We start from the raw sequence: 56,268 nt of genomic DNA on the forward strand, positions 1-56,268 counted from the left end.
GACGGCCTACCTGCTATGCCTCGGAGCGGGAAAACCCCGGCGGCGACGGCGGCGGCCCCGGAAGGAGACCGTCCCCGCGGGCGTCGCCAAGCTCGTCGTCACGCTTCCGCTCCCCGCGTACGTGGAGGGCCGCTACTTCGACGTCCTCGCCGCCAACGCGCTGGCGACCGCTCTGTCGCCGCGACTCGTGGCGGGGCGCAACCGCCTGCGGGACGCGTTCCTCGACCCCGCCGAGCAGGCCCTCTACCCGGACTGGGAGGACGCCGCGCAGGGCATGGTCGCCGGCTTCCGCGAGTCCGTCGGCACCGACACGGACGACCCCCGATTCATCGAACTCGTCGGCGAGCTCTCCCTCGCCAGCCCTCGCTTCAGCAGGCTCTGGGCCCGCCACGACGTGAACACGTGCGAAGGCACCCCCAAGCGCATCGACCACCCCCAGGTCGGTGGCTTGTGGCTGAACCGGGAGAGACTGGGTGTCAGCGGCGCGACAGGCCAGACACTCGTCGTCCTCCACCCGGACCCCGGCACCGACAGCGCCGACAAGCTGGCGCTCCTCGCGTCCGTCATGCGGACATGACCCCCGCCCACGCCAAGCCGCTCGGCCGGGTGACACGGAGATCCGGTGGTGGCCGTGAATCCGGGCCGATCGCCGAACCGCACACCCCATCCTCCGCCCCCGGTGACATCGATAGCGGGGCCCGCGCTGCCGGGCCTTCGGTCGAGGCCGTCTCAGGTGAGGCCGTCGAGGTGCCACCAGGTGCCTGAGGGCCAGGTGCGGTCGTTCCAGGCGCGGCGTTCGATCGGGCGTGGATCGGGCTCGACCCGGCTCCGGCCGGTGTCGAAGATCATGGTCTGGCGATGTTCGGTGTCGTACGGTGCCCAGCCGGGTGTGTCGCCGCGGGCGAAGCGTCCCCAGGTGTCGTGCAGTTCCGCCGACAGCGCCTGGTCGGCGGGGTCGGTGAGGGGGATCGACTGCCAGATCATCGGCCCGTCCGCGCCGTGTCCGCCCCGCAGCAGCCTGCCCAGGGGAGTCGTGCCGGGCACTCCGGGAAAGGGGCCGTCGTAGCGGGATCGCCACACCGGGGCGTGTCGCGCCTGCGCCTCGGCCAGCCGGGTCGTGGGTATGCCGTACCGTTCGTCGCTCAGGACGGCCAGGCCGAGCGCGGTGTCGTCGAGGCCCGGCCGGCTCTCGTGGTAGGCGGCCAGCATCTTGTCCGCCTCGGCTGCGCCGAACAGCTCGGCCAGCACCCTCGGCGCCTGCGCGGCCGTGCTGGCGTCCAGCATGTGGAAGGTGCCACCCTCGTTGCCGCAGGTCTGCGCGAGCAGTGGGATACCGGCGGCGGCGCCCGCGGCGATGGCGTCGATGGGCCGCCCGGCCAGTACGGTCCCGTCGATGGCCGGCCGCCAGATCCAGAGTGCCTTCGCCCCCGTGGCGATGGCGTCCTGCGCCGCGAGCATCTCGGCGGCGGGTACCTCGCGCACCCGGTCGGCGCCGACGCCGAGTTCCCGCAGGAACCGTACGGTCACGGCCTTGGCCTGCGCCGGGGTGGCGACGTGGTCACCGCCGCCGCTGCTGGAGGCGGCCCGGTGGATCAGTCCGCGGGTGAGCGGGGTGGCCAGCAGGTTGGCCACGCTTTTGGCACCGGCGGACAGCCCGTACACGGTCACCCGTTCCGGGTCGCCGCCGAACGCGGCGATGTTCTCCCGTACCCAGCGCAGCGCCTGAACCTGGTCGAGCAGCCCCGACACGCCTGAGGAGTCGCCGATGTCGAGGAAGCCCAGGCTGCCCAGCCGGTAGTTGAAGCTGACCACGACGAGATCATGAGTGCGTGCGAAGAGCGCCCCATCGCCGTACATGTCGATGCCGCTGCCGGTGAAATAGCCACCTCCGTGCACCCACACGAGCACCGGTCTCAACCGGCCGTCCGGGGGAGGTGCCGCCACGTTCGCGCACAGGCAGTCCTCGTCCATGGCCGGCGCCGGCAGGCCGGGCAGGACGGATTGCATGGCCGCGTTTCCCGGCGCGGTGGCATCCCGCACCCCCTGCCAGGGCACCGGCGGCCGCGGTGGCCGCAACCGGAGCTGGCCCACGGGGGGAGCGGTATAGGGGATGCCCTGCCAGACGAGCACAGCGCCGAGATCGACGCCACGGACCGTACCTGCACGAGTCGTAACAAGGGTCACGCCGACCTTCATAGCAGGCGACGAAGGACCGCCGGCGGGCAGCCTTGACGCAACCAAATGGTTGCTATAGGTTTATGGCAACCGAATGGTTGCAACAAATAGAGGTCTGTCATGGGTTTTCCCGATCGGATCGAGCGCAGCGTCAGCGTCGCCCACCCGCCCGCGAAGGTGTGGGAGGCGATCACGACGGCTGAGGGGCTGGGCACGTGGTTCGGCCACAAGGCAACCGTCGACCTGCGTGTCGGCGGCCTCGCCCAGCTGACCTTCGAGGGCGGACACAACGCCTACCTGCGCATCGAGCGCCTCGAACCGCCGCACGTGTTCGGCTACACCTGGGGCATCAACGGCCTGCCGGCCGACGATCCGCGCCGTACCTATGTCGAGTTCACCCTTGAGCCGGAGGCCGAAGGGACCCGGCTCACCGTGGTCGAGTCCGGCTTCGCGCAGCTGCCCGACGACCTTTACTCCGGCGCGTACGGCGGCAACGTCAAGGGATGGCAGAGCGAGCTGGGCGAGCTCGTCGAATACCTCGATGCCCGCGCGTGAGCCGGAGGCCGTCGCGGAAGAGGTCTTCGCCGCGCTGGCCGATCCCAGCCGGCGGAGCATCCTGGCCGCGCTCGCGTCCCACGGGCCGGCCACGGCGACGGACCTGGCGGCCGGCCTGCCGATCACCCGGCAGGCGATCGCCAAACACCTCGGCTTGCTCGCCGAGGCCGGGCTGGTCATCGCCGAGCCGGGCGAGCGGCGTCGCGTCCGCTACCGGCTCCAGTCGGGTCCCATCCAGGTCGCGCAGCAGTTTCTCGCCGCGCTGGCCCGTGACTGGGACTCCAGCCTCGACGCGCTCAGACGGCATCTGGGTACGTGAGGGCGGTAGGTGCCCGTGACGTGATACGGCAAGAAGGAGAAGACAATGACCGACCACAAGACCGGAACGCGTGAAGAGTGGCTCGCGGCCCGCCTGGAGCTGCTCGAGGCCGAGAAGGCCCTGACGCGGCAGAGCGACCAAGTGGCGCGGCAGCGACAGGAGCTGCCCTGGGTCCGGATCGACAAGGAGTACCACTTCGAGACCGATCAGGGCACGGCGTCCCTCGTCGATCTCTTCGAGGGACGCTCGCAGCTGCTCATTTATCACTTCATGTTCGGGCCTGACTACCAGGCGGGGTGTCCGTCCTGCTCGGCGATCGCGGACGGCTTCAACGGCTCCGTCGTCCACCTCGCGAACCACGACGTCACGCTCTGCGCGGTGTCGCAGGCCCCGCTCGCGAAACTGCGGGCGTACAAGCAGCGGATGGGCTGGAGCTTCCCCTGGGCCTCCTCGTACGAAAGTGACTTCAACTACGACTTCCGGGTGACGCACACCAAGGAGGAGTGGCAGTCGGGAGCCGTCGAGTACAACTTCCGCTCGATGGAGGTTCGGCCGTCGGAGTCAGGCGAGGAGAATCCCTTCCACGCCCAGTTCGCGTCGAGCGTTGGCACGAACTGGCCGACGTACCGGCAACAAGGGCCCGGTATGAGCGCGTTCGTGCTCGAGGATGGCGTCGTCTATCACACCTACTCGACGTACGAGCGGGGGGTGGACGGTCTCTGGGGCATGTACCAGTGGCTCGACCGCGCGCCACTCGGCCGCAACGAGAGCGGCTTCTGGTGGCGCCGCCACGACGAGTACGACCGTCAGTGACGCCACCGAGGTCGGCCCTTCAGGTTCTGGCCGCGCGCCGCCATCCCGTCGCGGTCGTGATCAGCAGAAGACCCGCGAGAACCGACCAGTAAGCCATGTACCGCACGCTCGAAGGCGGGTTGGTGAGCGCGGACGCCAGGCCCGGCAGGACGTAGATCGCCGCCGCCAACGCCCAGCGTGGGCTACGCGCGACGGTGGTGGCCCACAGTCCGGCCAGGAGCAGGACGCCTTCCGTCGCCGCCCTGAGCAGCTGCCAGGTTTCGCCGTACTCGACGAAATTGGGCGCGTAGGTGAGGACGATGGCGGCCGCCGGGATCGCCAGCCACCACCACGGCCGCGTGCGCAGGTCCCGTGATCGGCGCGCCGCAAGGATCAGGGCCCCGGCTGCCAGCAGGCCGTAGGGCGTCAGCGAGACCCAGTTGTGGTACGCCGGGCCGAAGAACGGCGCCCATCCCGTCGCCTCGGCCCCGAACACCATGGCCCGGCCGGTCGAGAGCGCGACGGCCAAGGCCACAGGCAGTGCCGCCAGCGCCCAGCCGCGCAGCAGCGCGACCACCAGCACCGCCGAAAGGGCCAGCCACCACGGGGAGGCGTGGTCGGCGATGTTGTACGCCAGATTCGCCAGGGCCAGCGCCAGGAGGCCGAGATGCACGCCGTCGGCCCACCAGGGTGCCAGTCCCGCCTTGCGGGCCCTGGCGGCGAAGCCCGCCGTGACGAGGGCGGCCGTCTCTCGCGGCGAGGGGACGCGGCGCGGTGAGTCGTTCATCAACGTGCCGAGGATCTCGGCGCCGTATTCGGCACGGTGACCGGACGGGAAGGCGCGCAGGAACAGCCGGTACCAGCTTTCGGTGAACGTCTCGCTCATGCCCGTGCCATCCCCGTCGCCGGCGCGATCCGTCCTGTGACGACGCGGGCGGCCTGCTCCATCCGCGCCGCCTCCCGCGTGACGGCCATGCGTCCGTCCTCGGTCAGCCGGTAGTAGCGGCGGGGGCGGCCCTGGACGGTCTCCTCGCGGTCCACGGCGATCAGCCCGTCGCCCGCCAACCGGTCGAGCGCGCCGTAGAGGGTGCCGACGGCGAGCCGCACCCGCCCACCGGACTGCTCCTCGGCCAGCTTGATGATCCCGTAGCCGTGCGAAGGCCCGTCCAGCAGGGCGGCGAGCACGAAGTACGTGGGCTCGCTCATCACTAATGATCGTTTAACCATACGGACGACGATATATCGTCCGGCGAAGTATGGGAAGACGGGAGGGAGCATTTCGGCTAGCCCTTGTCGCTGCCCTCGTTGGCGCCGCGGACGAACCTGCGCTGGAATATCACGAAGATCACCGCCACCGGGATCGTGGCGAGCAGGGCCGCCCCCAGCTTGAGCGGATACTGCGTGCCGCCCCCCAGCGACCCGCTGACCAGGTCGGCCAGCCCTCGGGGCAGGGTGAACAAGGCCGGGTCCTGGACGGCCACCAGCGTGTGGGGGAACTCGTTCCACGCACCCTGGAACGAGATGATCGTCAGCGTGATCAGCGCCGGCCGGGCCATCGGCAGCACTACCGACCAGAACATGCGGAACGCGCCCGCCCCGTCGATCCGGGCCGCCTCCTCCACCCCCGCCGGGATCGAGTCGAAGAACTGCTTCATGATGAACACCCCCGCCGCGTCCACGAGGACCGGCAGGATCAACGCCAGATAGCTGTCATACATCCCCAACTGATTGAGGACCAGAAATTTCGGGATAAAGAGGACGCCGCCCGGCACGGCCATCACCGCGATGACCGCCCCGAACAGCGCCGACCGTCCGCGAAAGCGCAGCCTGGACAGCGCGTACCCGGCCATCGAGTCCAGGAACACCCGCCCGGCCGTCAACACGATCGTCACCAGCACCGAGTTGCCCAGCCACACCGGCATGTCGGTGCCGCTGAACACCCGCTCGAACCCCGCCAGCGTCCCCGGGTGCGGGATGGGCGAGAGCGGCGAGGCGGCCGCGTCCGGCTCGGTCTTGAACGAGTTCGCGATCTGGATCACGAACGGATAGATGAACACCAGCGCGAAGAAGATCAGGATCGAGTAGCCGGTGAAGGTGCTCGCGAGCTTGCGCATCTCAGACCCTCCTCTCCCGCATCACGCGCCGCTGGAACAGGGTCAGCAGCACGATGATGAGGAACAGCACGAACGAGATCGCCGTCCCCGCCCCATAGTCGAAGTCCCGGAACGCCGTCCGGTACGACAGGAACGCCGGGGTCAGCGTGGTCTTGGCCGGAGCCCCCTGGCTCATGACGTAGATCTGGTCGAACACCTGCCAGCTCCCGATCATCCCGAGCGTCAGCACCAGGAACATCGTCGGCCTGAGCAGCGGCAGCGTCACGTACCGGAAGCGCTGCCACCGCCCCGCCCCGTCGAGCACGGCCGCCTCCTCCAGCGTCACCGGGATGTCCTGCAACGCCGCCAGGAACATCAGCATGAACGTGCCCGACGTCGTCCACACGACCAGCGCGATGATCGCGCACATCGCCACGCTCGGCCCCGACAGCCACTCCCACCACGACAGGCCGAACGGCCCCGCCCCGGCCAGGGCCGCCGGTGGCGTGTCCATGCCGAGCAGCAGGTGGATGACCCCTCTGGCGTCGGAGAACCACTGCGGCCCCTGGATGTCGAAGAAGCCGAGCAACTGCGTGAGCGCCCCGGAGTTGCTGAAGATGAACAGGAACACCACGCTGATCGCCACCGAGCTGGTGACCGACGGGAAGTAGAACGCGCTCCTGAAGAACGACTTGCCCTTGAGCAGGCGGCTGTTCACGATCAGGGCCAGGCCCAGCGCCAGCACCGTCTGCAGGGGTACGACGATCGCCACGTAGTAGGCGTTGTTCCGGACGCTGATCATGAAGTTCTCGCGGGCCAGGTCGTCCCGGGTGAACAGCCGGCCGTAGTTCTCCAGCCCGACGAACGGCACACCGCTCTTGAACGGGCTGCCCTGGCCGTTCCACGAGGTGAGGCTGACCCACATCGCCATCAGGATCGGCAGCAGCAGGAACACTCCGAGAATCGCCACGACCGGCGCGACGAACAGCCACCCCGTCACGTCTTCCCTGGCGCGGCTGCGGCGCATCAGTCGCCCAGCGCGGACTGCGTGTTCTTCCGCAGCCTGGCCAGCAGCGCCTTCGGGTCCTGCGAGGTGAGCTGCTGGAGCCCGGCGTCGAAGTCGGCCAGGACGCTGTCCATCTTGGCGGCGTTCACCGGGCCCTGGGCGTAGGCGGCGCCGTCGACGAACGCCGTGTCCGCGGGGAACTCCTTGACGTAGGCGTCCTTGGCCGACTGCCGCGACGGCATGACCCCGAAAGCCTTGGCGAACGCGAGCTGCTGGTCGGCCTTGGTCATCGCCTCGACGAAGGCGATCGCGGCCGTCTTGCTGGCGCTCTTGGCCGCGATGCCCCAGCAGTTCGTGAACGACAGCGTGCCCTGCTTGGCGCCGGCGGGCAGCGGGTGGGCCGTGTACTGGATGTCGGGGTAGTCGGCCTTCAGCGCGCCCTTGATCCAGTTGCCCTCGATCGTCATCGCGGCCTTGCCCTTGCCGAACGCCTCACCGGCCCACGACGCGCCGAGCTGCTTGGGGTACTGGGCCAGCTTGTCCTTGAGCAGGGTCTTGACGTACTCCAGGGCCTTGAGGTTCTCCGGGCTGTCGCCGGTGGCCTGCTTGCCGTCGGCGCTGGTGATCCAGCCGCCCGCCTGCACCATGAACGCGCCGATCCGGTCGCGGGTGTCGCTGATCGCCAGCGGGGTGATGCCCTTGGCCTTGAGTTTGCCGGCCGCCTCGGTGAGCTGTTCCCACGTGGTCGGTACGTCGGACGCCGCCAGGCCCGCCTTCTTCCACAGGCCGTCGTTGACGATCAGCGCCAGCGTGGAGAAGTCCTTCGGCGCGCAGTAGAATGTGCCGTCGCGGGTGAAGGTGGTGCGCAGGCTCGGGTAGAAGTCGTCCGGGTTCGAGATCTTGTCCCCGTACGGCTCCAGCGCGCCGACACTGGCGTAGTCGGCGAACCGCGAGGCGTCCACGTAGAAGACGTCGGGCGGGTTGCCGCCCGCGAACGCCTGGCCGAGCTGCTGGTGGATGTCCTGCGCCGGGGTGACCGTGGCCTGGTTGCCGCTCGCCTTCGCCCACGCGTCCGCCGCCTGCTTGACCGCCGTCGTCTCCGGGTCGCCGGAGGAGGCGATGAGGATCCGCAGCGAGGCGGGGCCGCTGCTCTGCGGCGCGGCCGACGGCTTGTCCTCGAAGCCGCTGCCGCAGGCGGTCGCGGCCAGCGCCAGTACGCCGAGTGCCGCCAGGGGGAGGTGTTTCATGACGTTTCCTTTCACGCGGTACGCCGGATGACCAGGGAGGGTCGCAGCAGGACGTGATCCGGCTTGTCCGGGCTGTCGTCTTCGAGGAGGCGGGTCAGCACGCGGACACAGCGCACGGCGGCCTCCGAGAGTGGCTGGCTCAGGCTGGTCAGGCCGATCGCGGCCGCCACGGGCGTGTCGTCGAACCCGATCACGGGCACCGGCCCGGCCTGCATGGCGCCCAGGGCGACGGAGTCGCTCACGCACACCAGGGCGGTGGCGCCGGCCGCGATCAGCTCCCGCGCCGCCGCTTCACCCTCGGCCGCCGACCCATCGGTCCGCCGCTCCAGGACGCCCGCCTCGCTGTCTTCGGCATCTTCGCCGAGTGCCCGGACCCAGCCGCTCCTGCGGTCGTCGCCGACGCCGGAGCCCTCGGGCCAGCCGATGAACCCGATCCGCCGGTGACCCGCGTCGAGCAGGTGCCGGGTGGCGGCGGCCGTCCCGGCGGCGCCGTCCACGTCCACCCACGGATGGTCGCCGCCCTCCGGCATGCCCCACGGCCGCCCGAACGTGACGAACGCCAGCCCCCGCTCGGCCAGCCACGAGGTGCGCACATCGCCGTAATGGGTACCGGTCAGGACGAACGCATCCGGTTCGTACGCCCCGAGCAGGTCGTCGAACGTGGCGATCTCCGACCGGTCATCGTCGGCCGAGTAGAGGATCACCCGATATCCCGCCTTGGCCGCCGACTCGGTCAGCCCGTGCAGGAACCGGTCGAACACGTTCATGCCATCCTGGGTCTGCTCGATCCGTACGGCCAGGAGCCGCGACCGGCCGGTCCGCATGCGGCGCGCCGCCTGGTTCACCCGGTAGCCGAGCTCCTCGACCGCCTGCCTTACACGCTCACGTGTCTCCTCGCGGACGAGGTCGGGGGAGTTCAGGACGTTCGAGACGGTCTGCCGGGAGACGTTGGCACGCCGCGCGACGTCGGCGATCGTCACCTTTTCGGGCATCATGTCGCTTTCTAAGGGTTTGAACGTTCAAATAGCGGTATGGCAGGATTGGATCGTTCAAGTAAACGGAGTGTTACGCACTATCTCCCTTGGACGATTCGCCTGTCAAGATTTTGGGGGCCGCTCGTGCTCGACCAAACCACGCACCGCCTGCAACCGCTGCTGCACGACCTCGTCAGCACCGTCCTGGCACCGACGACCGCGCTGAGCGGGGCTGACGGGCAGATCAGGGCGGCCGGGGTGCAGGGCCTCTTCCACGCGGACGCGCGGGCGTTGTCGCAGGTGAAGCTGGCCGTGGACGGCAGGGAACCGGAGGCGGTGGGGTACGCGGTGCAGGCCGCCGGCCGTACCAGGTTCGTGTCGCTGGTCCGCTGGCTGGGCGACCCGATCGCGGACCCCACGGTCCGCGTCGACCGTACGCGCGAGGTCGCCCCCGGACGGATGGCGGAGCTCATCGAGATCGCCTCCACCGCCACCCGCCCGGTGACGGCCACCGTCACCGTCGACCTGAGCTGCGACTTCGCCCCGATCGAGCTGGTGAAGGCCGGCGGCAGCGCCCCGCCGGCCACCGCCACGCCCGCCTCGTCTGCCGGTGGCGCTTGCCTGGAGTGGCGGTCCGGCGGCATCCACGTACGGGCGACCGCCGAGAACGCCACGGCTGAACCGCAGGCCGAAGGGCGGTTTCGGTGGGAGGTCGCGCTGGCGCCCGGTGAGCGCGTCGCACTGCGGTGGGCCGTCGTGATCGACGACCCCGAGGCGGTGGTGACCGCGCCGGCCAAGCCGCTGGAGTGGAGCGTCCCCGAGGTGACGGCCGACGACACCCGGCTCGTACGGCTGGCGGCGCGCTCGCTCGAAGACCTGCGCTCCCTCAGGCTGGCCGAGCCCGGGGAGCCGGAGGATACGTTCCTGGGGGCGGGGGTGCCGTGGTTCCTGACGCTGTTCGGGCGGGACAGCCTCTGGGCCGCCAGGATGCTGCTGCCTCTGGGCACCGACCTGGCGGCGAGCACTCTGCGCGTACTGGCCAGACGGCAGGGCAGCCACGTCGACCCGGCCACCGGTGAGGCGCCCGGCAAGATCATGCACGAGCTGCGCCGCCACGAGCACAGCGGCGGCGGCCTGCGCCTGTCCGCCGCCTACTACGGCACCATCGACGCCACCCCGCTCTGGATCGGCCTCCTGTACGACGCCTGGCGCTGGGGCATGCCCGCCGCCCAGATCGAGCCCCTGCTCCCGGCCCTGGAGGCGGCGCTCGGCTGGCTCGGCGACCACGCGGACCCGGACGGGGACGGCTTCCTGGAGTACATCGACTCGACCGGCCACGGCCTGGCCAACCAGGGGTGGAAGGACTCGGGCGACGCGGTCCGCTTCCGCGACGGCCGCCAGGCGGAGCCGCCCATCGCCCTGACGGAGGTCCAGGGGTACGCCTGCGCCGCCGCCCAGCAGGGGGCCGCGCTGCTCACGGCGTTCGGGCGGGAGGGGGCTGAGCGGTGGCTGGACTACGCGGGCACGATGGCCGACCGCTTCCGCGCCCGCTTCTGGGTCACCCACCCCGCCGCGCCGGTCACCGATCGGGGGAACGGACATCCTGCCTCTGCCGTGGGTGGGGCGAGTGGTTATCCCGCACCTGCCACTGACCGGGGGAGCGGTTATCCGGCGTCGGTCGCGGGCTGGGAGAACGGCTATCCCGCGCTGGCCCTCGACCGCGACAAACGGCCGGTCGACTCGCTGACCAGCAACATCGGCCACCTCCTCGGCACGGGACTGCTGTCGCCGGGGGAGGAGGCGAGGGTGGCGGAGCTGCTGGGCACCCCGGCGATGTCCGGCGCCTTCGGGCTGCGGACGATGTCGGCGGACGACGGCGCGTTCAGCCCGATGTCCTACCACTGCGGGTCCGTCTGGTCGCACGACACCGCCATCGTCATCGCCGGACTCGCCAGGACCGGTCATGGCCGGCTGGCGGCGGAGCTGGCGCGGGGCCTGCTGACGGCGGCGGAGGGCTTCGACTACCGCCTGCCCGAGCTCCACGCGGGCGACGACCGGGACGTGGTCGGCCGCCCGGTGGCCTACCCGGCCGCCTGCCGCCCCCAGGCGTGGTCGGCCGCCGCCGCGGTGACTCTGCTGCACGCGGCTGTGGGCCTGTATCCGGACGTACCGGGCGGCAAGGTCCTGGTGCGTCCGCTGGCGGGAGCCCCGCTCGGCGCGGTCACGGTACGCGGCCTGCGGGTGGCGGGCGCCGACGTCACCGTGTCGATCGACCGGTCAGGCGGAGTCCAGGTGACGGGCCTGCCCCCTGGGCTGACGGTCGAGGTGGCCGACCCCGAGCTGGTGGTCTAAGTCGCCGAACCCGGCCTGCCGGTCAGTGGGCCAGGACGGATCCGGGCGTGGACTGGCCCTGAGGGTCAGTGGCGCGTGGCTGTGAGGGTCGGTGCAGCTGGGCCCTGAGGGTCAGTGGGGCTGCCGTTCCCTCGCTGGCCGCCGGCCGCTCCGTCCGCCCGCTGGCCGCTCCGCCCGCTGGCCGCTCCGCCCGCTGGCCGCTCCGCCCGCTGGCCGCTCCGCCCCCCGACGGTCGTGCCCTTGAGTGTCAGTGGGCCGTGATTGCCATGGAGGGCCGTGAATGGTCAGTGGCCCGGGAGGACGGAGAGCTCTGTGAGGTGGGCTTCCGGTGGGGCGGTGAGGGCTGTCAGGACCAGGGACGCGACCGCGGCCGGGGGCAGGCACCGGTCGGGGTCGTACGGCGAGCCGAAGCCGGTCCGGACCTTGCGCAACAGCTCGGTGGCCGTGGCGCCCGGGTAGATCGTGGTGACGCGGATGCCATGAGGGTGTTCCTCGCCCCGTACGGCGTCGCCCAGCTCGCGCAGTGCCGCCTTGCTGGCCGCGTAGGCGGGCCAGCCGTTGGGGCTCAGGCCGGGTGCGGCGTTGATGAGGACCACTCGGCCGCGGCTTCTGCGCAGGGCGGGCAGGAGGAGGCGCAGCAGCTCGGCGGCCGAGGCGACATTGACGTTCAACGTGTCGCGCCACAGCTCCACCGTGCTGTCCGCGGTCGTCGTCACCTCGGCGATGGCCGCGCAGTGTACGAACCCGTTTAACTCCCCGATGGGCGGCAGCGCGGCGGCCAGCGTCTCTGGCCTGGCCAGGTCCGCCACGATGGCGATCAGACTGCCGGGCGTGACACCGGTGGGCGTGACATCGATGTAAGTGACGGTGCTGGGCCCGATTTCGGCGGGCGTGACATCGGGGGGTGCGGCATCGGCGGGGATGGCCGCTCCGGGGGCCCTACCGGCAGCGGCGACGGCGGTGGAGGGGACGGCCGGAGTCATGATCTCCGGCCACGGAAGATTCGCTGCTACCGGGGTGATCTCGCCCAGTCCCGCGATCCCATCCATGGCATCAGGCCCGGCGGTCTGATCCGCGCTGCCAGGGCCAGCGGCCCGACCTGCGCTGCCAGGGCCGGGGGTCGGGTCCGCGCCGCCAGGGTCAGCGGTCCGACCCACGCCAGAGCCAGCGGTCCGGCCCGTGCTGCCAGGGCCGGTGACCTCGTCCATGGCACCAGGCCCGGCCGACCGCTCCACGGCGCCGCGTCCGCCCACGGCGCCGCGTCCGCCCGACGTGGCGAGCTCGCCGGAGGCGGCGAGCTCGCTCAGGCGGGCTGGGTCGCGGACCAGGGCCAGGACCCGGTAGCCCGCGTCCAGCAGCGTCGTGGCGACGGCCGAGCCGATGCCGCCCGTCGCCCCTGTCAATAAGATCGTCCCAGCATGCGTCATGGTCAGAGCGTGGCAGAGGCGCCGGCCGGACGTCTATTAGCTCTTGATCGTGTAGCTGTCGCCGTACACCTTCCAGGTCAGCGGCGGGTTCAGGTCGAGGTTGCCGTTCTTGAGGAAGACCCGCTGCTCGGTGTCGACGCGGGTGGTGTCCTCGTGCGCCTCCTCGGCCTTCATCGCGGCCTTGCGGGCGTCCAGGAACGCGTTGAGGTACGTCGTCTCGTTGCCGCCCTGCGTGGGGGTCTTGGCCTTGGACATCGCGGTCTTCCTGATGCCGCCGAAGCTGAGCTTGTCGCTGCCGGGGCCGTGCATGACGATCGCGTCGTAGTAGATGAACTGGCCCAGCGCCCGCAGTCCGTCCGTCTTGGCCTGGCTGACCGCCGGGTTGAAGTAGACGCGGTCGCGCTCGTCGTTCTGCGCCGTCTGGAAGGCGGTGTCCTTGGCGGCGGTCTTCCAGTCCTTGGTGAAGTTCGGGTCGAGGCCCGCGTGCGAGTCGCTGCCGTTGACCTTGCGGAGGGCGGGGAGGTACTTGGCCAGGACGTTGCCCGGCTTGCGGTTGGTGTAGAGCTCGACGAGGGCCAGCATGTCGCTGGTTCCGGAGCAGAACCCGATGATCCCGGCCGTGTAGCCGCGGCCGTCGTCGATGTCCTCGATGTAGCCGTACTGGGACTTCCAGTCGAGCGTGGAGTTCTCGGCACTGGACACCAGCTGCATGGCGATGTCCTTCTTGTGCGGATCGGTGAGGTCGACCGCCGCCTGGCTGGTGCCCGTGAGCGCGAGAGTGGTGGCTAAGGTGACCAGTGTGACGAGAGTGGTTCGGAGCAACGTGATCTCCTGCTCTTCGTTAGGAAAGCTTCCTAACGAACCATACTCACAGGAGTCAACATTCGGGGCTTTTGTTGTGAAATTGGGCCCCTTATCGGCGTAGCGCGGCTAGTTGCTGCTCGAACGGTACGACCTCCGCCTCCGTCGCGGATGCCGGCGTACGGTTGCGCAGCAGGTCGGCCAGTTCGGTCGCGGCGCGGTCGATCCGCTCCGCCAGGCCGTCCGCGAAGTCGTCACCCCCGCCGCCCCAGTCCTCCGACGCCGCGTAGACGGCGGTCGGCATCACCATGGCCCTCAGGTACGCGAACAGCGGCCGCAGCGCGTGCTCCAATACCAGCGAGTGACGAGGCGTACCGCCGGTTGCCGCGATGAGCGTCGGCTTGCCCACCAGCGAGGCGGGGTCCATGACGTCGAAGAACGACTTGAACAGGCCGCTGTAGGAGGCACTGAAGACGGGCGTGACCGCGATCAGGCCGTCGGCCTCCGTCACCGCCTCGATCGCCTCGCGCAGCCGGGCGCCGGGGAAGCCGGTGACGAAGTTGTTCGCGATGTCGACGGCGAGATCACGCAACTCGATCACCCGCACCTCAGGCGCGCCCTCATCGCTCCACCCCGCCGCCCGATCGCCCGGCCGCTGCACGATCGCGTCAGCCAGCCGGTCGCCGAGCCGTCCCTCGGCCGCCTCGGCCGCCTCGGCCGCCTCGGCCGCCTCGGCCGCCTCGGCCGCCTCGGTCGGCCGGTCGCCGAGTCGTCCCATGGCCGCCTCGGCGGGCCGGTCGGCGAGCCGCCTCACGGTCGCCTCGGTCAGGCGGTCGGCGAGCAGGCGGGTGGACGATGGTTGGGTCAGACCCGCCGTGACGACGACGAGCTTCATGAACACTCCTCCGATCTTCTCCAGGTCACGCAGTCACGCACTCAGGCGGTCAGGCGGTCGCGGGTGGTGTGGACGGGACCGTCGGGCACCCCGGCCGGCCGGTTCGCCGCGAACTCCCGCCGCAGCACCGGCACGACCTCCTCCCCGAGGATGTCGAGCTGCTCCAGGACCGTCTTCAGCGGCAGCCCCGCGTGGTCCATCAGGAACAGCTGCCGCTGGTAGTCGCCGAACGACTCCCGGAACGTCAGCGTCCGGTCGATGACCTGCTGCGGGCTGCCCACCGTGAGCGGCGTCTCCTCGGTGAACTCCTCCAGCGACGGGCCGTGCCCGTACACGGGGGCGTTGTCGAAGTACGGGCGGAACTCGCGCACCGCGTCCTGCGAGTTCTTCCGCATGAACACCTGCCCGCCGAGCCCCACGATGGCCTGCTCGGGCGTGCCGTGCCCGTAATGGGCGTACCGCTGGCGGTAGAGGGTGATCAGGCGGATAAAGTGCTCCTTCGGCCAGAAGATGTTGTTGGCGAAGAACCCGTCACCGTAATAGGCGGCCTGCTCGGCGATCTCCGGGCTGCGGATCGAGCCGTGCCAGACGAAGGGCGGCACCCCGTTCAGCGGCCGTGGCGTGGCGGTGAAGCCCTGCAGCGGCGTGCGGAAGCGGCCCTCCCAGTCGACGACGTCCTCGCGCCAGAGCCGGTGGAGGAGCGCGTAGTTCTCGACGGCCAGCGGGATGCCCTCCCGGATGTCCTGCCCGAACCACGGGTAGACGGGCCCGGTGTTGCCCCGGCCCAGCATCAGGTCGACCCGGCCGTCGGCCAGGTGCTGCAGCATCGCGAAGTCCTCGGCGATCTTGACCGGGTCGTTGGTCGTGATCAGCGTCGTGGCCGTGGACAGCGTGAGCCGCTCGGTCTTGGCCGCGATGTAGCCCAGCAGGGTGGTGGGGGAGGACGGCACGAACGGCGGGTTGTGATGCTCGCCGGTCGCGAACACGTCCAGCCCGACCTCCTCGGCCTTGACCGCGATGGCCACCATCGCCTTGATGCGCTCATGCTCCGTCGGCGTCCTGCCGGTGGTGGGGTCCATGGTCACGTCGCCCACGCTGAAGATCCCGAACTGCATATCGTTCGTCACCTCTTACTATTGAAAGTTCAACAACCATCCAAGCATCAGCTGGTCCGAGGTTATTCCGCGCGGCTCAGCCGTGGAGGGCGTTGATCTCCAGCGGCCCGAGCACTCTCTTGGGCGCGCCGCGGTCCGCCACGGTGATCATGGCCTGGCCGATCCGCTCGGTCGTGGTCACCGCCGTGGGGAAGAGCAGCCGCAGGATCGGGTAGAAGGGCGCCGTCACCACGTACGCCAGCCGATACCAGGTCGTCCGCGAGGTGACGCCGTGCATGGGCTGGATGTAGCCGGGCCGGAACATGTACGCCTGCAGCGGCAGGGCCAGCAGCGCGTTCTCGGTCTGGCCCTTGACCCGGGCCCACATCGCCCGGCCGTGCTCGTCGGTGCCCACGCCGGACACGTAGACGAACGTCGAGCCTGGGTTGAGCCTGGCCAGCGTCTCACCGGCCGCCAGTGTGTAGTCGTACGTGACGCGCCGGTAGTCCTTCTCGCTCATGCCCGCCGAGGAGACGCCGAGGCAGAAGAAGCACGCGTCGTAGCCGAACAGCTCGGCCTCGATCGGCGTGAGGTCGAGCAGGTCCGGGTGGACGAGCTCGCGCAGCTTGTCATGGGTACGCCCGGTGGGTGTGCGGCCGACCGTGAGCACGGCCTCCACCCGGTCGTCGGCCAGGCATTCCCGGAGTACGCCCTGCCCGACCATGCCGGTGGCGCCGAAGATGATGACTTTCACGCGAACTCCGTTCCCGGCCCGAATGCTATCGCCCGATCGGAACCAGACCAGAAGCGGTCAGGCGGCGGTCAGGCCGCGGTCAGACGGCAGCCAGACGGCGGTCAGGCGTTGTGCCCATCCCGTGACCTGGTATTTCCGCTATTAACGTGGCTCGTGGCGGTGGAGCTGGCTAGCGTGGCAGGATTGTCGGTGCGTCAGATGCCATAGTTTCCGACCTAGGAGCGTATATGCCGAATGCTCGGAATATTGACGACCTGACCGAAATTTCGGGTTGGGAGACTCGTCAGTCCGGGCCGACAGCGCTGCGGATATTGGTGGGGCGGCAACTACGCCGGCTGCGCGAGTCGCGGGAGATCACACGGGAAGCCGCGGGATACGCCATCCGGGGTTCGCATTCCAAAATCAGCCGCCTGGAATGCGGGCGGACCAGCTTCAAGCTACGCGACGTGGCCGATCTGCTCACCCTCTACGGCGTGGTCGAGGAGGCCGAGCGCGAGGCCGTGCTCTCGCTGACCAAGCAGGCCAACGCGCCCGGCTGGTGGCACGAATATCGCGACGTGGTGCCCGACTGGTTCGAGGACTACCTCGGGCTGGAGCAGGACGCGGCGATGATCCGTACGTACGAGGTCCAGTATGTCCCTGGCCTGCTCCAGACCGAGGACTACGCCCGCGCGGTGATCACCTGCGGTCACCAGGGCTGCCCGCCCGAGGAGATCGAGCGCCGGCTCGCGCTCCGGATGCGCCGCCGCCGGCTTCTCTCGCGGCCCATGTCGCCCAAGCTCTGGGTGGTGCTGGACGAGGCGGCCCTGCGCCGCCGGGTCGGAGACGGCGCCACGATGCGCGGGCAACTCGAGCACCTCAAGGAGATGGCGAAGCTCCCGCACGTCACCATCCAGGTGCTTCCGTTCACCTACTGCGGTCACATCGGCGGGGTCGGCCCCATCACCATGCTGCGCTTCGCCCAGGCCGAACTCGACGACGTGGTCTACCTCGAGCAGATCGCCAGCGCGCAATATCTCACCAGGGCATCCGACGTGCACCCGTACCAGCACCTGATGGACGAGCTGGGCATCCACGCGCAGCCGTCGGCCGCGACCCCGGCGATCATCGACGGGATCATCAAGGAGATCGACGACACCCTGTAGGGCTACGGTTTGAGGGCCACCCCGCAGAACGCGTCCACCTCGTCGGGCACGCCGAACACCGAGGACTCCACCCGCCATCGGGAGACGGAGACGACGCCCGGATCCACCAGCTCCAGGCCGTCGAAGAACCGGGCGATCTCGTCCGGGGTGCGCAGGCGGTAGGAGTAGGACTGCTCCTCGTTGTGGAGCCGTCCGGCCTCCGCGGCCGCGTCGGGTTTGATGGTGTTCGTACCGTCTTCGAACACCAGGAAGCTGCCCGACGGCAGAGCGTCCAGCAACTGCCGCGTCAGCGCGTGCGCCTGGTCGTCGTCGAAGATCGTGCCCATCACGCCGAGGAGCATGAGCGCGGTCGGCTTGCTGAAGTCCAGCGTCTTGGCCGCGAACTCCAGGATGGTGGCCGGCTCGCGTACATCGGCCTCGATGTAGTCGCAGGCGCCCCGAGGGTCGCTGGCCAGGAGCGCCTGAGCGTGCACCAGCACCAGGGGATCGTTGTCGACATAGACGATGCGGCAGGACGGATCCACCCGCTGGGCGACCTCATGGGTGTTGTCGACCGTCGGCAGCCCGGTGCCGATGTCCAGGAACTGCCGGATGCCGGCGTCCTCCGCCAGATAGCGGACGGCGCGGCCCAGGAATGCGCGGGCGTGGCGGGCGATGTCCTCCATTCCCGGATAGATCTGCCGGAGTTGCTCGGCGTGCTCGCGATCTACCGGGTAGTTGTCCTTTCCGCCCAGCCAATAGTTCCATACCCGGGCCTGGTGCGGCCTGCTGGCGTCGATCTTGGAGGGGAGCGCGGGATCGTTGTCAAAGGATTCATCCGCCATGACATCTTCTCCTCTTTTGTCGCCCATATGTCGCTAAGCTGAGTGTCCTGGCGTCTCGTCGCGCTGTCACGCCTTAAAGCGGCATCTCCTAACATTCCAGATAAAGATTGCCGCTTAAGACGGATGTCAAGATTGCGCTTTCTGCCCAGAACCGTGCGCAGATGAACTGATCTTGACCGATTCCCGGGGGTCGGCGCAACTGTCACACGCCGGGCGGCGGCACTCGGTCACGTGCCGCCGGGCCCGCGGGCCAGACGGCACGACCCGTACGTCAGGAAAGCGACGCTCAATTCTGGCGGATCAGTGAGGCGAGGATGTCGATGCCGATCGGGATCGCCTCCTCCACCACGTCGAAGTCCGCACTGTGGTGCGGCCCGGGGCTGCCGCCGCCGATCATCAGGTACGCGCCCTTGCCCCCGCGTCGCTGCACGTGCCGGATGAGCAGGTTCGCGTCGTCGCTCCCGGCGAACGCCTGGGTCCTGATCACCTCCACGACCTCGGGCAGCGCGCCGGCCACCTCGACGATGCGGTCGATCACCTCGTCATCGGGGGACACGGTCGACGACTGGCCCATGACGGCGAGCGCCGCCCCGACGCCCTGCGTGCGGGCGGCTCCTTCCACGACGGACCGGATCCGGTCCACCAGTTCGTCGACGACCTCGTCATCCGTGGCGCGCGCCTCGCAGGTCATCACCGCCGAGGACGGCACGATGTTCACTCCGTCACCGGCGACGAGCGTGCCGACGTTGAGCCGGGTGTCCGCGGAGCTGAAGCGGGGGATCGCCATGATCCCCAGTGCGGCCATGGCGGCGGTGAGCAGCGCGTTGCGGCCCGTCTCCGGCGAACCGGCGGCGTGGGAGGCCCTGCCGGTGAAGTCGACCTTCAGCTTGCGGGTGGCCATGCCACCGGTGAAGCTGCCCACGACCGAGCCCATGGCCATCTCGCCGGCCATGTGCACGGCGAGCATGGTGTCGATCGGGTCCGCGGCCCCGGCGTCGATCATCGTCTGCGCGCCCCGTACGCCCTCTTCCGCGGGCTGGAACAGGATCCGCAGCGAGCCCGCGAAGTCGCGGTCCGCGAGACGGTGCAGCAGGCCCACGCCCATGGCGACGTTCGCGTCATGGCCGCACGCGTGCATCGCGCCGTTCGTCGCGGCGAAGCCGTTCGCGACCGGGAAGTGCGCGGGGTCGGCTGATTCGCGCATCGGCAGCGCGTCGATGTCGATCCGCAGGCCCCATCGCGGGCCCGGCCGGTCGCCGGCCAGGTCGACGACCATCGCGGTGCCGTTCTCCCGGAAGTACCTGGCGCTTTCGGCGGGAACGCCGGACGCGACCGCGCGAGCCTCCCACTCGTCGAGCGTTTGTGGTGACGGGTAGTTCACGACAGAGGAGAGGTCGTGGGCGTCCTTCCCGGTCAGGACACGCACCGGCAGGCCGTCGATGGCCTGTTTGATCCGGGCCGCTGTCCCGATCTCCACGAACGCGGGTTCCGGATTGCGGTGCACTTCTCGCCGAAGTGCCCTGAGCTGCTCGAAGTCCACAAGACTCCTTATCACCACGATGATCGACGGCCGGGCGGCCGCCTCGCTCAGGCTAGGCACGTCGCCGCGGAGCAGTGTGGCTCGCGCGCAATCCTGCACGAAATACCAAATTTCCGAGCATGGTGCGCATGAAGTCGCATCGAGCTAGTCTTCGAATACCGGCTGACCGCCGACCGGCACGTAACGGAGGCGCCGGCTGTCGAGGTCGAGGATGTAGCCGGTGCGCTTGGCGATCCCTGGCACGATCCATCGGTCCTTGATCGGCGCCTTCGGAAACAGCGCCGCCAGCTTGCCCTCGATCTCGTCCAGCTCCTGCAGGTCGCGCAGCCAGAGGAAGACCGCCAGGTTGGTCGCACCGGTCACCGACGCGCACATCCGTACATTTTCCAGCGACCGGAGCACGGAGACCAGGCGTTCCATCTCGGAGTGCTGGACGTCGAGCCACAGCACCGCCGCGGCCGACCAGCCCATGAGGGTGTGCGCGAAGTCGACGCGCCATCTGACCCAGCCCGCCGCGAGCAGCGCGTCGATGTCCCGGGAGATCACCGAGATCGAGCGGCCCAGCTCCCGCTGCATGTCGGCGGCCGTCCGGCGCACGTCCGTGCTGAGCGCGGTGATCACGTCGCGGTGGATGGGTTTGCGGTGTTCGGGCGGCTCGGACGGACGGAGCAGGCGCAGCGCCTCGACCTGCTGGTCCGAAAGCGCGTTGAGCCGCCAGCCCGATCCTTCGAGGAAGATCCGCCGCAGGTAGTGCGTCTGGGTGCCGACGATGCCGGGGATCACGGCGATGTGCTCGTCGATGTAGCGGTCCATGGACAGCAGGGTGTGCGTCGAGACCATGATGTAGAGGTCGCGGGGGCCTGAGGTGCAGTGCACGCTGAAGATGGGTCCCTGCCGGCCGAGTTCGGCGATCACGTCCGCGCGCCGGCCGGGTGCGCACCGGATCTCCACCAGAGACGAGACCTCTCGCCCATGGGTCCGCTGCCCGTCGCTCTCGAAGCAGCTCGTCCACACCTGCCGCTCCTGGGTGAGCGTCGACCAGCGGCGGGAAATCGTCGAAGGATCGACCCGAAGAATCCTCCCCAGCTGGGTCCAGGTGGCCCGAGGATGGATCTGGAGCGCGTTGATGATCTGAAAGTCCAGGCCGTCGACCATCCGTCCATCATGCAGGAAAGGCCAGGTCCTCGCCGCGATCGGGCTCGTCCGCGGCCGCCCGCACAAGATCGAATAAGCCGCGATCGCCGTCGAGTCTCCGTAACACGCGGGAAACCTTCGGTAGGCGGCCTTTCCGGAAGGATCGTGCGCCCGACCTGCGTTATCTCCCAATTCCGTGCAAAGTGGGCCTCAGAAACCCGCCCAGCGGCAGGCAGAACCTAGGCTCACGCCATTCCTTTCGCGGTTGGACCTGGAGGATTGGTGTATCGCAAACCCATTCTTGTGCTGTCGGTGATGGCCGCGGTTGTGCTGGGCGCGGCCGGGTGCGGTGCCGGTGGGGGGACCACCGACACCATCAACATGTCGCTGAACACCGATCCGGCGACCTTCGATCCGGCGCTCGCCAAGGGTGGCGACGACTTCACCGTGGCGCGACTGCTGTTCGACACGGTGGTGCGCAAGGACGCGGGCAACACTCTCGCGGGCGGGATCGCGTCCTCGTGGACCGCCGAGGACGCCGCGCATTACACGCTCACCATCCGCGGCGGACTGAGCTGCTCGGACGGTTCGCCGATCACCCCGACGGTGGTGGCGGCCTCACTGACGCGGTTCGCGGCCAAGGAGACGAGTTCCTCGGGCCGTACGCTGGCCCTGGGCGGGGCCACCGCGACGTTCACCCCCGATGACAAGGCCGGCACGGTGAAAGCCGAGCTGTCCGCTCCGTGGTCCGACTTCCTCACCGGGCTGACGCTGCCGCAGGCCGGGATCGTGTGCCCGGCGGGCCTGAAGGACACCAAGGGACTCGCGGCGGGCAAGGTCGCCGGCGCGTTCTCCGGCCCCTACTCCCTGACCGCCTCGCAGCCCGCGGTCTCCTACCAGCTGTCGCTGCGCGAGGGCTATGCGGCCTGGCCGAAGTTCGCCAAGCCGCTGACGGGCGTGGCCGCCAAGCAGGTAACCCTCGCGCCGATCACCGACTACGCGACGATCGCCACCCAGCTGCTCGCCGGCAGCCTGGACATCGGGACGATCAGCGACGAGAACGTGGCCCGCTTCGACGGCAACAAGGCGTTCTCCACGTCGGTCGCGTCGAACACCACGACGTACCTGCTGTTCAACGAGCGTCCGGGCACGGTGTTCGCGGACAAGCCGGAGCTGCGCACCGCGGTGGCCCAGGCCATCGACGCGAAGGCTTTCAGCGACATCATCAGCGGCAAGCGGGGCAGCACGACCCTGTCGGTCGGGTCGGCCAAGCTCGCCTGCGTCAACACCGACAAGTCGCTGCTGGTCGCCCAGGATCCCGCCGCCGCCGCCAAGAAGCTGACCGGGGTCCGCTTCCGCGTCGTCGGCACCACCCTGCTGCAGGGCGGCAACGACTACATCGCCGAGGCGCTGCGCAACGCCGGCGCCACCGTGACCGTCGACTCCCTCGACAACGCCAACTGGGCCACGCTGACCACGGCCGGCGGCAAGGACTGGGACATCAACGTCCAGGGCGACAACAACCAGCTGGGCGTCCTCACCTCCTCGCTGCTCCGGGTGATGGGGCCGGCCACCGAGGACGGCGGCCGCAACAAGACGGGCTCGCTCAACAAGGAGGGCTACGGCTTCGTCACCAAGGCGATGAGCGAGATCGACCGTAACGCGCAGTGCTCGGCCCTCCAGTCCGCGCAGAAGTCGTTCCTCGAGCGCGTCGACGCGATCCCGCTGTCGACCCTGCCCGCCACCACGGTCGCCGCCGCCGGGTTCGACATCCGGACCTTCGACGACTACCTCGACCCCGCCACGCTCCGCATCGTCAAATAAAGCAAACAGCCGGAAGGCGCGTCAGTCATGGCCTCTCTCGATTCCACGCGTGCTCTGGGAGTCCCCCCACCGGACCCCCTGACCGGAGCACGGCAGCGTCCGATGCGGATCTCCTCCGCCTGGCTCCGGTTCGCCGTGCGGCGGCTCGCCAGCCTGCTGGTGATCTTCGTCGCGCTGCTGGTCGTGTCGTTCCTGATCGTCCAGCTCATCCCCGGTGATCCGGCGGTCGGTATCGCCGGCGCCAACGCCGACCTCGCTGACATCCAGCGCATCAGGGCCGAGCTCGGACTCGATCGTCCGATCTGGGAGCGATTCCTCGACCACGTGGGCGGCGTCCTCTCCGGGGATCTCGGTACGTCCTTCATGTACCGGCAGCCGGTGTCGGCGCTCATCGTGAACCGCCTGCCCTTCACCGCCACCATCGCGGTGACCGGCATCCTCGTGGTCCTGGTGATCTCGGTCCCGCTGGGCATGCTCATCGGGGTGCTCACGCGCGGCGGCCGGCGCAAGTGGCTGGACGTGGCCTTCGGCATGGTCACCGGTTTCCTGGACTCGATTCCCGGCTACATCATGGCCTCGTTCCTGGTCGTGACGTTCGCGCTCGGCATCGGGCTGGTGCCGCTCTTCCCGCCGGCCTACACCCCCCGCTTCGGGGCCGCGTCGTTCGTGCTCCCGGTCGTGGCGATCGCGATCGGCCCGATCTGCACCATCTCCCGGGTCGTCCGCCGCGAGATGGCGGTCGTGCTGGAGACCGACTACATGCGGACGGCCCGGGGCTGGCGGCTGCCCGCCCTCCGGCGCCACGTGCGTTGGGCACTGCCGAACCTGCTCACCACCACGCTCACCCTGAGCGGGCTGATCCTGACCGGCATGGTCGGCGGCGCGATCATCATCGAATCGGTGTTCGCGCTGCCGGGCCTCGGCAGCGGCATCATCAAGGCCATCCTCGACCGCGACTATCCGGTCATCCAAGGCATGGTCCTCGTCATCGGCATGATCACCGCGATCATCAACCTCCTCGTGGACGTCCTGCTCGGACTGATCGACCCACGGACCCTCGGGGGGTCGCATGTCTCCGCGTAGGCGCCGCCGGAACCCCGGACTCGTGCTCGGCCTGGGCGTGCTGGGCTGCGTCGTGCTGATCGCCGTACTCGCCCCGATCCTGTTCGCCGGCCAGGCGAGCGCCTGGGCCCGCGGTTCGCCGCGCCCTCGTCGGACCACCTGCTCGGCACCGACGCGGCCGGCCACGACGTCCTGCTGCGCAGCCTGGTCGCCACCCGCCTCACCCTGCTGATGACGGTCGGCGCGACGGCCATAGCGGTCGTCCTCGGCGTCGTGCTGGGCACCGGCGTCTGGCTCGTACCGCCCCGGATCAGGGAGATCTGCCTGCGGGTGATCGACGCCATGGTGGCCTTCCCCGGGCTCCTCCTCGCGCTCGTCGTGGCGGCCGTGCTCGGCGCGGGCGGCTCCTCCGCGGTGATCGCCATCGGCCTGTCCGGCATCCCCTACTTCGCGCGCCTCACCGCCAACCTCGCCGCGAAGGTCTCGCAGCAGGAGTACGTCTCGACCGCCCGCCTCCTGGGCGTGAGCCACGGCCGCATCGCGGTCAGGCACATGCTGCCCAACATGGCCGAGCCGTTGCTCGTGCTGTCGGCGTCGACGTTCGCGGCCACGCTCACGGCCATCTCCGCGCTGTCGTTCGTGGGCCTCGGCGTCCAGTCGCCCTCCTACGACTGGGGCAAGCTGCTGAACGAGGCCCTGCCGTCGCTCCTGGCGGGCCGGCCCTTCCAGATGGCGGGTTCGGCGGCCCTCGTCATCTTGACCGGGCTGGGCGCGGTGCTGATCGGCGACGGACTCGCGGCGGCGGCGAACCCTCGGGGACGCACGGCGACGGCCCGCAGCGCGGCACCCTCCACCGGCCCGGACGAGGCGGTGCCGGCGAGCGACCACCTCGCCGACGTCCGCGACCTGTGGATCCACGCGGGCGGCGAACCGCTGGTCAAGGGCATCTCCTTCGGCATCAGGCGAGGTGAGATCGTCGGCATCGTGGGCGAGAGCGGCTCGGGCAAGACCCTCACCGCGATGTCGCTCGCGCAACTGCTGCCGGACGGCCTGACCTCCACCGCCGCCCGCATGTCCATCGGCGATCTGGACCTGCGCCGGCCCGTCGCGCCGGCTCTCATGGCGGAGGCGGTCAGCCTGATCTACCAGGACCCGGGCTCGACGTTCAATCCCGCGCTCCGCATGGGCGGTCAGCTCACCGAGGTGCTGCGTACCCACAAGGGCCTCAGCGCGCAGGCGGCCAGGCAGCGCGTGCTCGACGCGCTCAAGGTGGTCCACATGACCAGGCCCGAACACCGCATGAAGCAGCACCCGCACGAGCTCTCGGGCGGCATGCGGCAGCGCGCGATGATCGCGACCGCGCTGGCCGTCGAGCCGCGCCTGATCATCGCCGACGAGCCGACGACGGCCCTGGACGTGACCGTCCAGGCCGAGATCCTGCGCGAGCTCAAGCGGGTCAACAGCGAGTTCGGCGCCTCCATCGTGTTCATCTCGCACGACATCGGGGTGGTCCGCGCGCTGTGTGACCGCGTCCTCGTGATGTACCACGGGGAGATCGTGGAGGAGATCGCCGCGGCGGACCTCGCCGTGGAGACCGTCCGCCACCCGTACACGAAGACCCTCCTGGAAGCCGCACCCGACATCGACGGCCCCGTGGGCGGCCGGCCCGGCGGGTCGGGCGACCCCGAGCACGCGAAGGAGCACTCGCATGGATGAGGCGATCGCCGTCGAGGTCCGCGACCTCGAGGTGGGCTACGGCTGGGGCGGCAACGCGACGCGCATCCTGCACGGCATCACGATGGACGTCGCCCGGGGCCGTACGGTCGGCATCGTCGGAGAGTCCGGATCGGGCAAGTCGACGCTGGCGAAGGCGCTGGTCGGGCTCGTCCGGCCGACGGCGGGCAGCGTCAAGGTCGGCGGCGTGCACGTGTCCTCCGCACGTGGCGCGGACCGCCGGGCGATGCGGCGGAAGGTCCAGATGATCCCGCAGGACCCCTACTCGTCACTCGATCCCCGCCGCACGATCGGCGAGGCGCTCGCCGAGGCCGTGGACCCGCGCCGGGCGAAGGTGACGGCGCACCGGGACGAGATCGTCCACTGGCTCGAGACCGTCAGGATGCCGGCCGACACCATCGACCGCTATCCCCACGAGTGCTCCGGAGGGCAGCGGCAACGGGTCGCGATCGCCCGCGGCCTGATGATCCGGCCCGAGGTGGTGATCGCCGACGAGATCACCTCGGCGCTCGACGTCTCGGTCCAGGCGGAGATCCTCAACCTCCTCGCGAGCCTGCGCCGCGAACTCGACCTGACCATGGTGTTCATCTCGCACAACCTCGCCGTCATCCGGCACGTGAGCGACGAGGTCGTGGTGCTCTACCACGGCGACATCGTCGAGCAGGCCCCGGCGGCGGATCTCTATCAGCGCCCGCGGCACGAGTACACACGCACCCTGCTCGACTCGGTGCCCGGCGCACCCGGCTTCGACATCCGGCCCAGGCCACGGAAGGACGCCTCTTGAGGCTGCAGCGCAATCTTCGGCTCATCAACGTCAGGATCATCGACGGCACCGGAGGGCCGCCCATCGAGGACGGCGTGCTGGAGGTGACCTCGGACGGCGTCATCGGGTTCGTCGGCAGGGCGGCCGAGGCCCCGGACGGCCGCGACGCGGACGTCCGCGATCTGCGGGGCCGGACGCTCCTGCCCGGATTCATCGACTGTCATGTGCATCTGGGGTTCGCCCTGGCGAACGGGCCGTACCACCGCCTGCAGAACGATCCGGCTCTGATCCACCTCGAGTCCGCCGCGCGGATCCGGGAGACGCTCGAGGCGGGCATCACCAGCGCGCGCGATCTCGGCGGGCTGTCCCTGGGCTTTCGCGAGGCGATCGAGCGCGGGCTGATTCCCGGCCCCCGGCTGAAGCTGGCGGTGAGCCCGATCAGTCACACCGCGGGCCACGGGGACTTCCATGTGCCCGGCGGAGAGGTCGCCTACACCGTGCCCGAGCTGATCGAGCTGGCCGACACCGTGGACGAGGTCCGTCGGGCGACGCGCCGGGTGCTCCGCCAAGGGGCCGACCTCGTCAAGATCTGCACCAGCGGTGGCATGGGCAGCAGGCACGACCATCCCGACGACGAGGGCCTGCGCCTGGACGAGGTACGGGCGATCGTCGACGAGCTCGACCGGCACGGCGGCAAGCCGGTCGCCGCGCACGCGCAGGGCCGCGTGGGGATCCTGACCGCCCTCCGGGGCGGGGTGACCAGCGTCGAGCACGGGTACGGCATCGACGACGAAGGGCTCGATCTGCTGGAGGAGCGCGGCGCCTTCCTCGTCCCGACGCTGTCGACGGTGTTCGCGATCGACAAGGAGAAGATGCAGCCGTACCACTACGCCAAGAAGGTGAAGTGGTCGGAGATCACCAAGAAGAACATCGGTCACGCGATCGCGCGCAAGGCCAAGATCGCGCTGGGCACGGACGCCGGAGTCTGCCCGCACGGCCAGAACCTGCGCGAGCTCGGCCATCTCGTCGAGCTCGGCATGTCCCCGATGGACGCCCTCGTCGCCGGCACCCGGACCGCGGCCGAGGCGCTCGGCGTCTCCGACGAGGTGGGCACGCTGGAGGTGGGCAAGCTCGCCGATCTCGTGGTCACCGACGCCGATCCGCTGCGGGGCATCCACGCGCTGGCCGACCCCGCGCACATCGAGATCGTGATGAAGGCGGGCGTCGTCATGAAGGACCTCGGGACGGCTGACGGACTATCCCGCTGAGCACGTCGTCCAAGGTGACCACGCCGAGCACCTGCCCCCTGTCGCCGGTCACGGCGGCGAGCTGGGCGCGGCGCTGACGCATGGTCGCCAGGACGTCCGCGAGCGTCGCCGTGCCGGAGATCAGCGGCAGGGCGCGGATCGGCAGCGGCTGACGGGATCCGTGCCCGTTGAGCGCGTCCAGGATGTGCAGGTAGCCCCGCAGCTCGGTGGGGCTGTCGCCGTGCACGGGGAAGCGGGAGTGCCCGTGGCGCCCCGAGTACTCCTGCAGCCCGAGGCTGTCGATCGTCGCGGGCACGCTCACCACCTCGCCGATCGGCACCATGACCGTGCCGACCGGCCGGGCTTGCAGCGCGAGCGTGGCGATCATCCGGTCCCGCTCGTCCTGCCGCAGCAGTTTGTGCCGGCGGGACTCCTCGATCAGCACCGGCAGCTCCGCCGAGGTGTAGACGGTGTGGATCTCGTCGGCCGGCGGGATCCGCAGCAACCGCAGCGCCGCGCCCGCCATGGCCTGGATCAACGTGAGCAGCGGGCCGATCGCCCGGGCCAGGACGAACAACGGGGGCACCAGCCACAGCGCCGCCGTGTCCGGGCCGGACAGCGCGAGGTTCTTCGGCACCATCTCCCCGATGATCACGTGCGCGGACACCACCAGGAGCAGCGCCAGCGCGAAGGCGACCGGATGCACCATCTCCTGGGGCAGCCCCACGGCCGCGAACAGCGGCTCCACGGCCCGCGACACCACCGGTTCGCCGAACGCGCCGAGCATCAGCGAGGCCAGCGTCACGCCCAGCTGCGCCGCGGCGAGCATCGTGGGCACCGTGTTCATGGCGGCGAGCACCGCCTGCGCCCGGCGCGAACCCGCCCGCGCCTGCGGCTCGATCTGGGTATGGCGCGCCGAGATGAGGGCGAACTCGGCGCCCACGAAGAACCCGTTGACCGCCAGGAGCAGCACGAGGGCCAAGCCGTCGGTGATGGTCACGGATGCTCCCGCCTCGGCGCGGTGAGGGTGACCTGCTCGATCCGCCGGCTACGCATGGCCTCCACCCGGAGCGTCCACCCGCCCACCTCCACCTCGTCGCCCGGATCGGGGATGCGGCCGAGCCGGGCCAGCACCAGCCCCGCGAGCGTCTCGTAGGGCCCCTCGGGCATGCGGAAGCCGGTGCGTTCCTCGACCTCGTCCGCCGTCAGCACGGCCGGCACGCTCACCGAGGCGCCCGGCGCGAGCAGGGCGGCCGCGGGCTCGGCCGACTCCTCCTCCGGCAGGTCGTACTCGTCGGCGATGTCGCCGATCAGCTCCTCCACCAGGTCCTCCGCGGTGACGACGCCCGCGAAGCCGCCGTACTCGTCGATCACCACGGCCATCTCGACGCCCGCCGAGCTGAGGCGTTCCTGGACCACCTCCAGGCTCACCGACTCGGGCACCTGGACCGCCGGCCTGACGATCGCGGCGACCGGCGTCCGCTCCCGCTCCTCCTCCGGCACGGCACACGCGCGCGGCACGCTCGCCACGCCGAGGATGTCGTCCAGTTCCGCGCCGCACACGGGGATGCGCAGATGCCGGGTGCGGCGGGCCAGCTTGAGGAACTCGGCGACGCTGGTGGATCCGGCTATGGTCACGCAGTCCGTACGGGGGGTCATCGCCTCCGCCGCGATCTTGCCGCCGAAGCGCAGGGCCCGCTGGAGCATGGCGGCGGTGCTCGGCTGGAGCGCCCCCGCCTCCGCCGACAGCCGGACGAGCAGGCTCAGCTCCTCGGGGGAGCGGGCCGAGGCGAGCTCCTCCTGCGGCTCGGCCCCCAGCCACCGGACGATGCCGTTGGCCACCGCGTTGCACAGCTTGATCAGCGGCCCGAACGCGGCGGAGAACACCCGCTGCGGCGGCGTCGCCACCCGGGCCACGGCCATGGGCCTCGACAGGGCGGCGTTCTTGGGCACCAGCTCGCCCAGGACCATCTGCGCCACCGTGGAGACGACGATCGCCAGGACGACGGCGACGCCGGGACCGGCGGGGACGCCGCCCAGCAGCGGCTCCAGCAGGCCGGCGATGGCGGGCTCGGACACGACGCCGAGCAGCAGCGACGTGACGGTGATGCCCAGCTGCGCCCCGGACAGGTGGAACGACAGCCGCCGCACCGCGGCCTCGATCCCCTGCGCGCCCCGGTCGCCGGACTCCGCCAACTGGTGCACCCGTACGCGCTCGACGGTCACCAGGGAGAACTCCGCCGCGACGAAGATCCCGTTGGCCACGATCAAGGCCAGCGCCCCGAGCAGGAAGACCACATTCAGGATCACGGGCGAAAGCTAGCACCGGCGAAGGACCCGGCGGAAGCCAACGCGGCGGGTGGCAAGCTTGGGGCGTGCGTGTGATGCTGCTGGGCCCGTTCGAGATGCGGGCCGACGACGGCCGTCCGATCGAGATCCCCGGCACGAGGCTGCGCGCGCTGCTGGCCAGGCTCGCGCTGGAGGCCGGTCGGGTCGTGCCGGTCGAGGTTCTCACCGCGGCCGTCTGGGGGGAGGAGCCGCCGGCGGGCAGCGCCAACGCCCTGCAGGCCCTGGTCTCCCGCACCCGCCGGTTGGTCGGCGCCGCGGCGATCGAGTCGCTGCCGCCCGGCTACCGGCTGGCGATCGAGCCCGAGCAGGTCGACGTCACGTGCTTCGAGCGGCTGGCGAGCGCCGGCGACCTCGCGGCGCTGCGTGCGGCCGAAAGCCTGTGGCGCGGGCCCGCGCTCGCGGAGTTCGCCGGCCTGCCGTTCGCGGCCAACGAGGGGGTACGCCTGGCCGAGCTGCGCCTGTCGGCCGCCGAAGCACGGCTGGAGCTCGAACTCGCCGAAGGCGCCGACGTCCTCGGCGAGCTGCGCCCGCTGGCCGCCGCCCACCCGTTGCGCGAGCGCCTGCAGGGCCTGCTGATGCGCGCGCTCTACGCGGCCGGACGGCAGGCGGACGCGCTGGAGGCCTATGAGCGGACCCGGCGCACGCTGGCCGAGGAGCTGGGTGTCGATCCGTCGGCGAAGCTGGCCGAGGTCCACCTGGGCCTCCTACGGCACGACCCTCGGCACCAGCCCCGGCGCCGGGGCCGGCGGACCAATCTGCGCGCTCAGGTGACCAGCTTCGTCGGCCGGGAGGAGGAGCTGGCGCAGCTGGCCAAGGCGTTGGAAGCCGCCCGGCTGGTCACCGTCGTCGGGCCGGGCGGCGCGGGCAAGACCCGGCTGGCCACCGAGGTCGCGCAGCGCTCCGCCGAGCTCGCCCCCGACGGCGTCTGGCTGGTCGAGCTGGCGGCGGTGCGCGAGCCGCTTGACGTCGCCCACGCGGTGCTCACGGCGATCGGCGCCAGAGACTCCGGCTGGTTCGAGCCCGCGCCCGCCGAGGGCGCCCCGGCTCGCGACGCCACGGACCGGCTGTCCGAGGCGCTGGACCGGCTGTCCGAGGCGCTGGACGGCCGGCGGGTGCTGCTCGTCCTGGACAACTGCGAGCACGTCGTGGCGGCCGTCGCGCACCTGGCCGACCGGCTGCTCGGCGCCTGCCCCGACCTGCGCGTCCTGGCGACGAGCCGGGAGTCGATGGCCATCGGCGGGGAGAGCCTCTATCCCATCCCGCCCCTGGAGTGGCCGGCGGGCGTGGTCCGCGATCCGCGGTCCTATCCGGCCGTGCGGCTCTTCGCCGAGCGCGCGGCCTTGGTCCGCCCCGGCTTCGTGCTGGACGAGGACAACACCGGCACGGTCGTCGAGATCTGCGGACGGCTCGACGGGATGCCGCTGGCCATCGAGCTGGCCGCCGCGCGGATGCGCGCGTTGAGCGTCGAGCAGATCGCCGCCAAGCTCGACGACCGGTTCCGCCTGCTCAGCAGCGGCAGCCGTACGGCCCTGCCCCGGCACCAGACCTTGCAGGCGGTCGTCGACTGGAGCTGGGACCTGCTGTCCGGCCGCGAACGCGAACTCGCGATGCTCCTGGCCGCCTTCCCCGGCGGCGCCACGCTGGACGCGCTCGAAGCGGTGAGCGGACCGGACACCGGCGACGTGCTCGACGTCGTCACCGCCCTGGTGGACAAGTCCCTGGTCGAGCCGTCCGGCGAGCGCTACCGCATGCAGGAGACCGTCCGGTCGTACGGGATGGCGCGGCTGAGCGAGGCCGGGCAGGACCGGGCCGTCCGCGACCGGCACGCCCGCCAATTCCTGCGGCTCGCCGAGACCGCCGACCCCGAGCTGCGCAGGGCGGACCAGCTCCACTGGCTGGCGCGGCTGCGGGCCGAGGACGACAACCTCCTGGCCGCGTTGCGGTTCGCGGCCGAGGCCGGGGACGCGGAGCTGGGCGTACGGCTCCTCGCGGCCGTCTGGTGGTTCTGGTACCTGGAGGGCAGGTCCCTTGAGGGCATGCACTGGGCGCGCGGCGTCCTCGACCTGCCCGGCGAGGTGCCCGACGCCCAGCGCCCGGTGCGGTTGGTGCTGGCGGCGTTCGCCCACCACGGGCTCGGCGCGGTCGAGGCGGCCCAGCAGGCGATGAACACCGGCCTGGAGCTGCGCGACCGGCTGGGCGAGGAGGCGTCCGGGTGGGTGCTGCTGCTCTTGGCGCCCGTCTGGCTGGGCGATCCGGTGGGCGCCGCGCGTTCGGCCGATCGGCTGCTGCCGCGGCTCACCGGCTGGGAGCGCGCGACGACGCTCATGATGCGGTCGATCGTGGCGGAGTACGAGGGCGACGTCGCCCGAGCCTTCACCCTCCTGGACGAGGCCCGCCGGGGACTGGAGGACCTCGGCGAACGCTGGGCCCTGTCCTCGGCGTTACGCGTGCTGGCCGAGCACCACGCCCGCCGGGGCGACCTGAGCGCCTCGATCGACGCGCGGCTGGAGGCGCTCCGCCTGGCCGGCGAGCTCGGCATCGTCGAAGACCAGGCGGCCATCCTGGCCGGCCTCGCGATCACCCGCGCGCGGCTGGGCGAGCTCGACCGGGCACAGAGCGACATGCGGGCGGCCTGGGACTTCGCCCAGCAGCTGCGCAAGCAGGAAGGCATCGAGTACATCCGGCTGGCGCGGGCCGAGCTCCTGCTCAGAAGCGGCGAGCGGGCGGCCGCCCGGCGCGAGCTCGACGCGGTGGAGGCCATGGCCCTCCACGCGCCGGTTCGGGCGTCGGCCGGCTGCTACCGGGCCATGGCCGCCCTGCTCGACGGCGACGCCGACAACGCCCGGCCGCTGCTCGACACCGCGATCGAGCTGGCCGCCGACGCGGTGGACATGCCGGCCCTGGCCGGCGCGGCCCACCTGCGCGCCGCGCTCGCCCTGGCCGACGGTGACCCCACGCGCGCCGCCCACCTGCTCGGCCTGGCCGCCGCACTGCGGGGGACGACGGACCTGAGCGGCTTCGACAACCTGCTACGGCCCGCCGAACGCGCCCGCGCCCTGCTCGGCGAGGCGGCCTTCGCCACGGCCTACGACCGCGGCGCCTTGCTCACGCGGGATGCGGCGATCCAGGCCGTACGCGGCCATTAGCGCGGTAGCGACCGAGATGGGGCTACGGGATGCGGCGGGCCGCGGCGGCCGTCCAGGTGCGCAGGTAGGACTCGGCGCCCGCCGCCATGTCCCGCACGATGTCCGGACCGGCGATGATCCGCATGTCCTCGATCCAGTCGGGCACCAGGCCGTAGTTGGCGACGCCGTCGGTGTTGACGTCCCAGACCCGGTCGCCGGTACGCAGCCGGTCCAGGGACACGCTCCCGTCGAAGGACGTGAAGGGGTACGTCACCGGGTTCGCGGCGTTGCCGGCCCGAGGCGCGGGCAGCCGGCCCAGGCCGTTGACGTCCAGGCCGTAGCCGTAGCCGGGGATCTGGTGGGCCTGCCTGAGCGGCTGGGTACGGCGCCACTCGGCGACGAAGTCCCGCGCGTCGTGCCCGTACTGCGTGATCATCCCGCCAAGGGCGTAGATCCGGTCGAAGTAGCTCGGGTCGGCCCAGCTGTGGGAGGAGATCACGCCCGGGTAGCCGGCCGCCTCGAGGATGGCGAGCGTACTGCCGGCGGCCTTCGCGCTCATGTGGTCGAGCTCCACCAGCATGCCCCGGCGGATCATCCCCTTGACCATGTACTCGCCCAGGGAGGTCAGCCCTCTGGTGTTGCAGTGCGGCGCGGGGGGATAGATCGGCAGCGAGACGCCCGGTGGCAGCAGCCCGGCCAGCTGGTCGGGCAGGACTCCGGCGGGGTCGATCGGATTGTCGTGCGCGGGCCCGGTGCAGGTGCGCGCCTGCCAGAAGGAGCCGGTGCTGAGCAGGTTGCCCAGGTTGACGATGGCGCCCTGGGTGCCGGAGTCGAAGCGCACGCCGCACAGCGCGTTGTCGTACTTGTGGCAGACGAACATGCTCCGTACGCCGAGCGCGTACATCTCGTCCAGCCCCCGGTCGATCTGCCCCTGCGTGCACTGCGGGATGCCGAGGATCTGGCGGCAGCCGAACGGCTCGGAGGTCTCGATCCCCAGAACGACGGCGAGCTTGCCCGCCTCGACCGTCCGCCTGGCCTCGGTCGGGTCGAGGACGATCCTGAACCAGCCCCGTCCGGGCCCGCCGTACTGGGTGTCGATGTAGTCCTGCAGCTCACGGGCCCGCTGCGCCTCCAGCCTGATCGTGGTCATCTCGTCGCAGGAGTTCTTCCTCAGCGGGTAGATCGCGCACAGCTGGCGGTTGGCCACCAGGTCGTTGACCATGATCCGGAGCCCGCCGCGCCAGGCCCGCTCCACCCACGTGTAGTACGCCTGCTGGTGGGTCAGCGAGTCGTGCGCCGGCCAGTCGCGGAACGTGGGCCAGCCCACCGGGTCGTGGGTGCCGGTCGCTGAGCCGGTCCGGGTGAAGTTCTCGAACCAGGCCAGCTCGCCGTGGGGGTAGTGATCGGGGCAGTCCGCCAGGGCGTGGGAGATGCCGCCGGGGTCGAACGGCTTCCCGCACAGCAGCATGCCGCCGAACGCCTCGTAGGAGAACAGGTGGCTGTGCGCGTCGACGAACCCCCGCACGTCGGACGCCGCCGTCGCCGACCCGTCTCCCGGCGTGGCCGGTGAGGACGCCGCCGCCGACCTGCCCCCGGGCGGGGCCAGTAAGGCAGTCAGAAGGAGGAGGACGACGGCGATGGATCGGCGACGCATCACGGACACCTCACACGGCTGGGGGGCCTGCCGTCAGCATCCGCCACCCTCGCCACTCCAGCAAGGCCCAAACGTGAGCGCATCTCATCACCGCTGGTCGAGGTGTAATGTCCGGCTTTATAGGTTCGGCGTAGCTTGCTGTCGTTGGGCATAATCAAAGAGCTATTCGACAGTGGAGGAGACGCCGCATGAGTGACGAGGCCCGGTGGATCGCAGGAATCGACTCCAGCACACCGAACCTCGCCCGGATGCACGATTACTTCATCGGGGGCAAGGACAACTTCGCCGTCGATCGGGAGGCGGCCGAGGCCGTGCTGGCCAAGGCGCCGGAGGTCCGGGTCATGGCGCAGGAGCACCAGGCGTTCCAGGGACGGGTGATCCGGTTTCTCGTGGAGCAGGGCATCACCCAGTTCATCAACCTGGGCTCGGGGCTCCCCAGCGAACCCAACACCCACGAACTGGCCCGATCCCTCGCCCCCGACGCCCGCATGGCCTACGTGGACAACGACCCGGTGGTGCTCGCGCACGCCCGCGCGATCCTGGCCAGGGGGGCCGGGACCGGCGTCGTCAAGGGCGACATCCTGCATCCCGCCGAGCTGCTGGCCGACCCCGACCTGCGGCAGGTGATCGACCTCGACCAGCCGGTGGCGGTGCTGCTGTTCGGCGTCCTGCAGTACATCCCGGACAACCACCAGCCCTTCCAGCGCGTGGCCGAGTTGCGCGACGCGTTGCCGGCCGGCAGCCACATCGTCATCACGCACGTCGTCTTCGACTCCCGCCCGGAGGTGGCGGAGCCGATCGTCGCCCTCTACCGGAGGATGCTGGGCCACGCCGAAGGCGGCGCCCGTACGCGCGAGACGGTGCTGCCCTTCTTCGACGGGCTAGAGCTGGTCGAACCCGGGCTGGTGTACGTCCGGGAATGGCGGCCCGAGAGCCCTTTCCTGAACGAGAGACCGGAGAAGGCGTGGGTGATGGTCGGCGTCGGCCGAAAGCCCGGGCCCCCGGCCGAGGACGCCCACCCCTAGGGCCTGTCGTCGTCTACCGTCCGACGACGTCGATCCGGTAGTCACCGCCGGCTCGCGCCCGGAACGTCACGGTGTCTCCGTCCACGCGGTACGCGACCGGACGGCCGTGCCCCGCCGTGACCCGGACCCCGCCGCGGAACGCGTCATTGCGGAGCTTGACCTCGCCGCCCTGGTCGGAGGTCAGCCGGGCCTCAGACAGCTTCCCGGCCGCCCAGCTCAGCCCCACTGTGTGGGCGCCGCGGGCACGCAGGCCCGTCACCCGGCCGGCCGGCCACGCGGCGGGCAGCGCCGGGAGCAGGTCGATCGCGCCGAGGTGGCTCTGCAGCAGCATCTCCGTCATGCCGGAGGTCGCACCGAAGTTCCCGTCGATCTGGAACGGCGGGTGGGTGTCCCACAGGTTGGCCAGCGTGCTGGTCTGGAGCTGGTCGCGCAGCAGCTTGTGCGCGCGGTCGCCGTCGAGCAGCCGAGCCCAGAAGTTGATCTTCCACGCCTTGCTCCAGCCGGTGCCCACGTCGGTGCGGGCGTTGAGGGAGACCTTGGCCGCCGCCGCGAGCTCCGGCGTCGTACGCGGGGAGATCTGCCGCCCCGGATGCACCGCGAACAGGTGGGAGACGTGCCGGTGGGTCTCCGCCGGGTCGTCGATGTCCTCCTTCCACTCCTGCAGCTGCCCCCACCGGCCGACGCGCAGGCCGGGATCCAGCTTGGCCAGCACGCCGGCGGCCACGGTCGCCTGCTGCCGGTCGCCCACCAGCCCCGCGGCCTCGCGCAGGTCGGTGAACAGCTGGAAGAGGATCTGCTGCGACATCGACGCCCCCGCCGTGGCCGGGCCGAGCTCGGGGGAGCGGCTGGGGATGGCGACGAGCCTGCCGTCTCGGGGGTCGGTCCGCAGGTAGTCGAGCCAGAACCGCGCGGTCTCCTTCATGATCGGGTACGCGGTCCGCTTCAGGAAGCGCTCGTCCAGCGTGAAGCGGTAGTGGTCGTAGAGCTGCTCGGACAGCCAGGCCCCCGATTCGGGGAAGAAGTAGGCGGGGTGGTCCCAGGCGCCGGTGTGGCCGAAGATGTTCGAGGCGTGGTGGGCGACCCAGCCGCGCGCCCCGTACATCTGCTCGGCGGTGACCCGGCCGGGTTCACGCAGCCCGTTCACGTAGTCGTGCAGCGGCCGGGCCAGCTCGGCCAGGTTGGTCATCTCGGCGGGCCAGTAGTTCATCTGCAGGTTGATGTTCAGGTGGTAGTCCGACTGCCACGGCGGCGCCTCCTGGAGGTTCCACACGCCCTGGAGGTTGGCGGGCAGCGAACCGGGGCGGGAGGAGGCGATGAGCAGGTAGCGCCCGTACTGGTAGAAGAGCTGCTCCAGCGCCCGGTCGGCGGCCGGGTTCGCACCGTTGCCGTACTGGGCGAGCAGCTCGTCGGTGGGGATCGCGGGCAGGGTTCCGCCCAGGTCCAGCCGTACCCGGTCGAACAGCGCGGCGTGGTCGGCCCGGTGCGCGGCCAGCAGCCTGGCGTACCCCTGGCGCGCGGCGGCGTCCACCCGCGCCGTGAGCTTGCCGTGCGGGTCCTCGCCCTTGTAGGTGGGGTAGTCGGCGGCGTAGTCGGTGCCGGTGCCGAGGATGAGGACCACCGAGTCCGCGCCGGTCACGGTGATGGTGCCGTCGGGGTTGTCGGTCCGGCTCCCGCCCTGGTTGAGCACTCGCAGCTGGGCCTCGTACGCCATCCCGTTGCTCGTCAGCGACCCCTTGACGGTGAGCCGGCCGCGCTCGGCCGTGGCGCTCGCCGAGCGGTTGGCCGGCACGGCGATGCCGGCGGTGAAGGTCACGCCGCCGGGCCTGTCGGCGGCCAGCCGGGCCACGATCACGCCCGCGGGCGCGGACGCGAAGTACTCGCGGGTGTGGCGGACGCCGCCGGCCGTGAACGACACGCCCGCCACCCCGCGCGTGATGTCGAGCCGCCTGCGGTAGTCATCGGCCTGCGCGGGCAGCCCGGGGAAGGCCAGCCGCAGGTCGCCGAAGCTCTGGTACGCGCCGAACCGGCGCTGGCGCGGCGTGTCCGAAGTCAGCCCGAGCGCGGCCAGGACTGCCTCGGGCGGGATGCCGCCCTCCTTCCAGATCCGCTCCCTGACGGCCTCCAGCGCGCCGGGTCGCGGGGCGTCCCAGTTGCCGAAGTTGTAGTCGGCCACACCGGGGCCACCGGTCCACAGGGTCTTGTCGTTGAACTGCAGCCGCTCCGCCCCCACCCCGCCGAACACGGTCGCGCCCATGGCGCCGTTGCCGATCGGCAGCGACCGCGTCTCCCAGCCCTCGTTCGTGTCGGGGGCCGGCTCGTCGTACCACAGCGTGTACGGCTCCGCGGCGGGCTCACGCGCCTGCGCCGATGCGGCCGGGACCACGGTCAGCGCCGCGCCGAGAAGCAGGACGATCGGCCCTGCCAAAAACCGTCTTCTCATCAAAATGCACCTATACATCGGAGGTGTGGGTGGAGCCTTGGTCGGAGGTCTAGCGGTCGCAGGTCGTGATCCGAGGATGCCAGTGGCAGGCGACGGCGGCGTATCCGCCCTCGTCGGGCACCGGCACCGACAGCCGGCCGCGGGGCCCGTCGACCACGTGGCTTTCGCGTACCAGGCCGGCCGGGCCGTCACGGACGACCTCGACCAGCCACCGGCCGCGCAGCATGCTCAGCGGCACGTCGAGCGTGCGCGCCGCGCCCGAGATCCCGGCCCCCACGAACCAGCGGTCGCCGCTGCGCCGGGCCAGCACCACGTGGTCGGCCGGGCGGCCGGACAGCAGCCGCGTCTCGTCCCAGGCGGTGGGCACCTGCTCGAGGAAGCGTTCGGCCTCCGGCCTGGCCTGGTAGGACTCGACGGTGCCCGCCAGATCCTGCAGGCCGGACTCGTACGTCACCGCCAGGCCCAGCTCGTGCGCGTCGGAGGTGGGCCGGCCCGCCCGGTGGAAGGCCATCGGCGTGTAGTCCATCGAGCCGACGACGTTCCTGGTGAAGGGCAGGGTGGTGATGTGGGCGGTGGTGAGCGTGCGCTTCTCGCCGCCGTGCACGCCCTCCATCGTCATCACGTGCGGCCAGGTGCGGTGGATGCCTTTGGGGATGGTCGAGCCGTGGAAGTTGACCAGGAGCCGGTTCGCCGCGGTCGCCGGCAGGATCTCGTCGTACCAGCGCAGCCGCTCCTGCGACTCGGAGTCCATGAAGTCGATCTTGACGCCGCGCACGCCCCAGCGGCTCAGGGTGGGCAGCCACAGCGCGCGTTCCTCCGGCGTGTCCAGATCGCGGAAGTGGATCCACACCACGATCCCCACGCCCTTGGCCCGCCCGTACTCCACGAGCCGCGGCATCCAGCTGGTGGTCGGCCAGTTTGGATCGGTGACGTCCCATTGGTCCTTCAGGAAGTACCACCCGGCGTCCACCGCCACGTACGGCCAGCCGCGCGCCGAGGCGTAGTCGACGAACGCCTGCTGCTTCTCCAGGCTCTGCCCCGCCTCCCTGCCGCCGGCGAGCCAGGTCCACAGCACCTGGCCCGGCGCGATCCAGGAGGTGTCGCGGACCCGGGAATCGGGGGCGAGGTCGTCCACCAGCGTGGACTCGGTGACCGTGGCCAGGTCCCCGGCGATCAGCACCCGCCATGGGCTCTCGCCGGCCTGCACTTCTTCGTCCCAAAGCCGCAGACTGTAGGTGCCGGTGCCCTCCTCGTGCGCCAGTCGCGGCCCGGAGTAGCCGCCGTCGAGGCCGGACTCGGTGAACAGGACGTAGTGGCCGCCGGTCTCGAACAGCGCGGGCACCATGAAGTCGGCCGCGGGCGCGGTCAGGGCCGTGTACTGGACGAACGGGTTCTCGTAGTCGCGCCGGTGCTGGGCCAGCCAGGCGGTGGCGTTCCGGGGCAGCGTGTACGCGGACGTCTCGCGCAGGACGGGACCGTAGTCTTCCGGCAGCCGGTACCTGTAGGCGACGCCGTCCCGCGCGACCCTGACGACCAGGTCGAGCCGGGCACCGGTGGCGTTCGCGAAGGCGAACGTCGCCTCGCGCATGAGCGCCGACCGCCTGAGCCGCTTGCCCACCGTGGTGGTGTAGTGCTCGGTCACCAGACGGTCGCGGCGATGCAGGAAGCGCAGTCCCTGGGACAGGTCGGCCCGTTCGGTGACGATGCCGACCGGGCTCGGCTCCAGGACACGGCCGCCGCGGTGCGTCGCGGCGAAGGTGAGGGTGCCCGCCTGGAGGTCGAGCGAGAGCTCCGCCGCCGGACCGCCGGGGAAGGCGGAGACCTTCCAGCTTCCGGGCGCACCTTGATCGGCCCAGGCGGGCAGGGCGGGCAGGAGACAGAGGCATAAGAGGAGGGCGGCGCACAGACGTATCGGTGTGGCGGTCGGCATGACAGCTCCTGAGGGCCACATACATCGGATGTGTTCACGGATGGTAACCCGTGGAGGTCCGTTTGACCAGGGCCAAGATCGGACCTGTCTCCCGCGTGTCAGATCCCGGCGGCGCGCCGGCCTAACCTGACCGCGCGGCCGTACCTCGGTGCACGAGGCATCCGCACCCTGCGCCGCGGCGGATCGATCGACCCGGTGGCCTGAGGCGGACTCCGGAACCCATGAAGCGCCGCGATGCCTTCATCGCGTAGCTGGTGGAACGCGGGGGTGAGCGCGTGAAGGGAGCTCGCTGACGTATCGCGGATGGCGTGGCGGCTGGCTGGGGACGAGCGGCGTCAAGGGAGATCGCCGGATCACGGTCATCATGGGTCCGCACAACATCGGCACTGGTGCTGACAACGGCCATGATCAACCCATGGCAGCAAGAAGCCCCAGCTTCCGGCAGGTGCCGTGGGCTGGGGCCATAACCCCTGTTTGACCAGGTCTTGCGCTAAATGGTGGACGATACTGGGATTGAACCAGTGACCCCTTCCGTGTCAGGGAAGTGCTCTCCCGCTGAGCTAATCGTCCTGGGAGGTGGAGACGGGATTTGAACCCGTGTAGACGGCTTTGCAGGCCGTTGCCTCGCCTCTCGGCCACTCCACCGAGCCGGAAGCTCCGAGCGGAAGACGGGATTCGAACCCGCGACCCTCACCTTGGCAAGGTGATGCTCTACCACTGAGCCACTTCCGCGTTGTCTCCGCTGGTGTGCGGCGACGAGAGAACTCTAGCGAATCCTGGCCGAGTCCCCAAACCGGAGGGTTCCCACCTGCTCGGCGTACCAGGTGATCCCGGACACGTGCTCGGCGATCTCGCGCAGGGTCCAGTTGGGGGAGTGCGGCCGGTCCCAGGCGTCTGGGACCGTGGCGTAGCGGTTCACGTAGGACCGGCCCAGGCGGGTCCAGCGGGAGCGGGCCTCGGCCAGGTCCAGCTCCGTGAAGCGGGCCCAGTCGGCCTCCAGCGTCACCATCCGGCCGTGCCAGTGGTCGTCCTGCGGGGTGGCGCCCGCCAGGAGCGCCTCGACTTCGGCGAGGTGGTCGATGAGGTGGTCCTGGATGCGGCGTACGGCTTTCGCCGGGGTCCACAGGTTGGCCCCGTCGGTCACGATGGGGGTGCCGTCCCAGGCGAGCCAGGTCTCGGCGATGGTGAGGCACCGGTCGACGGCTTCGGCGACGAGGAGTGCGGGGTTGTCCGTCGCCTCGGCAGCGACATGGGCGGGGTTGGTGGCGTTGCCTGTCATGGGGTCGATCGTGGCCGTGGAACGGTTGGGGCGGCGTCTAAGCGTGGTTGCGTCTGGAGGTCGCGACGGCCCGGCCAGGGGAGCCGAGGTCAGCCGATGGTGTGGCCGCCGTTGACGGTGATCCGTTCGCCCGTCACGAACGCCGCCGCCTCCGAGGCCAGGAAGGACACCGCGCCCGCCACGTCGTCAGGCGTGCCCATCCGGCCGAGCGGGACGTGCGCCCGGTACGTCGCCAGCTCCTCAGCGCCGATCTCGGCGTGCCGTTCGACGGGGATGAAGCCGGGCGCGACGAGGTTCACCGTGACGCCGTGCGGTCCCAGCTCGCGGGCCCATGCCCGGGTGAGCTCGTGCTGGGCGGCCTTTGCGGCGATGTAGGCGGACATGCCGGGTAGGGCGCGGTCCACGATGTCCGAGCCGATCTGGATCACGCGGCCCCGGCCTCGTGCCTTCATGCCCGGTAAGGCCGCCTGGATGAGGAGCGTGGGGCTCTTGACGAAGAAGTGGAGCTGGTCCAGGTGCGTCTGCCAGGTGAGATCCTCGAACGCGACCTTCGGCTGGGCGCCCGTCGCGTTGAGGACCAGCACCTCCACGGGGCCCAGCCGGTCGGTGACCTGGGCGACCAGTTCGGCCGTCGCGGTCTCGTCGGTGACGTCCCCCGCGAACGCCTCGGCGGATCCACCGGCGGCGCGGATGCCGGCGGCGACCTGCTGGGCGCTCTCCTGCCCGGAGTGGTAGCCGACGGCCACGGTGTGGCCGTCGGCGCCCAACCTGCGGGCGATCACGGCGCCCAGGCCGCGGGACGCTCCGGTGACGAGCGCGACGCCGGCTCCTGCTGACGAAGCGCCGGCTCCTGCTGCGGACGGGACTGCCAACTCGACCCCCTGACTAGGCTCTCCCGGCAGCCTAATCGGGCGCCGGCCGCTGGGTGGGGGGCCATGCTTCGACCACCGGCGAAATGTCCATGGGTTAGCGTCAAGTATGGCCGCCGAACACATCGCCCACGACTCCGACATCGCGCCCGTCGCGGCGCTCATAGCCGATCCCACCAGGGCGGCCATACTCACCGCGCTGCTCGGCGGTCGCGCGCTGGCCGCCGGGGAGCTCGCCAGGCTGTCCGGCGTGAGCGCCGCCACCGCGAGCGCGCACCTGTCCCGCCTGCTCGACGGGCGGCTCGTCGACGTCGTACGGCAGGGCCGCCACCGCTACTACCGCCTGGCCGGCCACGAGGTCGCCGAGGTGCTGGAGGTGCTGGCCAGGGTGAGCACCCGGCCGCCCATCCGGTCCCTGCGCCAGTCGCGCCAGGCCAGGCTGCTGGAGGAGGCGCGTACGTGCTACGACCACCTGGCCGGGCGGGCCGGTGTGGCGCTGTTCGACCAGCTGGTCCAGGGCGGTTTCCTGGTGAACCAGGAGGTCACGGACAAGGGGGAGCGGCTGCTGGCGAGGCTCGGGGTGGACGTGGCGGGGGTACGGAAGGCCAGGCGGCGGTTCGCCCCGGAATGCCTGGACTGGACCGAGCGCCGGGCCCACCTCGGCGGGGCCCTTGGCGCGGCGGTGACCGGCGCGTTGCTGGAGCACGGCTGGTACCGGCAGGGCGCCGTTCCCCGGGCGGTGATGCTGACCGACGAGGGCAGGGAAGGGCTGGCCGCCCTGTTCGCCGGTAAGGAGCTAACATCACATACGCCGGTTACCTAAGCAGGAGAGTCACATCATGCGCGACAACGGAGTCGTGAACGTCGGTCCAGAGCCCCTCACCTTCGACGACGTCATCAGGGTGGCCCGTCACGGCGCCGCCGTACAGCTCACCGACGACGCCATCGCCGCGATCTCCGCGGCCCGGCAGCTGGTCGACGAGCTGGCCGAGAGCGCGGTGCCCGCCTATGGGATCTCGACCGGGTTCGGGGCCCTGGCCACGCGGCACATCGACCCGGCTCTGCGCGCCCAGCTCCAGCGCTCGCTGGTCCGCAGCCACGCCGCGGGCAACGGCCCCGAGGTCGAGACCGAGGTGGTGCGCGCGCTCATGCTGCTGCGCCTGCACACGCTGGCCACCGGCCACACCGGCATCCGGCCGACCACCGCGAAGACGCTGGCCGCGCTCATCAGCGCGGGCATCACGCCGGTCGTGCACGAGTACGGCAGCCTCGGCTGCTCGGGCGATCTGGCGCCGCTGGCGCACGTGGCGCTCACCCTGATGGGCGAGGGCGTCGTACGGGATGAGTCCGGAAATATCACTGCGGCGGAAGAGGCGCTCAAGCAGGCGGGCATCGAGCCCGTCGAGCTGGCCGCCAAGGAGGGCCTCGCGCTCATCAACGGTACGGACGGCATGCTCGGCATGCTCATCCTGGCCATCGACGACCTGACCAGGCTCGTCAGGACCGCCGACGTGAGCGCCGCGATGAGCGTCGAGGGGTTGCTGGGCACCGACCGCGTCTTCGCCCCCGAACTGCAGGCGCTGCGGCCGCAGCCCGGCCAGGCCCTCTCCGCCGCCAATATGATGAAAATTCTGGATCAATCGGGCATCATGGCGAGCCACCGCGACCCGGCCGCCTGCACCCGCGTCCAGGACGCCTACTCCCTGCGCTGCGCCCCCCAGGTGGCCGGAGCCGCCCGCGATACGATCGCCCACGCCGCGAACGTGGCCACCTGGGAGCTGGCCAGCGCCGTGGACAACCCCGCCGTGCTCTCCGACGGCCGCGTCGAGTCCAACGGCAACTTCCACGGCGCCCCCGTCGCCTACGTACTGGACTTCCTGGCCATCGTCGCCGCCGACCTGGCCTCGATGTCCGAACGCCGCACCGACCGCTTCCTGGACGTGGCGCGCAACCACGGCCTGCCGGCGTTCCTGGCCGACGACCCCGGTGTCGACTCCGGCCACATGATCGCCCAGTACACCCAGGCGGCCATCGTCTCCGAGCTCAAGCGGCTCGCCGCACCCGCCAGCGTGGACTCGATCCCCAGCTCCGCCATGCAGGAGGACCACGTCTCCATGGGCTGGTCGGCGGCCCGCAAGCTGCGCAAGTCGGTCGACGGCCTCACCCGGGTGCTGGCCGTCGAGGTGCTCGCCGCCGCCCGCGCCCTCGACCTGCGCGCCCCGCTGGAGCCGGCGCCCGCCACCGGCGCGGTGGTCAAGGCGCTGCGCGAGACCGTCCCGGGGCCCGGCCCCGACCGCTTCCTGGCGCCGGAGATCGAGTCCGCCGTCCGCCTGGTCGCCGACGGCGGCGTGGTCACCGCCGCCGAGTCCGTCACGGGCCGCCTGGCGTAATTTTTCGCCATATTTCGATCCCGCGCTGCTAGGGCAGCGCGACGATCGCGTCCATCTCCAGCAGCAGCCCCGGCATGAACAGCTTCGACACCTCCACGGTCGTGCTCGCGGGCGGCGTCCCCGGGAAGTACTTGCGGCGCACCTGCCCGTACGCCACCCGATCGTCCATGTTCGTGAGGTACGTCCGGAGGAACGCCACGTCCTCGAACCCCGCCCCCTGATCGGCGAGAATCCGCCCCAGGCACTGGAAAACGTGCTCGGCCTGAGCCGCCATGTCCCCCTCCCCGACGAGCTGCCCGTTCGCGTCGAAGGCCGCCTGCCCGGAGACGTACAGCATGTCGCCCACCCGTACGGCATGGGAGTAGAAGCCGTTCGTGGCCGGCACCGTTGCGGGGTTGATCGGCACGGCCCGGTGCGCGGGCCGCCCGCCGACGTGGGCGGCGATCGCCGTTACGTCGTGGTCGCCGAGCCCGGCCGCCTCGGCCTCCTGCAGGCGTGCGCGGGCCGCGGTGGCCAGGGTGGCGGCCGGCCAGGCGGCCAGCGTCAGATCCTTGGCCGCCAGGCCGAGCGCGTAGCGGGTCTCGGGGGCGGGCGTGCGCAGGCGTTCGGCCAGGACGCCCAGCGGGGTGCCCGACAGCACCTCGGCCAGGGCGTCACGGTCCACCCCGTGCGCCTCCCCGTACGCGTACGTCTCCGCCAGCAGCACCTGGGCCGGCACGAGGGCGCTCATGACGGCGAGTTTCATCGCCGCGCCCGCCCCCGGCGGCCCGCACTCGCGCGCGGTGCCGAACACCGACAGCACCTCGCGCACGCCCGTCAGGTCACCGCCCGCCAGCACGGTCAGCGTGCCGTCGGCCGCGGGACCGACGCTGCCCAGCACGGGCGCGTCCACCAGCTTGACGGACGCGGGCAGCAGCGCGCGCAGCTCCCGCACCGCCTCCGGGCCGATCGTGGACATCTCCACCACCGTCGCGTCGGGCCGCAGCCCGGGCAGCGCGGCCGTCAGCACCTCGCGTACGGCGGCCGGGTCACGCAGCATCGTGATGACCAGCTCCGCCCCGTCGACCGCCTCGGCGACGGGAACACCGGTCCCGCGCCGCCATGTCGTCACCTGATGCCCGGCCTCGCTGAGCCGCCGGGCCATGGGGACGCCCATGCGTCCCTGTCCGAGAAATGCAATCACATCCCCCAGTTAACTGACATGCGAGGCATTCCACCACCGACTAGATTGCATGCCAGCCATGACAGACGTGAATGCCTTCGACGCCGTCGCGCTCCGCCTCTTCGACGAGGTGGCCAGGAGCGGCTCGTTCACCGCCGCCGCCGAACTGCTCGGATACACCCAGTCGGCCGTCTCGCGGCGGATCGCCGCCCTGGAGCGGGCCACCGGTGGGCCGCTGTTCGAGCGGCTGGCCAGGGGCGTACGGCTGACACCGGCGGGCGTGGCGCTGCACCGGCACGCCGTAGCCGTGCTCGACCGGCTCGACCGCGCCTGCGAGGAGCTGACCGCGATCCACGGCGGCAGCGGCGGCACGCTGCGGGTCGGCGCGTTCGCCACGGCCAACGTCGATCTCGTGCCCGTGACGCTCAAGCGGTTCGCCGAGCGCCGGCCGGAGGTCGGGCTGCGGCTGGTCGAGGGGCTGACGACCCGGCTGATGGAGCGGCTGCAGGCGGGCGCGCTGGACGTCGCGGTGATCAGCGACTACCCCGCCGGGCTGCCCGCCGACGGCGGCCGGATCGTCCCGCTGCGCGAGGACCGGCTGCTGGTGGCGCTGCCGCGGGCGCACCGGCTGGCCGCCGAGCCCGACGTGGACCTGCGCGACCTGGCCGATGAGACGTGGATCGAGGCCGCGCCGCGCGGGCAGCCGACGCTGCTCGTCACCGCCTGCGCCGCCGCCGGGTTCACCCCGCGCAGCGGGCTGCGGGTGGCCGAATGGACGGGCAAGTTCGGCTGCGTCGCCGCCGGGCTCGGGGTGACGCTGGTGCCGGAGCTCGCGGCGCGGGCCGTACCCGCGGATCTGGTGTTGCGGCCCCTGAGGGGGTTGGTCCCGGCGCGCAAGGTGTACGCGGCCCTGCCTGAAGTGCCGCTGCCGTCCGCGCGGGAGTTCGTCCGATTGCTGGGAGAATGGCAGGTGTGTACGACGGCTTCGCCTCCGTAGGCAACCTCTTGGCCACCGGCCTGCGCGACCTGACGACCGACCTGGCCGCCCTCGACGGCGACGGCTGGTGGGCGGTGGTGGTCGACTATGAGGGCGTCGACAAAGAGGGCAAGGTGACGTGCGCCCGCTTCGACCACGTACGCCAGGCGCCCCTGCCCACCCCCAGGACCCCCTGGCACGGCCCCGCCCCCGACCGGTGGCACAGCTCCCTCGACCAGGCCGCCTACGAGCGGGGCGTCCAGACCATCCGCGACTACATCGAGCGGGGCGAGGTCTACCAGGCCAACCTCTGCCGCGTCCTGACCGCGCCGCTGCCCCACGACGCCGACCCGCCGGCCCTGGCCGCCCGCCTGGCCATCGGCAACCCGGCCCCCTACGCGGCCGTCGTCCAGGTGCCCGGGCTGAGCGTGGTGTCGGCCTCGCCCGAGCTGTACCTGTCGCGCGAGGGGGACATGGTCGAGTCAAGACCGATCAAGGGCACCGGCGCGACGGCGGACGACCTGCTGGAGAAGGACTACGCTGAGAATGTCATGATCGTCGACCTGGTCCGCAACGACCTCGGCCGGATCGCCGCCGTCGGCTCCGTCGAGGTGCCGTCGCTCTGCGCCGTCGAGGAGCATCCCGGGCTGGTCCACCTCGTGTCGACCGTACGGGCCAGGCTGGCGCCGGGAGCGGGCTGGCCGGAGTTGTTCGCGGCGACCTTCCCACCCGGTTCGGTCACCGGCGCGCCCAAGTCGTCCGCGTTGCGCATCATCAATGAGCTCGAACCGGAGCCGCGCGGGCCGTACTGTGGGGCCGTGGGCTGGGTCGACGCCGGCCGTCGACGGGCGGCGCTGGCCGTGGGCATCCGTACGTTCTGGATCGAAGCAGGCGAGATCCGCTTCGGCACGGGCGCGGGCATAACCTGGGGCAGTGATCCCCGGCGTGAATGGCTCGAGACCGAGCTGAAGGCGTCCAGGCTCATCGCACTGGCATCCTCAGGAGGAAATAGATGACCATCCCTGTCTGGGTCAACGGGGAGCTGCTCGACCCCGCGCAGGCGACCGTCTCGGTGTTCGACCATGGGCTGATGGTCGGCGACGGAGTCTTCGAGACCATCAAGATCGTGCACGGCGAGGCGTTCGCGCTCACCAGGCACCTCGACCGGCTCGCGCTGTCGGCCCAGCGCATGGACCTGCCCGCGCCCGACCTCGGGGCCATCGAGGACGGCGTCGGCAAGTGCCTGGCCGCCGCGCCCGACTGGCCGCTCGGCCGCATCCGCATCACCTACACCAGCGGCCCGGGCCCCCTCGGCTCCGACCGCGGCGACCAGGGCACCACCTCGATCGTGATCGTCGACGAGCAGAAGCCGTTCCCCGGCACCGCCAACGTCACCGTCGTCCCCTGGCCGCGCAACGAGAACGGCGCCCTGGCCGGCGTCAAGAGCACCTCCTACGGCGACAACGCCAAGGCCCTGGCCCACGCCAAGGCGCGCGGCGGCGGCGAGGCCATCTTCGGCAACCTCGCGGGCAACCTGTGCGAGGGCACCGGCTCCAACATCTTCATCGTCCGCGACGGGCGGCTGCTCACCCCGACCCTCGACTCCGGCTGCCTGGCCGGCGTCACCAGGGCGCTGGTGCTCCAATGGTGCGGCGGCGAGGAGACCGACGTACCGCTGTCCGCCCTCTACACCGCCGAGGAGGCGTTCCTGACCTCCACCACCCGCGACATCCAGCCGATCAGGCTCGTCGACGAGACCGAGCTGCCGGTGGCCCCGGGGCCGATCACCGCGAAGGCGATGCGGATCTTCGCCGAGCACGCCGCCGCCGACCTCAACCCCTGAGCGGATGGCCGTCGACAAACCCCGGCCGGGTGACCCGCTGCGGCTCGGCGGCTATCTGATCGTGGGCCGGCTCGGTCAGGGCGGGCAGGGCGTGGTCTACCTGGCCGAGAAGCCGGGTGGCGAGCGGGTGGCGATCAAGTTGATGGCCGGCGGCATGGCGGGCGGCGTCGATCGCACGGCGCAGCGGGAGCTCGCCGCCGCCAGGCAGGTCGCCGAGTTCTGCACGGCCCGGGTGATCACCGCCGACCTCGACCACGAGCCGCCCTACGTCGTGAGCGAGTACATCGACGGCCCCTCCCTGGAGGAGGTCGCGCCCCTGCGCGGCACGTCCCTCACCCGCCTGGCCATCGGCACGGTCACCGCGCTGACCGCCATCCACCGGGCGGGCGTGGTGCACCGCGACTTCAAGCCGGGCAACGTGCTGATGGCCCAGGACGGGCCGCGGGTCATCGACTTCGGCATCGCCCGGCTCGCCGGGCTCACCGCGACCAAGAGCGGGCTGGCCGGCACGCCGCGCTACATGGCGCCCGAGCAGTTCGGCGACGGGCCCGTCGGGGCGCCCGCCGACGTGTTCGCCTGGGGCTCCACGATGGTGTACGCGGCCACCGGGCAGGCGCCGTTCGGCGGGGACACGATCGCCGCGGTCGCCTACCGGATCCTGCAGGGCGAGCCCGACCTGGGCGATCTGGCCGAGCCGCTGCGCGGGATCGTGGCGCGCTGCCTGGCCAAGGACCCCGCGGCCCGGCCCACGGCCCGCGGCGTCCTGCTGGAGCTGCTCGGCGAGGACCGGCGCTCGGAAGAGGCCGACGTGCTCGAACAGGGCGCGCTGGCCGCCGCCGACACCCTGGTGGCCGGACCGCCGCCGGCCATCGGCCCTGTGCGGGCGCTCATGGCGCGCAGGAAGATGCTGGCCGGGGCGGGCCTCGCGGCGACGGCGCTGCTGGTCAGCGGGGTGCTGCTCTGGGAGCGCGCGGCCGGCCGCACGCCCATCACGCAGACCCCGGCCGCCGCCACCGGCATACCGTCGTCGACGTCCACCGGCACGGCCGAGTCCGTGGCCCCGCCGCCGGCCAAGCGCGCGGAACTGGTCGCGGCCGTGGAGGCGGCGACCATCGTGACGCCGCTGGCCGACTTCACCTACTCGGGCGGCCTGAGCGAGAGCGCGTACGCCGGCGAGGCCCGAGGCCGGCTCGTGTTCGGCGCGAGCGACGGCACCACCACGGACTTCGACATGCGGGTCGAGTCGGTCGGTGACAGTCGGCAGGTGGTCGTCATAGAGAGCTCCGACACGCCGGCGGTCTACCTGGACGGCAAGCCGGTGAAGGGCAAGGAGGCGTCGGAGGCGCTCTACTTCGCCGAGATGCTCCCCGTGACCGCGGGGATCGGCGCCCTGCTCGACGTGATCAGCCTGACGCCGCGGATCAGCGCGGAGGGGCGGTCCTACTCCGGGTCCCTGGTGACCAGCAAGGGCCCGCAGGCCCTGCAGGACAAGATCTCGGAAATCACCGGCGGGTGGACCGTCGACGACCTCGCCGACACCCAGCTCACCTGGAAGCTGAAGCTGGACCCGCGCGACAGGCCGGTCTTCTTCGACCTGTCCTGGCGCGCGCTCAACGCCAACATCCGGCTGGCCTCCTCCTTCGCCACCACCTACAGCAACTGGCGGGCGGGGACCATCACGGCACCTCAGTAGGACTTCTGGGTCTGGACGTTGAAGTCGTCCATCTTGACCTGCTGGGCCGGGTCGGTCAGCGGATCCTTGATCTCGATGACGTCCAGGCCGCCCCGGATGTCGCTGGAGTAGATGTAGCCGTTGTAGTAGTAGGCCGACCAGGACCCCGCGACGCCGTTGAACGGGGGCGGATCGAAGTAGCCGATCTCCCTGGCGTTGGCGGAGTCGGTGAAGTCCCAGATCGACACGCCGCCCTGATACCAGGACTGGACCATGATGTCCTTGCCCGGCACCGGGAGGAGCGAGCCGTTGTGGGCGACGCAGTTCTCGTCCTGCTCCTGCTCGCGCGGGATCTTGAAGTAGCCGCGCCGCTCCAGCTGGCCGTTCGTGAGGTCGTAGATCGCGTCCGCGCCCTTGGTCCGGGGCGTGTCCCGGTCGCAGGTCGGCGCCGAGCCGCCGCCCAGCTCGTCGCTGAACACCACCTTGGTCGCGTCGTTGTTGAACGTCGCCGAATGCCAGAGCTGGAAGTTCTCCTCGTCGCGTATCCGCTGGAGCAGCTTCGGGTTGACCGGGTCGGAGATGTCGAGCAGCACGCCGTCACCGAAGCAGGCGGCCGCGGCCAGCTTCTTCTCCGGGTACGCCGTGATGTCGTGGCACCCGGCGCCCGTCTCCTCGCGGTCCGGGAAGAAGTTCGGCCGCGCCACGATCTTGGCGGCCTTGGGGTCCTTGGTGGGGATCTCCACGACCTGGAGGAGTTCGTGCGGCGGCGGGCAGGTGTCCGACTCCGGCTCGGGGCCGGGCGACGACACGTACACGTACAGCGTCTCCCCGTCGGGGATCATCGTGTGCGTGTGCGAGCCGCAGTCGGTCGCGACGGCCGAGACGTACTTCGGGTTCTTCTTGTCGCTGACGTCGAAGATCCGCAGCCCTTCCCAGGCGCGGCTGTTGGTCGTGGAGGCGCAGCTCTCGTCGCTGCGCGGCTCGTCGATCGACAGGATCAGCAGATCGCCGTAGATCGAGACGTCGTTCTGCTGCGCCGGGCAGGCGACCTGGCTGACGGTCTTGGGCTTGGTGGGATCGCTGATGTCGTAGATCGAGAACCCGCCGAAATTGCCCACGTACGCGTAGTCGCCCTGGAAGGCCAGGTCGGTGTTCCAGTCCATGGCGCCGTTGAGCGGCGCCGTACGGGGCACGTGGGCGACCCGCTTGACGTTCGGGCTCGTCTTCGCGTCACCGGTCGGCTGGGCGGTGGTGAGGGGCTCACTCCCGTCTACGGAGGGGTCCTCTCCTCGCGGACCGGCGCTGCACGCGGCCACCAGCAGGAGCGCCGCGCACGCCGCCGCCACCCGTACCTTTCCGAAGATCACGCACTTCCCTCTCGTTCCTGGGTCACTATGGAAGCTATGTCAGTAAGGTCCCGGTTGCGGGCGTTCGGCGCCGCAGTCTTGGCGGCACTCGCGCTGCCCATGCTGTCGGCGTGCGCCCAGGAGGCGGAGCAGCCGTCCGCGATCGGCACCGACGCTCCGGTGATCGTCCCACAGGGCCCGGGCACCCCTGCCCGCACGGCCACGCCCGGCGAACGCCTCGGCCGGCCGCCGACCGCCCCAAGCGCCGCCGACGTCCGCTTCGCCGAGGGGATGATCCCGCACCACCGGCAGGCGCTGGAGATGACCGGCCTGGTCAAGGACCGTACGGCGACACCGGCCGTACTCCGCTTCGCCGAGCAGATCGCCAGTGCGCAGCGTCCCGAGATCACCGTCATGTCCTCCTGGCTCGCCTCCCTCGGCCGCCCGGTCCCCGGCGACCACTCTCACGGCCCGGAGGGCTACGGCATGGCCACCCTGGAGGAGATGAACGCGCTGCGGGCGGCCCGCGCGGCCGCCTTCGACCGCCTGTTCCTGCAACTCATGGTCAGACACCACGGGGGCGCCCTGAAGATGGCCGACGAAGAGCTCGCCGCCGGCACGGACCAGCCGATGAGACGCATGGCGAGAGACGTCTACTCGGGCCAGAGCATCGAGATTACGAGGTTGAAAGCGGCGTTGACCGAGATCACCCAATAATCCCAGCAAACCATCAGGAACCCGACATGCCGTCTATGGTCATGTCGGGTTATGGCGCGGGCATCGGGCATGTGGCACTTACGCCAAGATCCCGACGAAGGGCGATGCCCGCCGGGAGAAGTGCGGGGGCGGGCCCCAGTCCAGGTTCACCGGACCCCGGCTTAATGATCAGGCCCCGGCCATTTCACGGACCGGGGCCAAGAATGCGCACGTCACGGCGCCCGGCCACCTCCACCGGAGGAGCGTGCCCTTGGACAGAGCCCAGCCCTGTGCGGAGTCTGGGGCTCACCGGGCCGGCCGTAAAAGATCAAATAAAGGTCAACTCGGCCAGAGCATATTGGTGAGTTCGGCGTCGAGGTCCATGAAGTCGGTCTCGCGACCGGCGGACACCTTCTCGTAGGTGCGGTGGAGGAACTCGGTCAGCGGCGCCAGCGGCACCTCGAACAGTGCCTGGCCGAACGGCGAGGTCAAACTGATGTGCAGGGTGCGTTCGCCGTCGGCGCGTGCGGGCCACACCTGCACGTCGCCGTCGCCGACGCGTCTCACGATGCCTACTGTCAGCAACTCACGGGCAAAGATCCACTCGACCGGTTCGTCGTTCCCTACGTGGAAGGCCATGCGGATGGCGTACGGGTCGTCGGCCGTGTAACTCAGTCCGGCGAGCAGGGGGACGGTAGTACGGTCGGGGACCACAAGCCGAAGGCCAAGCTCGGCGGAGACGGTGGTGCTGTTCATCGTCAGCCAAACCTTTTCGTCGAAGGTCCCCTCTTCGGGGCTATCACTGCTCTGACGGACTTCGTCCTGAGCTATCACGCGGAACGAAGAAACCTGTAGGAAAGATTCCGCTCCTAGGCCCTTCTGTAACGCACATCACAGCTGGACATTTAGGCATCTACCTGGCTAAACGGCATCAATCGGGTCGTATTTACAAGGGTTTTGCGTGTTCGTGGAGCCTGTTCCGGGGAGCCCACCAAGAACGTTCCTTGAGAAAAGATCACGATCGGCACCTACCGGAACACGACGATGGTATGCCAACGAGCCGTCACGCCGATGGGCAACCGCACCCTTTCCCCGAATCCCCCTCCGCGCCTCCCACCGCTTCGCCACCAGGTCCCGGAGTGCGGTATGGTTTTCCCGTCGGCGCCGCAAGGGGCCGCAGGGCGGGCGATTAGCTCAGCGGGAGAGCGCTTCGTTCACACCGAAGAGGTCACTGGTTCGATCCCAGTATCGCCCACCACGTTCGTCGCAGGTCGGAGGCTCGCTACTCGTCATGAGGGGCGGGCCTCTTTTCATGCGTGCCTCGCCTCATGCGTGCCCGGTGCGTCAGATGTCGCGCCGCACGGTCGGCAGACGGTGGCCGGCGACCACGGGTGACCGGATGCGGACACCGGCCTGGTGAGCCCGAGACGCTTGGCCCCTGTGAGCCCGAGACGCCCCGCCCACGCCCAAGATGGACAGGGCGTCTTCACGACGCGCTCCTACTTGGCGGCCTCGACGAGGTTGACGATGGCCACCGCGGCGCGGAAGTGTTTGTTGCGGCCGAGATCGCCGATGGTCTTGATGTTGAACGCCTTGGCCAGCGACTCGGCGTCGGCGTCGCTCACCCCGGCGAGCGCGCTCACCGGGGCGGTGGGCAGCTTCTCCAGGTCGTACTTCTCGAATGCCTTGTCGAGCAGCTTGTCGAGATTGGCGTTGATCGTCATGGCGCACCTCCGTGTGGTGGTCGGGCAGCGGGTCGCTACATCTCCCACAGGGAGGTTTTCAGCCTTGTCATGATCCGCCCTGGAACGACCCGGCCACCTTCCCTGGTCATGAGAGTGGCTTGCCGAATCTCTTGACCCGGGGGCCTTCACCAAGCCGGCGACCTCGTCCCCGCGTGCGGCTCAGAAGCGCCGCTCCGGTTCACGGTCGGAGCGGTCGGACCGGTCAGGTTGGTCGGGTTGGTCAGGCCGGTGGGGGTGGGCGGCGAGCTCGGTTCTGGGGGGCGGGTGGTGCGGGACGGCGGGATCCGCCGGGAGGCGGACGGTGAACACCGCGCCCGCTCCCAGCCGCCCGTCCGCCGTGATCGTGCCGCCGTGCCCGTCCACCACCTCCCGTACGAGGGCCAGCCCCAGCCCGAAGCCCTGGCCGACGAACCGGGTGAACAGCCGCTCGGAGTCGGCGGGGTTCAGGCCCACCCCGTCGTCCCGCACCGTGAGCTCCACCACCTCCGGGCCGCCGACGACCGTCACCCAGATGTGGCCGCCCGCACTCGTGTGGCCGAGGGCGTTGTCCAGCAGCGCGGAGATCACCCGGCGGAGGGCCGACTGCGCCCCGCGTACGAGGTGGGCGTCGAGGCCCTGGCGGTGTACCTCGATCGTCACGCCGCGCGCCGCCGCGCGGGCCGCCTCGGCCACGGCCAGCTCCTCGGCCAGCGCCGCCAGGTCGACGGGGACGAACGGCCGGCGCAGCTGCCTGAACTGGGCCGACACCAGCAGATCCTCGACCACCTCGCCCAGCTGGCGGCTGCCGGTGACCAGCTGGTCGACCTCGTCGATGACCAGGATCGGGTCGGTGCCGCGCCGCAGCTGGCGGGCGACGAGCTGGGCGCGGGTGTGCAGGCGGGTCAGCGGGGTGCGCAGCTCGTGGCTGACGTCGGCGGCGAACCTGCGCTGGCGGGCCAGGGCCTCACCCAGCGGCGCGATCGCCCGGCGGGCGAGGACCTGGCCGATCAGCAGCGCGGCCAGCAGCCCGGCGAGCTCGGCGGCGGCGATGGTGCGCAGCAGGCGTTGCCGTTCGGCGGCCTGGTAGCGAAGGTCGATCACCGCCTGAGTCGCCACCTCACCGCGCCGCTCGGTGCGTACGAGATAGCTCTGCCCGGCCAGCTCGACCTGGGCGACCCGTGGTTCGCCGCCGGTGGTGGCCAGGGACAGCGCGATGCGCAGGGGGAGCGCCGCCGGTGCGCCGGGAGAGCCCTGTACGGTGTCGCCGCGCAGTTCGAACAGCCAGATGCAGGGGGGAGGGTGGGCGACGGAGCCGTATTGCGTCGCGGCGGCCAGATCACGCCGGGCGGAGGCGCTCTGGTCGCTCACGGTGACGCAGTAGACCATCACCCCGAAGAGCGCGAGCACCACCGAGATCGCGCCCGCCACCTGTACGGTGACCCGGCGGCGGGCCCGGCCCAGCAGACGCCGCTCGGGATCGGCCGCGGTGACCTGGCGGCGGGTCCGGATCAGCAGACGCCGCTCGGGATCGGCCGCGGTGGCCCGGCGGCGGGTTCGGATCAGTGGGCGTCGCTCCGGATCGGCGGCCGGTCGCCCTCTCACAGCTCACCCAGGCGGTAGCCCACGCCCCGTACGGTGCTGACGATGCCCGGTCCCAGCTTGCCGCGCAGGTAGTAGACGTAGGTGTCCACGATCGCGTCGGTCCGGGCGCCGTCGAAGACCCGTTGCCGCAGCGAGGCGCGCGTGTGCACCTGCCGCGGCCGGATCGCCAGCGCGTGCAGCAGCCGCGCCTCCTGGCCGGACAGGGCCACCTGCTCTCCGGTCGGCAGCCGTACGGTGTGGGCCTCCGGATCCAGCCAGCCCGCGCCGACGGGCAGCAGCCCGGCCTGGTCCAGGTTCCTGCGGTGCAGCGCCCGTACCCTGGCCAGCAGCTCGTCGATCTCGAACGGCTTGACCAGGTAGTCCTCGGCCCCCGCGTCGAGCCCGGTGACCCGGTCGGCGACCGTGCCGAAGGCGCTGAGGACGAGCACC

49 protein-coding genes and 4 tRNA genes (2 of these 53 cut by a window edge) are annotated in these 56,268 nt (G+C 70.8%); 22 read left to right on the forward strand and 31 right to left on the reverse strand.

Going from position 1 to position 56,268, the window contains the following annotated elements:
- Positions 1-577, forward strand: partial view of a helix-turn-helix domain-containing protein gene (locus tag LDL49_RS35920; RefSeq protein ID WP_225298006.1) — the 3' portion only. Its footprint begins 245 nt before the window's first position; the window shows 577 of its 822 coding nt (coding positions 246-822); its start codon lies beyond the left edge, outside the window; its stop codon occupies positions 575-577.
- 152 nt (positions 578-729) lie between these two features.
- Here LDL49_RS35920 and LDL49_RS35925 read toward each other — a convergent pair whose 3' ends face one another.
- Positions 730-2,184 carry a carboxylesterase/lipase family protein gene (locus tag LDL49_RS35925; RefSeq protein ID WP_225298008.1) on the reverse strand — a complete coding sequence of 485 codons (1,455 nt, stop codon included), beginning with the start codon at positions 2,182-2,184 and terminating at the stop codon, positions 730-732.
- Positions 2,185-2,295: 111 nt separating this feature from the next.
- Between LDL49_RS35925 and LDL49_RS35930 the strand changes: the two genes are divergently transcribed.
- Genes LDL49_RS35930 through LDL49_RS35940 form a run of 3 tightly spaced genes read left to right on the forward strand, consistent with a single transcriptional unit; the run spans position 2,296 to position 3,862 of the window.
- Positions 2,296-2,730: an SRPBCC domain-containing protein gene (locus tag LDL49_RS35930; protein ID WP_225298010.1), complete on the forward strand. Its 435-nt coding sequence runs from the start codon at positions 2,296-2,298 to the stop codon at positions 2,728-2,730.
- Positions 2,717-3,049, forward strand: a complete 333-nt coding sequence (locus LDL49_RS35935; protein WP_225298011.1) for an ArsR/SmtB family transcription factor — start codon at positions 2,717-2,719, stop codon at positions 3,047-3,049. Before LDL49_RS35930 ends, LDL49_RS35935 begins: the two co-directional genes overlap by 14 nt.
- Positions 3,050-3,094: 45 nt before the next feature.
- A complete protein-coding gene (locus tag LDL49_RS35940; RefSeq protein WP_225298014.1) occupies positions 3,095-3,862 on the forward strand; it encodes a DUF899 domain-containing protein in 768 nt (255 codons plus the stop codon).
- Positions 3,863-3,881: 19 nt separating this feature from the next.
- On the opposite strand, the gene LDL49_RS35945 is transcribed toward LDL49_RS35940, so the two are convergent.
- The 6 genes from LDL49_RS35945 to LDL49_RS35970 all read right to left on the reverse strand — a co-directional run bounded on the left by LDL49_RS35945 (position 3,882) and on the right by LDL49_RS35970 (position 9,182).
- The gene (locus LDL49_RS35945) at positions 3,882-4,727 is read right to left on the reverse strand and encodes a hypothetical protein (protein ID WP_225298016.1); all 846 of its coding nucleotides are present in this window, start codon (positions 4,725-4,727) and stop codon (positions 3,882-3,884) included.
- Complete coding sequence (locus tag LDL49_RS35950) at positions 4,724-5,047, reverse strand: PadR family transcriptional regulator (RefSeq protein WP_225298018.1); 324 nt, start codon at positions 5,045-5,047, stop codon at positions 4,724-4,726. The genes LDL49_RS35945 and LDL49_RS35950 overlap by 4 nt, the downstream gene beginning before the upstream one ends.
- Before the next feature lie 77 nt (positions 5,048-5,124).
- Positions 5,125-5,955 carry a carbohydrate ABC transporter permease gene (locus tag LDL49_RS35955; RefSeq protein ID WP_225298020.1) on the reverse strand — a complete coding sequence of 277 codons (831 nt, stop codon included), beginning with the start codon at positions 5,953-5,955 and terminating at the stop codon, positions 5,125-5,127.
- Between the two features lies 1 nt (position 5,956).
- Positions 5,957-6,961 carry a carbohydrate ABC transporter permease gene (locus tag LDL49_RS35960; protein WP_225298021.1) on the reverse strand — a complete coding sequence of 335 codons (1,005 nt, stop codon included), beginning with the start codon at positions 6,959-6,961 and terminating at the stop codon, positions 5,957-5,959.
- Positions 6,961-8,187 (reverse strand): sugar ABC transporter substrate-binding protein, encoded by a 1,227-nt coding sequence (locus tag LDL49_RS35965; protein ID WP_225298023.1) that lies wholly within the window; start codon positions 8,185-8,187, stop codon positions 6,961-6,963. The genes LDL49_RS35960 and LDL49_RS35965 overlap by 1 nt, the downstream gene beginning before the upstream one ends.
- A gap of 11 nt (positions 8,188-8,198) precedes the next feature.
- Positions 8,199-9,182, reverse strand: coding sequence for a LacI family DNA-binding transcriptional regulator (locus tag LDL49_RS35970; protein ID WP_225298025.1), 984 nt, complete (start codon positions 9,180-9,182; stop codon positions 8,199-8,201).
- A gap of 123 nt (positions 9,183-9,305) precedes the next feature.
- On the opposite strand from LDL49_RS35970, the gene LDL49_RS35975 reads away from it, so the two are divergent.
- The gene (locus LDL49_RS35975; protein ID WP_225298027.1) at positions 9,306-11,513 is read left to right on the forward strand and encodes an amylo-alpha-1,6-glucosidase; all 2,208 of its coding nucleotides are present in this window, start codon (positions 9,306-9,308) and stop codon (positions 11,511-11,513) included.
- A gap of 284 nt (positions 11,514-11,797) precedes the next feature.
- Here the strand turns inward: LDL49_RS35975 and LDL49_RS35980 are convergent, their stop codons facing one another.
- The 5 genes from LDL49_RS35980 to LDL49_RS36000 form a co-directional block, all read right to left on the reverse strand.
- Positions 11,798-12,940 carry an SDR family NAD(P)-dependent oxidoreductase gene (locus LDL49_RS35980; protein WP_225298029.1) on the reverse strand — a complete coding sequence of 381 codons (1,143 nt, stop codon included), beginning with the start codon at positions 12,938-12,940 and terminating at the stop codon, positions 11,798-11,800.
- A 36-nt stretch (positions 12,941-12,976) separates the two neighbouring features.
- Positions 12,977-13,762 (reverse strand): chitosanase, encoded by a 786-nt coding sequence (locus LDL49_RS35985; protein ID WP_308016235.1) that lies wholly within the window; start codon positions 13,760-13,762, stop codon positions 12,977-12,979.
- A gap of 91 nt (positions 13,763-13,853) precedes the next feature.
- Positions 13,854-14,636: a CE1759 family FMN reductase gene (locus tag LDL49_RS35990; RefSeq protein WP_225298031.1), complete on the reverse strand. Its 783-nt coding sequence runs from the start codon at positions 14,634-14,636 to the stop codon at positions 13,854-13,856.
- 41 nt (positions 14,637-14,677) lie between these two features.
- Positions 14,678-15,751 carry an LLM class flavin-dependent oxidoreductase gene (locus tag LDL49_RS35995; protein ID WP_225298296.1) on the reverse strand — a complete coding sequence of 358 codons (1,074 nt, stop codon included), beginning with the start codon at positions 15,749-15,751 and terminating at the stop codon, positions 14,678-14,680.
- 76 nt (positions 15,752-15,827) lie between these two features.
- Entirely contained in the window at positions 15,828-16,484 is a 657-nt protein-coding gene (locus LDL49_RS36000) for an NAD-dependent epimerase/dehydratase family protein (RefSeq protein ID WP_225298032.1), read from the reverse strand.
- Between the two features lie 227 nt (positions 16,485-16,711).
- On the opposite strand from LDL49_RS36000, the gene LDL49_RS36005 reads away from it, so the two are divergent.
- On the forward strand, positions 16,712-17,629 hold the full coding sequence (locus LDL49_RS36005; RefSeq protein ID WP_225298033.1) for a Sco1979 family transcriptional regulator: 918 nt from the start codon (positions 16,712-16,714) through the stop codon (positions 17,627-17,629).
- Between the two features lie 2 nt (positions 17,630-17,631).
- Here the strand turns inward: LDL49_RS36005 and LDL49_RS36010 are convergent, their stop codons facing one another.
- The 3 genes from LDL49_RS36010 to LDL49_RS36020 all read right to left on the reverse strand — a co-directional run bounded on the left by LDL49_RS36010 (position 17,632) and on the right by LDL49_RS36020 (position 21,148).
- A complete protein-coding gene (locus LDL49_RS36010; protein WP_225298035.1) occupies positions 17,632-18,453 on the reverse strand; it encodes an SAM-dependent methyltransferase in 822 nt (273 codons plus the stop codon).
- Between the two features lie 286 nt (positions 18,454-18,739).
- Entirely contained in the window at positions 18,740-20,053 is a 1,314-nt protein-coding gene (locus tag LDL49_RS36015) for an amidohydrolase (RefSeq protein ID WP_225298037.1), read from the reverse strand.
- Between the two features lie 84 nt (positions 20,054-20,137).
- Complete coding sequence (locus tag LDL49_RS36020) at positions 20,138-21,148, reverse strand: Lrp/AsnC family transcriptional regulator (RefSeq protein WP_225298039.1); 1,011 nt, start codon at positions 21,146-21,148, stop codon at positions 20,138-20,140.
- Between the two features lie 261 nt (positions 21,149-21,409).
- Here LDL49_RS36020 and LDL49_RS36025 point away from each other — a divergent pair, with 261 nt between their 5' ends.
- From LDL49_RS36025 to LDL49_RS36050, 6 genes are all read left to right on the forward strand, one after another.
- Positions 21,410-22,951: an ABC transporter substrate-binding protein gene (locus tag LDL49_RS36025; RefSeq protein WP_225298041.1), complete on the forward strand. Its 1,542-nt coding sequence runs from the start codon at positions 21,410-21,412 to the stop codon at positions 22,949-22,951.
- A 102-nt stretch (positions 22,952-23,053) separates the two neighbouring features.
- Entirely contained in the window at positions 23,054-24,034 is a 981-nt protein-coding gene (locus LDL49_RS36030) for an ABC transporter permease (protein ID WP_225298043.1), read from the forward strand.
- Entirely contained in the window at positions 24,021-24,245 is a 225-nt protein-coding gene (locus LDL49_RS36035; protein WP_225298046.1) for a hypothetical protein, read from the forward strand. The genes LDL49_RS36030 and LDL49_RS36035 overlap by 14 nt, the downstream gene beginning before the upstream one ends.
- On the forward strand, positions 24,245-25,729 hold the full coding sequence (locus LDL49_RS36040) for a dipeptide/oligopeptide/nickel ABC transporter permease/ATP-binding protein (RefSeq protein ID WP_225298047.1): 1,485 nt from the start codon (positions 24,245-24,247) through the stop codon (positions 25,727-25,729). The genes LDL49_RS36035 and LDL49_RS36040 overlap by 1 nt, the downstream gene beginning before the upstream one ends.
- Positions 25,722-26,531: an ATP-binding cassette domain-containing protein gene (locus LDL49_RS36045; protein ID WP_225298050.1), complete on the forward strand. Its 810-nt coding sequence runs from the start codon at positions 25,722-25,724 to the stop codon at positions 26,529-26,531. The genes LDL49_RS36040 and LDL49_RS36045 overlap by 8 nt, the downstream gene beginning before the upstream one ends.
- A complete protein-coding gene (locus LDL49_RS36050) occupies positions 26,528-27,778 on the forward strand; it encodes a metal-dependent hydrolase family protein (RefSeq protein ID WP_225298051.1) in 1,251 nt (416 codons plus the stop codon). Before LDL49_RS36045 ends, LDL49_RS36050 begins: the two co-directional genes overlap by 4 nt.
- Here the strand turns inward: LDL49_RS36050 and LDL49_RS36055 are convergent.
- Both LDL49_RS36055 and LDL49_RS36060 read right to left on the reverse strand, forming a co-directional pair.
- Positions 27,738-28,757, reverse strand: a complete 1,020-nt coding sequence (locus LDL49_RS36055; protein ID WP_225298053.1) for a hemolysin family protein — start codon at positions 28,755-28,757, stop codon at positions 27,738-27,740. The two genes, LDL49_RS36050 and LDL49_RS36055, sit on opposite strands and share 41 nt — an antisense overlap.
- Positions 28,754-30,067, reverse strand: coding sequence for a hemolysin family protein (locus tag LDL49_RS36060; protein ID WP_225298055.1), 1,314 nt, complete (start codon positions 30,065-30,067; stop codon positions 28,754-28,756). Before LDL49_RS36060 ends, LDL49_RS36055 begins: the two co-directional genes overlap by 4 nt.
- Positions 30,068-30,141: 74 nt before the next feature.
- Here LDL49_RS36060 and LDL49_RS36065 point away from each other — a divergent pair, with 74 nt between their 5' ends.
- Positions 30,142-33,252: an ATP-binding protein gene (locus LDL49_RS36065; protein ID WP_225298299.1), complete on the forward strand. Its 3,111-nt coding sequence runs from the start codon at positions 30,142-30,144 to the stop codon at positions 33,250-33,252.
- A 22-nt stretch (positions 33,253-33,274) separates the two neighbouring features.
- Here the strand turns inward: LDL49_RS36065 and LDL49_RS36070 are convergent, their stop codons facing one another.
- On the reverse strand, positions 33,275-34,885 hold the full coding sequence (locus LDL49_RS36070; protein ID WP_225298056.1) for an amidohydrolase family protein: 1,611 nt from the start codon (positions 34,883-34,885) through the stop codon (positions 33,275-33,277).
- 188 nt (positions 34,886-35,073) lie between these two features.
- Here LDL49_RS36070 and LDL49_RS36075 point away from each other — a divergent pair, with 188 nt between their 5' ends.
- Positions 35,074-35,910, forward strand: a complete 837-nt coding sequence (locus LDL49_RS36075; protein ID WP_225298058.1) for an SAM-dependent methyltransferase — start codon at positions 35,074-35,076, stop codon at positions 35,908-35,910.
- A 13-nt stretch (positions 35,911-35,923) separates the two neighbouring features.
- Here LDL49_RS36075 and LDL49_RS36080 read toward each other — a convergent pair whose 3' ends face one another.
- The 7 genes from LDL49_RS36080 to LDL49_RS36110 all read right to left on the reverse strand — a co-directional run bounded on the left by LDL49_RS36080 (position 35,924) and on the right by LDL49_RS36110 (position 42,431).
- Complete coding sequence (locus tag LDL49_RS36080; protein WP_225298060.1) at positions 35,924-38,350, reverse strand: glycoside hydrolase family 95 protein; 2,427 nt, start codon at positions 38,348-38,350, stop codon at positions 35,924-35,926.
- A 49-nt stretch (positions 38,351-38,399) separates the two neighbouring features.
- Positions 38,400-40,280, reverse strand: coding sequence for a glycoside hydrolase family 97 protein (locus tag LDL49_RS36085; RefSeq protein ID WP_225298062.1), 1,881 nt, complete (start codon positions 40,278-40,280; stop codon positions 38,400-38,402).
- A gap of 495 nt (positions 40,281-40,775) precedes the next feature.
- Positions 40,776-40,850 (reverse strand) — tRNA-Val (locus LDL49_RS36090).
- A gap of 4 nt (positions 40,851-40,854) precedes the next feature.
- Positions 40,855-40,925 (reverse strand) — tRNA-Cys (locus LDL49_RS36095).
- 15 nt (positions 40,926-40,940) lie between these two features.
- Positions 40,941-41,012, reverse strand: a tRNA-Gly gene (locus tag LDL49_RS36100).
- Between the two features lie 34 nt (positions 41,013-41,046).
- Entirely contained in the window at positions 41,047-41,559 is a 513-nt protein-coding gene (locus LDL49_RS36105; protein WP_225298064.1) for a hypothetical protein, read from the reverse strand.
- An 89-nt stretch (positions 41,560-41,648) separates the two neighbouring features.
- Positions 41,649-42,431 carry an SDR family NAD(P)-dependent oxidoreductase gene (locus LDL49_RS36110; protein ID WP_225298066.1) on the reverse strand — a complete coding sequence of 261 codons (783 nt, stop codon included), beginning with the start codon at positions 42,429-42,431 and terminating at the stop codon, positions 41,649-41,651.
- Positions 42,432-42,537: 106 nt separating this feature from the next.
- Here LDL49_RS36110 and LDL49_RS36115 point away from each other — a divergent pair, with 106 nt between their 5' ends.
- Both LDL49_RS36115 and hutH read left to right on the forward strand, forming a co-directional pair.
- Complete coding sequence (locus LDL49_RS36115; protein ID WP_225298068.1) at positions 42,538-43,251, forward strand: ArsR/SmtB family transcription factor; 714 nt, start codon at positions 42,538-42,540, stop codon at positions 43,249-43,251.
- A gap of 16 nt (positions 43,252-43,267) precedes the next feature.
- Complete coding sequence (gene hutH, locus LDL49_RS36120) at positions 43,268-44,818, forward strand: histidine ammonia-lyase (protein WP_225298070.1); 1,551 nt, start codon at positions 43,268-43,270, stop codon at positions 44,816-44,818.
- A gap of 28 nt (positions 44,819-44,846) precedes the next feature.
- Here hutH and LDL49_RS36125 read toward each other — a convergent pair whose 3' ends face one another.
- Positions 44,847-46,001 (reverse strand): Rid family hydrolase, encoded by a 1,155-nt coding sequence (locus LDL49_RS36125; protein ID WP_225298072.1) that lies wholly within the window; start codon positions 45,999-46,001, stop codon positions 44,847-44,849.
- Between the two features lie 58 nt (positions 46,002-46,059).
- On the opposite strand from LDL49_RS36125, the gene LDL49_RS36130 reads away from it, so the two are divergent.
- The 4 genes from LDL49_RS36130 to LDL49_RS36145 are packed head-to-tail and all read left to right on the forward strand — an operon-like array spanning position 46,060 to position 50,492.
- A complete protein-coding gene (locus LDL49_RS36130) occupies positions 46,060-46,977 on the forward strand; it encodes a LysR family transcriptional regulator (RefSeq protein ID WP_225298074.1) in 918 nt (305 codons plus the stop codon).
- On the forward strand, positions 46,944-47,972 hold the full coding sequence (locus tag LDL49_RS36135; RefSeq protein WP_225298076.1) for a chorismate-binding protein: 1,029 nt from the start codon (positions 46,944-46,946) through the stop codon (positions 47,970-47,972). The genes LDL49_RS36130 and LDL49_RS36135 overlap by 34 nt, the downstream gene beginning before the upstream one ends.
- Positions 47,969-48,799: an aminotransferase class IV gene (locus LDL49_RS36140; protein ID WP_225298078.1), complete on the forward strand. Its 831-nt coding sequence runs from the start codon at positions 47,969-47,971 to the stop codon at positions 48,797-48,799. The genes LDL49_RS36135 and LDL49_RS36140 overlap by 4 nt, the downstream gene beginning before the upstream one ends.
- Positions 48,800-48,803: 4 nt before the next feature.
- Positions 48,804-50,492: a serine/threonine-protein kinase gene (locus tag LDL49_RS36145; protein ID WP_225298080.1), complete on the forward strand. Its 1,689-nt coding sequence runs from the start codon at positions 48,804-48,806 to the stop codon at positions 50,490-50,492.
- Here LDL49_RS36145 and LDL49_RS36150 read toward each other — a convergent pair.
- The gene (locus LDL49_RS36150; RefSeq protein ID WP_225298082.1) at positions 50,486-51,838 is read right to left on the reverse strand and encodes an LVIVD repeat-containing protein; all 1,353 of its coding nucleotides are present in this window, start codon (positions 51,836-51,838) and stop codon (positions 50,486-50,488) included. The genes LDL49_RS36145 and LDL49_RS36150 overlap by 7 nt on opposite strands.
- Positions 51,839-51,874: 36 nt before the next feature.
- On the opposite strand from LDL49_RS36150, the gene LDL49_RS36155 reads away from it, so the two are divergent.
- Positions 51,875-52,534: a DUF305 domain-containing protein gene (locus LDL49_RS36155; protein ID WP_225298084.1), complete on the forward strand. Its 660-nt coding sequence runs from the start codon at positions 51,875-51,877 to the stop codon at positions 52,532-52,534.
- Between the two features lie 318 nt (positions 52,535-52,852).
- Here the strand turns inward: LDL49_RS36155 and LDL49_RS36160 are convergent, their stop codons facing one another.
- Positions 52,853-53,269, reverse strand: coding sequence for an SsgA family sporulation/cell division regulator (locus tag LDL49_RS36160; RefSeq protein WP_225298086.1), 417 nt, complete (start codon positions 53,267-53,269; stop codon positions 52,853-52,855).
- A gap of 427 nt (positions 53,270-53,696) precedes the next feature.
- On the opposite strand from LDL49_RS36160, the gene LDL49_RS36165 reads away from it, so the two are divergent.
- Positions 53,697-53,771: transfer RNA gene (locus tag LDL49_RS36165), tRNA-Val, on the forward strand.
- A gap of 241 nt (positions 53,772-54,012) precedes the next feature.
- Here LDL49_RS36165 and LDL49_RS36170 read toward each other — a convergent pair.
- The 3 genes from LDL49_RS36170 to LDL49_RS36180 all read right to left on the reverse strand — a co-directional run.
- Positions 54,013-54,237: a hypothetical protein gene (locus LDL49_RS36170; protein WP_225298088.1), complete on the reverse strand. Its 225-nt coding sequence runs from the start codon at positions 54,235-54,237 to the stop codon at positions 54,013-54,015.
- Between the two features lie 180 nt (positions 54,238-54,417).
- On the reverse strand, positions 54,418-55,839 hold the full coding sequence (locus tag LDL49_RS36175) for a sensor histidine kinase (RefSeq protein ID WP_225298090.1): 1,422 nt from the start codon (positions 55,837-55,839) through the stop codon (positions 54,418-54,420).
- Positions 55,836-56,268, reverse strand: the 3' portion of a protein-coding gene (locus LDL49_RS36180) for a response regulator transcription factor (protein ID WP_308016236.1). The gene runs 206 nt beyond the window's last position; 433 of the gene's 639 nt are visible here — the last part of the coding sequence; its start codon lies beyond the right edge, outside the window — the gene reads right to left on this strand; the stop codon is at positions 55,836-55,838. The genes LDL49_RS36175 and LDL49_RS36180 overlap by 4 nt, the downstream gene beginning before the upstream one ends.

Origin of the sequence: Nonomuraea aurantiaca (assembly GCF_020215705.1) — a bacterium.
Taxonomy (GTDB): domain Bacteria; phylum Actinomycetota; class Actinomycetes; order Streptosporangiales; family Streptosporangiaceae; genus Nonomuraea; species Nonomuraea aurantiaca.

What these genes read in the sequence shown, in the direction of transcription:
- LDL49_RS35930 (WP_225298010.1), top strand. Translation starts at nt 2,296, where the DNA reads ATGGGTTTTCCCGATCGGATCGAGCGCAGCGTCAGCGTCGCCCACCCG.
- LDL49_RS35935 (WP_225298011.1), top strand. Translation starts at nt 2,717, where the DNA reads ATGCCCGCGCGTGAGCCGGAGGCCGTCGCGGAAGAGGTCTTCGCCGCG.
- LDL49_RS35940 (WP_225298014.1), top strand. Translation starts at nt 3,095, where the DNA reads ATGACCGACCACAAGACCGGAACGCGTGAAGAGTGGCTCGCGGCCCGC.
- LDL49_RS35945 (WP_225298016.1), bottom strand. Translation starts at nt 4,727, where the DNA reads ATGAGCGAGACGTTCACCGAAAGCTGGTACCGGCTGTTCCTGCGCGCC.
- LDL49_RS35950 (WP_225298018.1), bottom strand. Translation starts at nt 5,047, where the DNA reads ATGAGCGAGCCCACGTACTTCGTGCTCGCCGCCCTGCTGGACGGGCCT.
- LDL49_RS35955 (WP_225298020.1), bottom strand. Translation starts at nt 5,955, where the DNA reads ATGCGCAAGCTCGCGAGCACCTTCACCGGCTACTCGATCCTGATCTTC.
- LDL49_RS35960 (WP_225298021.1), bottom strand. Translation starts at nt 6,961, where the DNA reads ATGCGCCGCAGCCGCGCCAGGGAAGACGTGACGGGGTGGCTGTTCGTC.
- LDL49_RS35965 (WP_225298023.1), bottom strand. Translation starts at nt 8,187, where the DNA reads ATGAAACACCTCCCCCTGGCGGCACTCGGCGTACTGGCGCTGGCCGCG.
- LDL49_RS35970 (WP_225298025.1), bottom strand. Translation starts at nt 9,182, where the DNA reads ATGATGCCCGAAAAGGTGACGATCGCCGACGTCGCGCGGCGTGCCAAC.
- LDL49_RS35980 (WP_225298029.1), bottom strand. Translation starts at nt 12,940, where the DNA reads ATGACGCATGCTGGGACGATCTTATTGACAGGGGCGACGGGCGGCATC.
- LDL49_RS35990 (WP_225298031.1), bottom strand. Translation starts at nt 14,636, where the DNA reads ATGAAGCTCGTCGTCGTCACGGCGGGTCTGACCCAACCATCGTCCACC.
- LDL49_RS35995 (WP_225298296.1), bottom strand. Translation starts at nt 15,751, where the DNA reads ATGCAGTTCGGGATCTTCAGCGTGGGCGACGTGACCATGGACCCCACC.
- LDL49_RS36005 (WP_225298033.1), top strand. Translation starts at nt 16,712, where the DNA reads ATGCCGAATGCTCGGAATATTGACGACCTGACCGAAATTTCGGGTTGG.
- LDL49_RS36010 (WP_225298035.1), bottom strand. Translation starts at nt 18,453, where the DNA reads ATGGCGGATGAATCCTTTGACAACGATCCCGCGCTCCCCTCCAAGATC.
- LDL49_RS36020 (WP_225298039.1), bottom strand. Translation starts at nt 21,148, where the DNA reads ATGGTCGACGGCCTGGACTTTCAGATCATCAACGCGCTCCAGATCCAT.
- LDL49_RS36030 (WP_225298043.1), top strand. Translation starts at nt 23,054, where the DNA reads ATGCGGATCTCCTCCGCCTGGCTCCGGTTCGCCGTGCGGCGGCTCGCC.
- LDL49_RS36035 (WP_225298046.1), top strand. Translation starts at nt 24,021, where the DNA reads ATGTCTCCGCGTAGGCGCCGCCGGAACCCCGGACTCGTGCTCGGCCTG.
- LDL49_RS36040 (WP_225298047.1), top strand. Translation starts at nt 24,245, where the DNA reads ATGACGGTCGGCGCGACGGCCATAGCGGTCGTCCTCGGCGTCGTGCTG.
- LDL49_RS36045 (WP_225298050.1), top strand. Translation starts at nt 25,722, where the DNA reads ATGGATGAGGCGATCGCCGTCGAGGTCCGCGACCTCGAGGTGGGCTAC.
- LDL49_RS36065 (WP_225298299.1), top strand. Translation starts at nt 30,142, where the DNA reads ATGCTGCTGGGCCCGTTCGAGATGCGGGCCGACGACGGCCGTCCGATC.
- LDL49_RS36070 (WP_225298056.1), bottom strand. Translation starts at nt 34,885, where the DNA reads ATGCGTCGCCGATCCATCGCCGTCGTCCTCCTCCTTCTGACTGCCTTA.
- LDL49_RS36075 (WP_225298058.1), top strand. Translation starts at nt 35,074, where the DNA reads ATGAGTGACGAGGCCCGGTGGATCGCAGGAATCGACTCCAGCACACCG.
- LDL49_RS36080 (WP_225298060.1), bottom strand. Translation starts at nt 38,350, where the DNA reads ATGAGAAGACGGTTTTTGGCAGGGCCGATCGTCCTGCTTCTCGGCGCG.
- LDL49_RS36085 (WP_225298062.1), bottom strand. Translation starts at nt 40,280, where the DNA reads ATGCCGACCGCCACACCGATACGTCTGTGCGCCGCCCTCCTCTTATGC.
- LDL49_RS36105 (WP_225298064.1), bottom strand. Translation starts at nt 41,559, where the DNA reads ATGACAGGCAACGCCACCAACCCCGCCCATGTCGCTGCCGAGGCGACG.
- LDL49_RS36115 (WP_225298068.1), top strand. Translation starts at nt 42,538, where the DNA reads ATGGCCGCCGAACACATCGCCCACGACTCCGACATCGCGCCCGTCGCG.
- hutH (WP_225298070.1), top strand. Translation starts at nt 43,268, where the DNA reads ATGCGCGACAACGGAGTCGTGAACGTCGGTCCAGAGCCCCTCACCTTC.
- LDL49_RS36130 (WP_225298074.1), top strand. Translation starts at nt 46,060, where the DNA reads ATGACAGACGTGAATGCCTTCGACGCCGTCGCGCTCCGCCTCTTCGAC.
- LDL49_RS36135 (WP_225298076.1), top strand. Translation starts at nt 46,944, where the DNA reads ATGGCAGGTGTGTACGACGGCTTCGCCTCCGTAGGCAACCTCTTGGCC.
- LDL49_RS36140 (WP_225298078.1), top strand. Translation starts at nt 47,969, where the DNA reads ATGACCATCCCTGTCTGGGTCAACGGGGAGCTGCTCGACCCCGCGCAG.
- LDL49_RS36145 (WP_225298080.1), top strand. Translation starts at nt 48,804, where the DNA reads ATGGCCGTCGACAAACCCCGGCCGGGTGACCCGCTGCGGCTCGGCGGC.
- LDL49_RS36155 (WP_225298084.1), top strand. Translation starts at nt 51,875, where the DNA reads ATGTCAGTAAGGTCCCGGTTGCGGGCGTTCGGCGCCGCAGTCTTGGCG.
- LDL49_RS36160 (WP_225298086.1), bottom strand. Translation starts at nt 53,269, where the DNA reads ATGAACAGCACCACCGTCTCCGCCGAGCTTGGCCTTCGGCTTGTGGTC.
- LDL49_RS36170 (WP_225298088.1), bottom strand. Translation starts at nt 54,237, where the DNA reads ATGACGATCAACGCCAATCTCGACAAGCTGCTCGACAAGGCATTCGAG.